At 53.2% G+C, this 56,423-nt stretch carries 63 protein-coding genes and 1 pseudogene (1 of these 64 running past the window's edge); 6 read left to right on the top strand and 58 right to left on the bottom strand.

All coding sequences use genetic code 11. The features are described from left to right. The 5 genes in view from OCY70_RS31410 to OCY70_RS31390 are tightly spaced (at most 35 nt apart) and all read right to left on the bottom strand, a layout consistent with a single transcriptional unit that may run on beyond the window. On the bottom strand, positions 1-30 hold the 5' end (the start) of the coding sequence (locus tag OCY70_RS31410) for an MTP-1 family protein (protein WP_213431124.1). The gene continues 918 nt to the left of window position 1, outside the view; only the first 30 of its 948 coding nucleotides appear in the window; its start codon is at positions 28-30; the stop codon falls past the left edge of the window. Further along, positions 27-1,691: an alpha-glucosidase gene (locus tag OCY70_RS31405; RefSeq protein ID WP_213431125.1), complete on the bottom strand. Its 1,665-nt coding sequence runs from the start codon at positions 1,689-1,691 to the stop codon at positions 27-29. Before OCY70_RS31405 ends, OCY70_RS31410 begins: the two co-directional genes overlap by 4 nt. Before the next feature lie 35 nt (positions 1,692-1,726). Further along, complete coding sequence (locus OCY70_RS31400) at positions 1,727-2,566, bottom strand: carbohydrate ABC transporter permease (RefSeq protein ID WP_213431126.1); 840 nt, start codon at positions 2,564-2,566, stop codon at positions 1,727-1,729. After that, positions 2,553-3,431, bottom strand: a complete 879-nt coding sequence (locus OCY70_RS31395) for a carbohydrate ABC transporter permease (RefSeq protein WP_249725631.1) — start codon at positions 3,429-3,431, stop codon at positions 2,553-2,555. Before OCY70_RS31395 ends, OCY70_RS31400 begins: the two co-directional genes overlap by 14 nt. A 2-nt stretch (positions 3,432-3,433) precedes the next feature. After that, positions 3,434-4,747 (bottom strand): ABC transporter substrate-binding protein, encoded by a 1,314-nt coding sequence (locus tag OCY70_RS31390; RefSeq protein WP_213431128.1) that lies wholly within the window; start codon positions 4,745-4,747, stop codon positions 3,434-3,436. 392 nt (positions 4,748-5,139) lie between these two features. On the opposite strand from OCY70_RS31390, the gene OCY70_RS31385 reads away from it, so the two are divergent. Beyond that, complete coding sequence (locus OCY70_RS31385; protein ID WP_213431129.1) at positions 5,140-6,153, top strand: LacI family DNA-binding transcriptional regulator; 1,014 nt, start codon at positions 5,140-5,142, stop codon at positions 6,151-6,153. Positions 6,154-6,224: 71 nt separating this feature from the next. Further along, entirely contained in the window at positions 6,225-6,446 is a 222-nt protein-coding gene (locus OCY70_RS31380) for a hypothetical protein (RefSeq protein ID WP_213431130.1), read from the top strand. A gap of 233 nt (positions 6,447-6,679) precedes the next feature. On the opposite strand, the gene OCY70_RS31375 is transcribed toward OCY70_RS31380, so the two are convergent. Further along, the gene (locus OCY70_RS31375) at positions 6,680-8,038 is read right to left on the bottom strand and encodes an IS1182 family transposase (protein ID WP_261944512.1); all 1,359 of its coding nucleotides are present in this window, start codon (positions 8,036-8,038) and stop codon (positions 6,680-6,682) included. Between the two features lie 292 nt (positions 8,039-8,330). After that, on the bottom strand, positions 8,331-9,212 hold the full coding sequence (locus OCY70_RS31370; protein ID WP_213431469.1) for an ROK family protein: 882 nt from the start codon (positions 9,210-9,212) through the stop codon (positions 8,331-8,333). A 313-nt stretch (positions 9,213-9,525) separates the two neighbouring features. Between OCY70_RS31370 and OCY70_RS31365 the strand changes: the two are divergent. Together OCY70_RS31365 and OCY70_RS31360 are read left to right on the top strand one after the other, a co-directional pair. Beyond that, positions 9,526-9,877 (top strand): annotated as a pseudogene (locus tag OCY70_RS31365) (hypothetical protein); the annotation flags it as partial. A gap of 340 nt (positions 9,878-10,217) precedes the next feature. Beyond that, positions 10,218-11,423 carry an IS4 family transposase gene (locus OCY70_RS31360; protein WP_261944490.1) on the top strand — a complete coding sequence of 402 codons (1,206 nt, stop codon included), beginning with the start codon at positions 10,218-10,220 and terminating at the stop codon, positions 11,421-11,423. Between the two features lie 428 nt (positions 11,424-11,851). On the opposite strand, the gene OCY70_RS31355 is transcribed toward OCY70_RS31360, so the two are convergent. From OCY70_RS31355 to OCY70_RS31330, 6 genes are all read right to left on the bottom strand, one after another. Continuing rightward, the gene (locus OCY70_RS31355) at positions 11,852-12,010 is read right to left on the bottom strand and encodes a hypothetical protein (RefSeq protein ID WP_213430512.1); all 159 of its coding nucleotides are present in this window, start codon (positions 12,008-12,010) and stop codon (positions 11,852-11,854) included. A 119-nt stretch (positions 12,011-12,129) separates the two neighbouring features. Next, on the bottom strand, positions 12,130-13,464 hold the full coding sequence (locus tag OCY70_RS31350; RefSeq protein WP_261948871.1) for an ABC transporter substrate-binding protein: 1,335 nt from the start codon (positions 13,462-13,464) through the stop codon (positions 12,130-12,132). A gap of 137 nt (positions 13,465-13,601) precedes the next feature. Then, on the bottom strand, positions 13,602-14,972 hold the full coding sequence (locus OCY70_RS31345) for an ABC transporter substrate-binding protein (protein ID WP_213430510.1): 1,371 nt from the start codon (positions 14,970-14,972) through the stop codon (positions 13,602-13,604). Between the two features lie 36 nt (positions 14,973-15,008). Beyond that, entirely contained in the window at positions 15,009-15,806 is a 798-nt protein-coding gene (locus OCY70_RS31340; protein WP_249725532.1) for a hypothetical protein, read from the bottom strand. A 243-nt stretch (positions 15,807-16,049) separates the two neighbouring features. Beyond that, positions 16,050-17,753: a DUF4179 domain-containing protein gene (locus OCY70_RS31335; RefSeq protein WP_213430509.1), complete on the bottom strand. Its 1,704-nt coding sequence runs from the start codon at positions 17,751-17,753 to the stop codon at positions 16,050-16,052. Next, positions 17,701-18,261, bottom strand: coding sequence for an RNA polymerase sigma factor (locus tag OCY70_RS31330; protein WP_249725531.1), 561 nt, complete (start codon positions 18,259-18,261; stop codon positions 17,701-17,703). Before OCY70_RS31330 ends, OCY70_RS31335 begins: the two co-directional genes overlap by 53 nt. 254 nt (positions 18,262-18,515) lie before the next feature. Here OCY70_RS31330 and OCY70_RS31325 point away from each other — a divergent pair, with 254 nt between their 5' ends. Continuing rightward, entirely contained in the window at positions 18,516-19,871 is a 1,356-nt protein-coding gene (locus OCY70_RS31325) for a C39 family peptidase (RefSeq protein ID WP_213430508.1), read from the top strand. 877 nt (positions 19,872-20,748) lie between these two features. Here OCY70_RS31325 and OCY70_RS31320 read toward each other — a convergent pair. The 16 genes from OCY70_RS31320 to OCY70_RS31245 form a co-directional block, all read right to left on the bottom strand. After that, complete coding sequence (locus tag OCY70_RS31320) at positions 20,749-21,066, bottom strand: cupin domain-containing protein (RefSeq protein ID WP_213430514.1); 318 nt, start codon at positions 21,064-21,066, stop codon at positions 20,749-20,751. A gap of 204 nt (positions 21,067-21,270) precedes the next feature. Further along, positions 21,271-22,689 carry a sulfatase family protein gene (locus OCY70_RS31315; RefSeq protein ID WP_213430507.1) on the bottom strand — a complete coding sequence of 473 codons (1,419 nt, stop codon included), beginning with the start codon at positions 22,687-22,689 and terminating at the stop codon, positions 21,271-21,273. Between the two features lie 177 nt (positions 22,690-22,866). Further along, positions 22,867-23,121: a hypothetical protein gene (locus OCY70_RS31310; protein WP_213430506.1), complete on the bottom strand. Its 255-nt coding sequence runs from the start codon at positions 23,119-23,121 to the stop codon at positions 22,867-22,869. A 163-nt stretch (positions 23,122-23,284) separates the two neighbouring features. After that, positions 23,285-24,142, bottom strand: a complete 858-nt coding sequence (locus OCY70_RS31305) for an inositol monophosphatase family protein (protein ID WP_213430513.1) — start codon at positions 24,140-24,142, stop codon at positions 23,285-23,287. Between the two features lie 227 nt (positions 24,143-24,369). Further along, positions 24,370-25,140: an enoyl-ACP reductase FabI gene (fabI, locus tag OCY70_RS31300; protein ID WP_213430505.1), complete on the bottom strand. Its 771-nt coding sequence runs from the start codon at positions 25,138-25,140 to the stop codon at positions 24,370-24,372. Positions 25,141-25,257: 117 nt separating this feature from the next. Beyond that, the gene (gene uvsE, locus OCY70_RS31295; protein WP_213430504.1) at positions 25,258-26,259 is read right to left on the bottom strand and encodes a UV DNA damage repair endonuclease UvsE; all 1,002 of its coding nucleotides are present in this window, start codon (positions 26,257-26,259) and stop codon (positions 25,258-25,260) included. Between the two features lie 198 nt (positions 26,260-26,457). Continuing rightward, a complete protein-coding gene (locus OCY70_RS31290) occupies positions 26,458-26,763 on the bottom strand; it encodes a hypothetical protein (protein WP_213430503.1) in 306 nt (101 codons plus the stop codon). Positions 26,764-26,925: 162 nt separating this feature from the next. Then, a complete protein-coding gene (locus OCY70_RS31285; protein ID WP_213431580.1) occupies positions 26,926-27,177 on the bottom strand; it encodes a YolD-like family protein in 252 nt (83 codons plus the stop codon). 294 nt (positions 27,178-27,471) lie between these two features. Continuing rightward, a complete protein-coding gene (locus OCY70_RS31280; RefSeq protein WP_261948870.1) occupies positions 27,472-27,714 on the bottom strand; it encodes a hypothetical protein in 243 nt (80 codons plus the stop codon). A gap of 5 nt (positions 27,715-27,719) precedes the next feature. Continuing rightward, on the bottom strand, positions 27,720-27,974 hold the full coding sequence (locus tag OCY70_RS31275) for a hypothetical protein (protein ID WP_261948869.1): 255 nt from the start codon (positions 27,972-27,974) through the stop codon (positions 27,720-27,722). 254 nt (positions 27,975-28,228) lie between these two features. Further along, on the bottom strand, positions 28,229-28,885 hold the full coding sequence (locus OCY70_RS31270) for an N-acetylmuramoyl-L-alanine amidase (RefSeq protein WP_261944621.1): 657 nt from the start codon (positions 28,883-28,885) through the stop codon (positions 28,229-28,231). Then, on the bottom strand, positions 28,875-29,360 hold the full coding sequence (locus OCY70_RS31265) for a phage holin family protein (RefSeq protein WP_249725607.1): 486 nt from the start codon (positions 29,358-29,360) through the stop codon (positions 28,875-28,877). The genes OCY70_RS31270 and OCY70_RS31265 overlap by 11 nt, the downstream gene beginning before the upstream one ends. A gap of 82 nt (positions 29,361-29,442) precedes the next feature. After that, positions 29,443-29,592, bottom strand: a complete 150-nt coding sequence (locus OCY70_RS31260) for an XkdX family protein (protein ID WP_213430971.1) — start codon at positions 29,590-29,592, stop codon at positions 29,443-29,445. Continuing rightward, positions 29,589-30,227: a hypothetical protein gene (locus OCY70_RS31255; RefSeq protein WP_213430972.1), complete on the bottom strand. Its 639-nt coding sequence runs from the start codon at positions 30,225-30,227 to the stop codon at positions 29,589-29,591. Before OCY70_RS31255 ends, OCY70_RS31260 begins: the two co-directional genes overlap by 4 nt. An 11-nt stretch (positions 30,228-30,238) precedes the next feature. After that, complete coding sequence (locus OCY70_RS31250; protein ID WP_213430973.1) at positions 30,239-32,980, bottom strand: hypothetical protein; 2,742 nt, start codon at positions 32,978-32,980, stop codon at positions 30,239-30,241. Next, positions 32,970-33,161, bottom strand: a complete 192-nt coding sequence (locus OCY70_RS31245) for a hypothetical protein (protein WP_213430974.1) — start codon at positions 33,159-33,161, stop codon at positions 32,970-32,972. The genes OCY70_RS31250 and OCY70_RS31245 overlap by 11 nt, the downstream gene beginning before the upstream one ends. An 89-nt stretch (positions 33,162-33,250) precedes the next feature. Here OCY70_RS31245 and OCY70_RS31240 point away from each other — a divergent pair, with 89 nt between their 5' ends. Continuing rightward, on the top strand, positions 33,251-33,436 hold the full coding sequence (locus OCY70_RS31240; RefSeq protein ID WP_213430975.1) for a hypothetical protein: 186 nt from the start codon (positions 33,251-33,253) through the stop codon (positions 33,434-33,436). Here the strand turns inward: OCY70_RS31240 and OCY70_RS31235 are convergent. The 29 genes from OCY70_RS31235 to OCY70_RS31100 all read right to left on the bottom strand — a co-directional run bounded on the left by OCY70_RS31235 (position 33,384) and on the right by OCY70_RS31100 (position 56,234). Continuing rightward, entirely contained in the window at positions 33,384-33,884 is a 501-nt protein-coding gene (locus OCY70_RS31235) for a hypothetical protein (protein WP_213430976.1), read from the bottom strand. The two genes, OCY70_RS31240 and OCY70_RS31235, sit on opposite strands and share 53 nt — an antisense overlap. A gap of 216 nt (positions 33,885-34,100) precedes the next feature. Continuing rightward, on the bottom strand, positions 34,101-34,685 hold the full coding sequence (locus OCY70_RS31230; protein ID WP_213430977.1) for a stalk domain-containing protein: 585 nt from the start codon (positions 34,683-34,685) through the stop codon (positions 34,101-34,103). A 41-nt stretch (positions 34,686-34,726) separates the two neighbouring features. Continuing rightward, on the bottom strand, positions 34,727-36,745 hold the full coding sequence (locus OCY70_RS31225; protein WP_261948868.1) for a DUF3672 domain-containing protein: 2,019 nt from the start codon (positions 36,743-36,745) through the stop codon (positions 34,727-34,729). 4 nt (positions 36,746-36,749) lie between these two features. Further along, complete coding sequence (locus tag OCY70_RS31220; protein ID WP_213430979.1) at positions 36,750-37,109, bottom strand: DUF6711 family protein; 360 nt, start codon at positions 37,107-37,109, stop codon at positions 36,750-36,752. An 8-nt stretch (positions 37,110-37,117) separates the two neighbouring features. Further along, positions 37,118-39,655 carry a hypothetical protein gene (locus OCY70_RS31215; protein ID WP_261948867.1) on the bottom strand — a complete coding sequence of 846 codons (2,538 nt, stop codon included), beginning with the start codon at positions 39,653-39,655 and terminating at the stop codon, positions 37,118-37,120. A 39-nt stretch (positions 39,656-39,694) separates the two neighbouring features. Continuing rightward, on the bottom strand, positions 39,695-40,075 hold the full coding sequence (locus OCY70_RS31210) for a Gp15 family bacteriophage protein (RefSeq protein WP_249725455.1): 381 nt from the start codon (positions 40,073-40,075) through the stop codon (positions 39,695-39,697). After that, positions 40,035-40,355 carry a hypothetical protein gene (locus OCY70_RS31205; RefSeq protein ID WP_213429998.1) on the bottom strand — a complete coding sequence of 107 codons (321 nt, stop codon included), beginning with the start codon at positions 40,353-40,355 and terminating at the stop codon, positions 40,035-40,037. Before OCY70_RS31205 ends, OCY70_RS31210 begins: the two co-directional genes overlap by 41 nt. Continuing rightward, positions 40,355-40,816 (bottom strand): phage tail tube protein, encoded by a 462-nt coding sequence (locus tag OCY70_RS31200; protein ID WP_213429997.1) that lies wholly within the window; start codon positions 40,814-40,816, stop codon positions 40,355-40,357. Before OCY70_RS31200 ends, OCY70_RS31205 begins: the two co-directional genes overlap by 1 nt. 9 nt (positions 40,817-40,825) lie before the next feature. Next, on the bottom strand, positions 40,826-41,215 hold the full coding sequence (locus OCY70_RS31195; RefSeq protein WP_213429996.1) for a phage tail terminator protein: 390 nt from the start codon (positions 41,213-41,215) through the stop codon (positions 40,826-40,828). After that, complete coding sequence (locus tag OCY70_RS31190) at positions 41,212-41,595, bottom strand: minor capsid protein (RefSeq protein WP_213429995.1); 384 nt, start codon at positions 41,593-41,595, stop codon at positions 41,212-41,214. Before OCY70_RS31190 ends, OCY70_RS31195 begins: the two co-directional genes overlap by 4 nt. Further along, positions 41,595-41,915 carry a hypothetical protein gene (locus OCY70_RS31185; protein WP_213429994.1) on the bottom strand — a complete coding sequence of 107 codons (321 nt, stop codon included), beginning with the start codon at positions 41,913-41,915 and terminating at the stop codon, positions 41,595-41,597. The genes OCY70_RS31190 and OCY70_RS31185 overlap by 1 nt, the downstream gene beginning before the upstream one ends. Continuing rightward, positions 41,915-42,280, bottom strand: a complete 366-nt coding sequence (locus tag OCY70_RS31180; protein WP_213429993.1) for a hypothetical protein — start codon at positions 42,278-42,280, stop codon at positions 41,915-41,917. The genes OCY70_RS31185 and OCY70_RS31180 overlap by 1 nt, the downstream gene beginning before the upstream one ends. An 8-nt stretch (positions 42,281-42,288) precedes the next feature. Then, the gene (locus tag OCY70_RS31175; protein ID WP_213429992.1) at positions 42,289-42,549 is read right to left on the bottom strand and encodes a hypothetical protein; all 261 of its coding nucleotides are present in this window, start codon (positions 42,547-42,549) and stop codon (positions 42,289-42,291) included. Then, positions 42,549-42,767 (bottom strand): hypothetical protein, encoded by a 219-nt coding sequence (locus OCY70_RS31170; RefSeq protein WP_213429991.1) that lies wholly within the window; start codon positions 42,765-42,767, stop codon positions 42,549-42,551. Before OCY70_RS31170 ends, OCY70_RS31175 begins: the two co-directional genes overlap by 1 nt. 14 nt (positions 42,768-42,781) lie before the next feature. Then, positions 42,782-43,735, bottom strand: coding sequence for a major capsid protein (locus OCY70_RS31165; protein WP_213429990.1), 954 nt, complete (start codon positions 43,733-43,735; stop codon positions 42,782-42,784). A 22-nt stretch (positions 43,736-43,757) separates the two neighbouring features. Then, complete coding sequence (locus tag OCY70_RS31160) at positions 43,758-44,342, bottom strand: phage scaffolding protein (RefSeq protein ID WP_213429989.1); 585 nt, start codon at positions 44,340-44,342, stop codon at positions 43,758-43,760. A gap of 227 nt (positions 44,343-44,569) precedes the next feature. Beyond that, positions 44,570-45,808: a phage minor capsid protein gene (locus tag OCY70_RS31155; RefSeq protein ID WP_213429988.1), complete on the bottom strand. Its 1,239-nt coding sequence runs from the start codon at positions 45,806-45,808 to the stop codon at positions 44,570-44,572. Further along, entirely contained in the window at positions 45,805-47,310 is a 1,506-nt protein-coding gene (locus OCY70_RS31150; RefSeq protein ID WP_261945125.1) for a capsid protein, read from the bottom strand. The genes OCY70_RS31155 and OCY70_RS31150 overlap by 4 nt, the downstream gene beginning before the upstream one ends. A 4-nt stretch (positions 47,311-47,314) precedes the next feature. After that, positions 47,315-48,712, bottom strand: a complete 1,398-nt coding sequence (gene terL, locus OCY70_RS31145) for a phage terminase large subunit (RefSeq protein ID WP_213429986.1) — start codon at positions 48,710-48,712, stop codon at positions 47,315-47,317. Next, positions 48,705-49,268 (bottom strand): terminase small subunit, encoded by a 564-nt coding sequence (locus tag OCY70_RS31140; RefSeq protein ID WP_261945126.1) that lies wholly within the window; start codon positions 49,266-49,268, stop codon positions 48,705-48,707. Before OCY70_RS31140 ends, terL begins: the two co-directional genes overlap by 8 nt. A gap of 44 nt (positions 49,269-49,312) precedes the next feature. Next, positions 49,313-49,654, bottom strand: coding sequence for a type II toxin-antitoxin system HicB family antitoxin (locus tag OCY70_RS31135; RefSeq protein WP_213429985.1), 342 nt, complete (start codon positions 49,652-49,654; stop codon positions 49,313-49,315). 34 nt (positions 49,655-49,688) lie between these two features. After that, the gene (locus OCY70_RS31130) at positions 49,689-49,925 is read right to left on the bottom strand and encodes a type II toxin-antitoxin system HicA family toxin (RefSeq protein WP_213429984.1); all 237 of its coding nucleotides are present in this window, start codon (positions 49,923-49,925) and stop codon (positions 49,689-49,691) included. 88 nt (positions 49,926-50,013) lie between these two features. Then, on the bottom strand, positions 50,014-50,631 hold the full coding sequence (locus OCY70_RS31125; RefSeq protein WP_249725452.1) for a hypothetical protein: 618 nt from the start codon (positions 50,629-50,631) through the stop codon (positions 50,014-50,016). A gap of 194 nt (positions 50,632-50,825) precedes the next feature. Then, positions 50,826-51,470 carry a DUF1492 domain-containing protein gene (locus tag OCY70_RS31120; RefSeq protein WP_213429983.1) on the bottom strand — a complete coding sequence of 215 codons (645 nt, stop codon included), beginning with the start codon at positions 51,468-51,470 and terminating at the stop codon, positions 50,826-50,828. 41 nt (positions 51,471-51,511) lie between these two features. Further along, positions 51,512-52,888: a DEAD/DEAH box helicase gene (locus OCY70_RS31115; RefSeq protein ID WP_213429982.1), complete on the bottom strand. Its 1,377-nt coding sequence runs from the start codon at positions 52,886-52,888 to the stop codon at positions 51,512-51,514. After that, positions 52,885-53,166: a VRR-NUC domain-containing protein gene (locus tag OCY70_RS31110; protein ID WP_213429981.1), complete on the bottom strand. Its 282-nt coding sequence runs from the start codon at positions 53,164-53,166 to the stop codon at positions 52,885-52,887. The genes OCY70_RS31115 and OCY70_RS31110 overlap by 4 nt, the downstream gene beginning before the upstream one ends. A gap of 278 nt (positions 53,167-53,444) precedes the next feature. Beyond that, a complete protein-coding gene (locus tag OCY70_RS31105) occupies positions 53,445-55,004 on the bottom strand; it encodes a virulence-associated E family protein (protein ID WP_315973946.1) in 1,560 nt (519 codons plus the stop codon). Positions 55,005-55,405: 401 nt separating this feature from the next. Further along, the gene (locus tag OCY70_RS35905) at positions 55,406-55,681 is read right to left on the bottom strand and encodes a hypothetical protein (protein ID WP_315973945.1); all 276 of its coding nucleotides are present in this window, start codon (positions 55,679-55,681) and stop codon (positions 55,406-55,408) included. Positions 55,682-55,961: 280 nt separating this feature from the next. Further along, positions 55,962-56,234, bottom strand: coding sequence for a hypothetical protein (locus OCY70_RS31100; protein WP_261948866.1), 273 nt, complete (start codon positions 56,232-56,234; stop codon positions 55,962-55,964). Positions 56,235-56,423: the final 189 nt, after the last annotated feature.

The raw sequence follows: 56,423 nt of genomic DNA, 5'->3' as shown, positions 1-56,423 counted from the left end.
TGGGATTGCGCTGCCTTGGTTCCCTGTCATGTATGGCACGTCTCCTTCACTGATGAGTTCTCGCTGATCCAAATGGCCGCTTCCTGCGGACCCAGGAGGAACGGTTCATGGGCGCCGTCCGTCTCCCGGCGGCTGGACAAGACGAAGCGGAACGGCCCCGACAGCAGTCTTCCGACAGGCAGTGCGAACGGCTCCGTCCCGAAGTTCAGCGCCACCAGCGCCTCTTCCCCGGCGGCCCGCTTCACGTAGAGGAGCACTTCCCCCTGGCGTTCCAGCCGCCCATAATCGCCGCCGTGCAGCGACGGATGCCGGTGCCGGAGCGCGATAAGCTGTCGGTAGAATTGATAGATCGAATCCGGATCCCGCCGCTGCGTCCGCACATTCAGCACGTCATGCCGCGGGCCCATGCCGATCCACGGGGCCGCATCCGAGAAGCCGCCATAGGTCTCGTCCGTCCACTGCATCGGCGTCCGCGATTTGTCCCGGCTCTTCGCCAAGGCCTTCTCCAACGCCTCCTCCGGATCCAAGCCTTCCGCCAGCGCGAGCCGGTAAGCCGTCAGCCCCTGCACGTCGCGCATCTCTTCGATCGTCTCCGCCACGAAGTCGCGCATGCCAATCTCTTCGCCGTAATACAGGAATGGCACGCCCTTCGCGGTGAGCGTCAGCGCGGAGATCAGCTTCGCCCGCCGCTCCTCCAGCACGGGATCGCCTTCCCCGAACCGGGAAATATGGCGCGGCATGTCGTGACTGCTGAAGAACAGCGTCGGAAGCTGGCCGGGAGCATGCGCCGCCTCCATCTTCTTCAATTCGCCATAGAGGCGTTCGAGCGAGAACGTCTCCTGGCTGCCGAGATTGAAGTTGAACACGACGTCCAGCAAGCCCGTCCCGCTGTAGCGGCGCAGCACGTCCATATCCTCGGAGCCGACCTCGCCGACCATGAACGTCCCCTTCCGTGCATGCGCGTGGGCGGACAGCTCCGCGATGGCGTCCAGGATGCCTTCCTGATCCTTGTCATGCACATGCTGCTGCTCGCCCGTCTCCGCATCGTACGGGTTGTCGGGGAATGTCCCGGATACTTTCAAAAAATTGATGACATCGAGCCGGAAGCCGTCAATCCCCCGATCCAGCCAGAAGTCCATAACGCCCTTCATCGCGGCGCGGACTTCGGGGTTGGTCCAGTTCAAGTCGACCTGCTCCTTCGCGAACGCGTGATAGTAATATTGTCGGGTCGCTTCATCGAATTCCCAAGCCGGACCGCCGAAGAAGGATTCCCAATTGTTCGGTGGCCCGCCGTTCACCGGGTCCTTCCAGATGTACCAGTCGCGCTTCGGATTCGAGCGCGACGACCGGGATTCCCGGAACCACGGATGCTCCGACGACGTATGGTTCAGCACGAGATCGGCGATAACCCGGATATCGCGGGCATGCGCTTCGCGTAGGAACGCTTCGAAATCTTCCATCGTGCCGTAAACGGGATCGATGGCGGTATAGTCGGCGATATCGTAGCCGTTATCCACCTTGGGCGACGGATAGAACGGCGTCAGCCAGATGCCGTTCACGCCCAGCTCGGCCAGCTCATCCAGCTTCGACGCCATGCCGGCGAAGTCGCCGATGCCGTCGCCATTGCCGTCGCAGAAGCTCGGCATATAGATTTCATAGAAAACGGCCGATTTCCACCACGGTGCTTCCATTCTCTCCACTCCCATTGCTTATGCTGGCAATCTCCTTACTTCAGGCTGAATTGCATGCCTTCCTTGAACTTTTTGCCGAATACCAGGAACATGATAATAATCGGCAGCGTTAACAGCACCGATGCCGCGTACAGCGGACCCGGATAGCCGCCGTAAGGCCCGAACATTTGCGACAAGAGCACGTTCAGCGTCAGCATATTGTCGCTGCGCACGACGATCATGTCCCACAGCAGCTCCGTCCACCGCTCCATCAGCAGGAACAGGAAAATAACCGCCGTAATCGAGCGCGACATCGGCATCATGATGCGGTACAAAATTTTGAAGTCCGACGCCCCGTCCAGCTTCGCCGCCTCGATGAACACCGTCGGGATCGCCTTGAAAAAGTTCGTATACATAAAGATCGCCCACAGACTGACGGCCTTCGGAATAATCATGGCCCAGTACGTATCGTACAAGCCGATCTTCTGAATCACGAGGAAGTTCGGGATGAGCAGAATGATCGCCGGAAAAAACATATGGAACAGGACGAAGTTGTTCACCGTGTCCCGCCCCTTGAAGTTCAGCTTCGACAAGGCGTAAGCGACCATGACGCCAAAGAGCATCATCAGCGCCGTCGACACGACCGAGACGACAATGCTGTTCAGGAACGCATTCAGCCACGGACGCGGGATCCCCGCCTCGCCCCCGGTGAAGAGCCACTCGTATGATTTCAGGGAGAAGCTTGCCGGAACGAGCTTGCGGTCGACCTCCGACCAGTCGGCGAACGAGTTCAATACCATGTACAAATACGGGTAGACCATAACCAGAAGCAGGAGCGTCGCAACGATATACCGGACCGTCAAACGGACCTTGTTGTTTTGCTTAGACCCAACCATTTCGCTTACCCCACGTTTCCAGCAATTTTTTGATGATGAAGATGGAAATGAACGTGACCACGGATGCCAAGATCGCTATAGCGGAAGCATACCCTGCCTGGAGGTTTTTGAACGCCTGGTTGTAAATCTCCATCTGCCACGTGTTCGTGGCGAAATTCGGCCCTCCGCCCGTCAATTGGTATACCTCCGTAAAGATGCCGAAGGTGACGCCGAAGGACAGGATGAGCGTCGTATACAACGCAGGGTACAGCAGCGGAAGCGTGATCTTCCAGAAGCGCTGGCGATCGGTTACGCCGTCGATGGCCGCCGCCTCATATACTTCCTTGTCAATGCTCTCCAGACCGGACGTCAAAATAAGCGCATAGTAGCCGGTAAATTTCCAGGCAATGATCAGCGCCACGATGCACAGCGCCGACAGCGGTGTTCCGAGCCAGTTGATATCCAGCCCGAACGTATCGCGCAGGAAGACGTTCACCGGGCTGTTGAAGGACAGGAAGCCCTTCACGATAAGCGATGCCACGACGCCGGACGACAGATACGGGAGGAAAAACCCGATGAGATACAAGCTGCGGAATTTCGGAAGCCCCTGCACCAGCACGGCGACGCCGAGCGACATAATGGTAACGAGCGGCACGAATACCAGCATGAACTTGTAGGTCACCCAGAAGGCCGACTGCACGCCTGGCGAAGACAGAGCCTTCATGAAGTTATTCAGCCCTACGATGTCATAAGTCGGTGCGATTAAGTCCCAGTTCGTGAATGCGAGAAAGAAAGACCAAATAAGCGGACCCAAAAAGAAAATAAGCGAATAAATCAGGTAGGGACTGGTGAATAACCAGCCCAACCGATTGTTGTTCTTATTTATCATTATTGAAGTTCCCCTTCAATCGCCTTCTTCATGTTGTCCCAGGCCGTCTTCGGATCGATTTCGCCCATGACCACTTTGTTGAACGCCTCTTGGCCGATCAGCGTTTGCAGTTCGTTGTAACGGGCATTGTCAATCGCCGGAATTCCGAGCGGAACGGACTTCGCGAACAATTCAAGCTCAGGCGATTTTTCCATGATAGCCTTGAATTCAGGCAGCTCGGCCAAATCGTCGCGCGCCGGAGGCAAGTTCGTCTTCTCGAACCAGGCCGCATCGTTCTTCGCATCGGAGTACACCCATTTGATGAACTCGGCTGCCGCCTCCTGCTGTTCCTTCGGCACGCTGGAGAAGATAACCAGACCCTTCGCGTCGGAGAACGTCTTCGCTTCGGCCGGGTTCATTCCGTCCGGCACCGGAGGAAGCGCAAGCGTGTACGTCTCGTTGAATTTCATTTCCGGGAATTTCTCGGCCCAGTAGTTGAACGTCCACGGTCCAAGATCCGTGAAGATGCAGGTGCCCGACTCGAACGGATCGGTTACGTTCTTCGCCAGAATCGCATTCTCCTTGCGCAGATTGTCGACGAACTCCAGCATCTTCACGCCGGCTGCCTCGTCCCCGATAAACTGGTCGCCGTCAATAAATTTGTTGCCGTCCGATGCCGCATTATACAGCATGAAGAAGTCGAACCAGCGCTTCCACGCCGTAGGGTCAACCAGTTCGGCGCCCTTGCCCCATACGTACTTATCCGGATATTTCGCTTTCAGCTTTTTGGCGACATCCAGCACTTCGCTGTAGGTCTTCGGCGGCTCGTTATAACCCAGTTCCTTCAAGATGTCGATGCGCCAGCCGAACAGCATCGGATTGGAGTAGATCGGCAGCACGTATTGATTGCCGTCCGCGAACTTCCAAGGCTCGAGCGTATTGCTCATATTGCGGCCCGATACGATATCATTGAATTGCGGCAGCGTGTTAAGCGGAACGAGCGCCTGGCTCTTGGCCAGCTGGGCGGCGAATCCGCGGTTGATATTTTCCGAGATGGCCGGAGCGCTTCCGCCCGCAATCGCCGCCTGAATGCTCGCTTCCGAGCTCGGCGATTCCTTAATGGCGCTGACATTGATTTTGACATTCGGATTTACAGCCTCGTATGCTTTGGCCATTTCCATCCAGTACGCTTGCTGCGGCGGATTCGGCGCCGCCCAAAATTCGATGGTGGTTACCCCGTCTGCCGACTCATTCGGCGCTTCCCCTTTGGCGCAAGCAGCCAAGAGCGAGAAGACCATCGTGAGTATGAGCAGAATTGACAGTTTCTTTTTCATGGAAAAAGACCTCCTCCTAATGACGTAAGTTAACCTCAAGATGACAGTGTAGATTAATAACGTTACAAATAAAATGACTAAACGCACTTGAAAGCGCTTGTAATCACATTATTAATCAATTGTCAGCTGGTTGTCAATCCGTTTTTTCACGCAAACCCAATATTTCGACATTTTTCGCCAATCATTTAATCCCTTTACTATTTTCTCTAGTAACGTTATTATTATTTTGTAATGTTGTTTTGTAATCTTATCTTTTCTGGCATAATTACGATATAAACCGATTGCTGAGCGGAGAAGATTTCCGCTTCGGGTAGTATGCAATATTGAACTGGTTATTATTCCAAAACATACCCGCGGAAGCACGCAAGCTTGAAAGGAGGTGTTGATCGCTGATGAAAGCAAAAGTGACAATGCAGGACATTGCGGATCGGCTCCATATTTCCAAAAACTCCGTATCGCAAGCCCTGTCGGGCAAGGACGGAGTAAGCGAAGAGACGCGCCGGCTTGTCCTCGAGACAGCAAAACAAATGGGATATACCTACCCCTCCGCACGGAAAAAGAAAGCATCCGAGCCATCCGGCAATATCGCCTTGATCGCCTCGGATTTCGCGTTCGCGCAGAAAAGCTTTTTCGGGGAAATTTATTTGAGTGTGGAGCAAGAGACGAGAAGACGCGGCAAACACCTGCTCATCCAATCCATCAACAAGGAATCGGAGCTTGAGCTGGCATTGCCGTCTTTCCTGGAGAATCAAGACGTGGACGGGATTCTGATTCTGTCCCACTTGAGCACAGCCTTTACGAATGCGGTGATCGGCACCGGAATACCGACCGTGCTCATTGATCATCATCATCCGGCCATTCATGCCGACTGCATCTTAACGAACAATCGCTTCAGCGCTTATGAGGCCGTTCAGCATCTGTGCGATTTGGGGCACCGCAGCATCGGATATATCGGCAATATCGATTTCTCGCCCAGCTATTATGAACGGCTGGAAGGATTCCGGCTTGCCCTGCGCGATATGGGGGTAGAAGCCCATCCGGAATGGGTCGTGACCGATGCCGTTGAACAGGCCGATTATGTCATGGAGACGATGAAAGCGATGAGCGCTCAACCGACAGCCTGGTTCTGCGTGAACGACGGACTCGGGTTCCTCGTCAATTCCACGCTCCATCAGCTAGGGTTCCAGGTGCCGGACGACGTCTCGGTATGCAGCTTCGATAACGGGCAGTTGTCCCGCTTGGCCACGCCGATGACGACTACGATGGCCGTCGATTTGAACCTGTTCGGCCGCAAAGCCGTCGAGCGGCTCTTCTGGCGCATGGAGCATAAGGAGGAGCCCTTCACCGAGCTGCTGCTGCCGACCAAGCTGATCGTACGCGAATCTACGGCTCCGCCACGGAAGTAAGGACGGCCGCGCATTAGGCCGAATAACTACTCTATAAAACAAACAACCACCGTCAGAGATAACCTCCAACGGTGGTTGTTCTATCTATTCGCTTGGGGTGGGATGAAGCGGAGCGCAAGCCCGTTTCCCGTGCCGGCGCCCTAGCGAAGAGACGCCTCGCGTATCGCCAGCGCATCGTCCCGCTCATAATCCCGGCCGAGGTCCTGTTCAAGGTGCCGTTCAAGGCCCGCAGCAAGCTTCCGGAAGCTGCTCCGAACGCTCCAAGCGCACCCAGGGGGCTGTCCCATAAGTAGTTCTCGCTACCGCGGGACACCCCCCTGTTTCTCAAAGCTCGGCTCGGCTTGCCGAAAAAAGCTGCAATAACGCAGTTTTCCCTTCTAACGTTTGCTTCATCACAGGAATTCCTGCAAAAACCAGGCTGTTGGAAAACCCCTGTTTTTTACGAAGTAATATCAATGTAATATCATTTTGCTGGGAAAAAGTGGTGTTTGGTGAGAGAGAATGGAGGGGTGATGGGGTCTTTGCTTTACCCCACCCTTCTGGCGAGATGTGTGGCTATCTTTTTTATGTTCTGTGCAGTGGCTGTCATCAGCACTTGCTCCTGCACCTTGTCTCTTCCCCGAAACCGGCAATAGCGAAGTCCATGGAGCACTTTGGCATCCGCGAAACTTCGCTCAATGGTTTGGGCGCGTAGGGCATAAACGGCTTTTCCGCTCTCACTCTGGAAGTTTTGAACTACTTTCTCTTTGTGTTCTTCCCAGATATGCCGTTGTATGGTGCGTTGTTTATTTTTGTTCTCGTTACACTTGCTCAATAATGGACAGGCAGCGCATTGTTTGGGATCGGATTTATAATCTCTGAATCCTTTTCGTGTTGTGGTGCGGTACGTGAGTTCTTGCTGGTTTGGACAGATAAAAACATTCTTTTCTGCATCATAATGAAATTTCTCTTTGGGAAATACACCGTGTTCACGGGTCGAACGCTCTGGAATAACTGCCGTGATGTTTAATTTGTTCGTACGGTAACAAACATAGGCCGTCATGTAACCAGAGTCGAGTGCAACGGCCTCCAGCGACTTTTCCCAGCCAAACTTCTCTATTTGATGTAGTAGACGATCCACATAAACAACCGAATCATTCACATTTCCAGGCGTAACGTAGCAGTCCGTAATCACGTTGTATTTATGATCTACGGTGCGGTGATCTAAATAATGAAACCCTTCCGGTTTTCCATCCCGATTCAGGTTTCCGCTATCCGGATCTGTTAAGCTAACTTTTTGTTCCTTGGTTTCGGCCTCCTCTTTGGGAGGCAGTGGCTTTTTTCCAAAAGCGACCCGATCCTCATTCACGGCTTGCTCCAGCTCTTGGAGATATTCATAAGGCGTACAAGTGACTTCTCGTTTCTCGTACCGTCCGTTATTGGCATTTGCCTTGATATGCGTGGAGTCGGTAAAGAGCAGCCGCCCTCCCACCATGTTGTGCTGAATCGCCTGCTGAACGATATTATCGAAGATATCTTGGAAGACGGTAGTATCCTTAAACCGATTTTTCCGGTTCCAGCTAAAGATCGAATGGTCAGGCGCTTTGCCGGAAAGCCCGAGCCGTAAGAACCACCGAAAAGCCAGGGAATCGTTGACGACTCGCTCCAGTTCTCGCTCTGAGCGAATGTTATACAAGTAGCCGATCAGCAGCATTTTAAAGAACACAATGGGATCCACAGATGGTCGGCCGTTCGACTCGCTGTAGTAAGGACGCACAAGGTCCAAAATAAAGGTAAAATCAATATGTTTATCGATATGACGAAGCAAGTGATCAGGGGCAACCATATGCTCAAGACAAACCAGTTCATAGTCCAGTTGTGGGTTGGGATCATTCGTGTAAAGCATACAAACACCACGCTTTCCATGGATTATGATAAGAACATTATACCAAATTAACGCGGTGAATGGGTAATTAACATAGACTTTCTCAACACTCTGAAAAACGCAGGATTTCATTGCAACATCCATCTTCCGCCGCTATCTTCCCGCCTCTACATCCTCTGCTATCCCTTCCTAATCTCTGCTGTCCTGTCTAGCCCGTCTCCTTGCGCTCCACCTATGGGACAACCTCTCTTCACTCGCAAGGTCGTGCTCGCCACTGCGCTGGCCGAGACGAGCTTGACGGTGGAAGATTCGGTTATTGCTGCTTCAGCGCTTGCATTCCTAATGCCACAGCTCCGGTAATTCCTGCGCGATCCCCAAGACCCGGCGGCACGATATAGCCGCTGCCCGTATCCAACACGGCCGGATGCTGCACATAGCCGTTCAGCAGCCGCTTCACTTCCTCGCGAATGCGCGGGAAGAGATGAAGCTGCTTCGATACTCCGCCGCCCAGAATGATTTTCTCCGGGGACATGGTCAAAATATAATTCATCAAGGCCTGAGCCAGATAATACGTCTGGAACTCCCAAGCCTTGTGATCTTCGCCCAATTCATAGGCCTTGACGCCCCAGCGCGCTTCAATCGCCGGTCCGGCAGCCAAGCCTTCCAGACAATCCTGATGATACGGGCACTTGCCCGCATACGTATCCTCCGGATGGCGCTTCACGAAAATATGGCCCATCTCCGGATGAGTCAGCCCGTGAACAAGCTTGCCTTCCACGACCGCCCCGGCTCCGATGCCGGTGCCGACAGTTATATAGAGGCAGCTGCTCAGCCCCTTCGCCGCCCCGTAGGTCGCTTCGCCCAGCGCGGCTCCGTTCACGTCCGTATCGAATCCGATCGGCACGTTGAAATGGCGATTCAAATGGCCCACGACGTCATATCTGCTCCAATGCGGCTTCGGCGTCTTGGCGATATGGCCATAGGTGGCGCTCGCCGGGTTCAGATCCACCGGGCCGAACGACCCGAAGCCGATCGCGTCGACTCCCTTATCCTTAAAAAACTGCACAGTACGGTCCATCGTCTCTTCCGGCGTGGTCGTAGGGAACGTCTCCGTCTCTCCTACCTGTCCGTCCGGCGTGCCGACGGCGACGACAAATTTGGTGCCTCCGCCTTCAATCGCTCCTATACGTGTCATTACTTTCTCCCTCACCTTCTCCATGCCTGGTACGGCTGCGCCCTGTCTGTCTATCGGTCCCGCGCAGCCCTCAGCGGCCGCCTTGCGAGCGGTAACGCTTCCATCGGTCTCATTATACCATTCGTCTCGACACGTTCCAACACGAATCGAGCCGCATCTAAGATTATGACACATTTGACGAATTTTTTACCCTTCCCCCAGGAGAAGCGGAGCAAGTTTTCGTGAACGTCAGTTCGGTAATGCGTTAAAATATCAAATTAATTATAGGCGCTGGGCGCACAGGGAGGCGTTATCATTGAGCACACAGACATCGGGCCGCTTGAAGGACGCCGTCGACGAAGCGCTGAACGATCTCGTGGACAATTACGAGTCCACGTTCTACCTGCTCGGGTCGGCGATAGGCCCGCATCCGTTCCAATCGATGGTCAAGCATTTCCAGGCGATCATAATATGTCACCGTCATGAACGAGGAAGTGCTGGAAGCGTTCCAGGTGCTGTCGAAGACGGAAGGCGTCATTCCGGCGCTGGAGAGCGCCCATGCCGTCGCCCACGCTCTGAAGCTGGCGCCGCAGCCTCGCCGCGATCAGATCATCATCGTCAATCTGTCGGGACGCGGAGACAAGGACGTGCAGCAGGTGTTCGAGATGCTTCAATCCGGCAATTGACCGATAGGCAAGGGGCTGTCCCATAAGTAGTTTTTTAGCTGCAGCGAGACAGCCCCGCCCCTGCTTCTTACAGCTCAGCTTGCCGAAAAACTGTAAAACTGCAGTTTTCCTTTATGACGTGTGCTCCGTTACAGGGATTCCTGCAAAACGGCATCAATTTCGGACTGTTCCATAGACTAAAACACTAGCCTTGCACCAAACCTGACATGAAAAATATATTTCTCATTAATTACTTTTTCTTCAATTTATTGATCGATTATATCTGGTAACTCATAAAAAAATCTCCTAATGTTGAAGGATAGGCATGTTACCCATTCCCTCACCAAAAGGAGAAAAGACCATGGGTAATATACCAGATCAGACCGTCATTTGTAAATGCCTAAATTTGATTCAGCTCTCGGACGACGAATTCCCAATCTTCAATTATCGACGAAAGTTTACACTCGTGAGAGCGATCAAACTACTCATTGATGCTCAATTGAATAAACGCACGGACCTCGAAGATATCTGCAACGCGTTGCGTGCGAACGAACAGCTGCAGCAGGCGATCCACTTGAAATCCATTAGCGCTTCCCAACTCGTACGTACACTCAGAGCGTTGCCTTTACCGGTGTTGCAGCAGCTATGGATTCAAGTGACACAACGTTTGCAACAACTTTATCCGAAGCAGGGTATCCCCGGCATCGGGAAACTGAGCATTGTCGATTCAACGGTACTTACACTCCCTGATGTCGCTGGAAAATGGGCCTACTGCTCCAAACACAGCAACGGGGTAAAGATCCACACCAAACTTGCTGTTTGCGACCCGGATACCGTCTATCCCGAAAACATTGTTTGTTCCACACGAGGCGTTGCTGACAGCGAAGTGGCTTTGGATCTGGTGATCGATAAAGATGCCATTCATGTTTTGGATCGCGGGTACATCACATATGGTCACTATAAGCAGTGGCTGGATGATAATCTACGCTTCGTGGCACGCATTAAGAAAAGCAACAAGACGGCGATCATCTGCGAGCACGAGATCGATGAAACGACGCCTGTGGTGCGTGATGCTGACGTGATCGTGAGCTACAAGGATGAAGAAGGCCATGTGATAGAAGCCCAGCTCCGGTTAGTGGAGTATACCGATGAGAAGAACCGCCAGTACCGTGTGCTTACGAATGTCTGGGATAAGTCCGCAGCCCAAATCTGCGAGATTTATCGGCGCCGCTGGATGATTGAATTATTCTTTAAATGGATGAAGCAACATATGAGCTTAGTCCATTTGTACAGTTTCCATCCAGAGGCAGTATGGAACCAGATTTTTTTAGCCTTCATCGCATATGGTTTAGTCATGTTGGTCCGGAAGGAGGCTGACACCACTCAAACGCTATGGTCATTTCTAAAGCTGCTTCGGGTCTATATGAATAAAACGTGGGATCAATTTTTGATGGCACTGCACCGCAAACCAACCAAGCACTCGAAGGGCAGGCGGAAGAAACGAAAGGGTGGTCGACCACGAAAACACCCAAAGCAATGTAAGACCGTTAAAGTGGTGATTAAATAGGTAATAATGGCATATTAACATTTGATGGTAACATGTTCCTATGGTTTAGGAGGAGATCGACTTTTGGCTTTGCTAGGAAAAAAGAAACTGTAAATATATATAAATAATGATTATTAGTTCCGTATCTGGAGTTTAAAGTCTTCTTCATGTCAGGTTCTATGCAACGCTAGTGGCATCCACGCAGGATTTCACAGTCTCTTCCCACTTCCGCTTTGGAAAAGACATAGCCATCCGGCAATCCGCCGGGCTTGATCAGCAGGGGAGTGGTTAGTTGAGAGGCCAGCTTGACATAGTCGTCATAGTTGTCAAATGATACGGAACTCAAAAAAAGTGATGTGTTCCTGCGGATTCAATGATTTGTCATTGACATAAAGGGCAAAAAATCACCCGGATTTTTGCTGGCTTTTATTAATCTGTCCGTCTCTGCCTCAATCCGCTTTTGCCTGCTCGCGCCGGAAGAAGCGGCCGGCTTGGCCGCGGCTTGGTTCGTGGATTGCGAAACCGCGTCGGCAGCCGCGTTCATCGAACCGAACAGCAGCAGCATGCAGAAAGGCCGCGATTGCCGCCTCTTTGAACCTATTTTTCATCGTATCCCTTATCCTTCTGCCTCTCTTCCACAGGGCAGCTGCCGACACACCAAGTTTCCTTCCGGTCGGCGAGGTCATCATCTGCCTTGATGCGCCTCCTGCGCCTTGCTGCGGGCCAACTACAGCACGGCCTGCGCCTTCTGCTCCAGTTCGGCCAGCGCCTCCTCCACCGGCTTCTCGTTATCGATCACGGATTGCAGCGCTTCATTCGCCAGCGATGAATACGCCTCATAGAAGCTGTCCGGAATCCGCTTCATCACGCGTTCGTTATGTTGAGGCGCCGGCTTCAGCATATAAAACACCTCCGTATCGGCGCGATCGCCGCCGGAGACATAATCGGTTATCGCCGGCAGATCACTCCCGGCCGTACGCGATCTGGCCTTGGCCACCTCCGGTCCGTTGATGAAACGGACAAGGTTCCAAGCGGCCTGCTTGCGGGGAGAATCTGCGGCGATAGCCAGAATCTGGGGCACGTAGACCGAAGTCGATTCATCGGGCCGCGCCGGGTTGATCGGAACCGTGACCATGCCCCAGTCGAAGGTCTTCGCTTTGCTGCGGAGCTGGGAGGCAAAGTAATGATCACTGATCAACATCGCCGCTTCGCCGTTCAGGAACTTGTTTATGGCGAGAAAATAACCGTAACCCTCCGTGCCCTCGCCCGCTTCCTTCGGGGAACGGACCGAGATCGCCTTGCTCCGGATCGCCTCGGCCGCGATCTGGAAGGCCTGCTTCCATCCTTCCGATTGCAGCACGACATTCTCCCCTTTCGCATCGAATAATTGCAGATCCAAGGTCAACGCAACCTGGGACAGCACATCGTGAGCTTCATTGCCAATCAGGCCATAGACAGGGGCGTCCTCTGTCCCGGTATTCGCGAACCGTGCCGCCAGCGCGAATATGTCAGGCCACTGCATCTTGTTGGAGGGGGGATCGATGCTGTTCTCTTTGAACATATCCGCATTGTAATACATGACCCGCGGCCGGATGAATGGAGCCAGCCCATAGAGCGAACCGTCCCCCTTCTCCCGCAGCATGTCGATCATGCCCGGCATATATCGGCTCAGATCGAATTGGTCCTGCATGATTGCCGGATCCAGATTATACAGCTTGCCCGCCCGGGCCAGCGCTTCATATTCATCCTGGTCCAGCAGCAGCACATCCGGCTTATGCAATTCGACAAGCCTCTTCAGTGCCTCCTCGTAATCCCCTTGCCGCGCCTCTTCTATCCATTCTCGCGCCCGCAGCACGTCCACCTGGATGCCGGGGAACTTGGCGGCGAACATTTGCCCATATTTGATATGGAACGGCTCCACATCCGGGTACCATATTTTCAGACTGCCGGGGGCGTCCTCCCCCAAATCGTCCTGTACGGGCTTGCCTGCCATGCAACCATTCAACAGGATCGCAATACTAAGCAGCAGTCCCGTTATCTTCCATTTCCCTGAAAACCTCATCTCTTCTTCCTTCCCCCTTAGCTGGCGGTCTTGCCTCTTTACCGGCGGAGGCCCGCCTGCCGCAAGCTTCCATATGTATTGCGACAGGCGAACGCAAGCCCGCCCGTCCACATTCGTTCCGCGTCGATCCCCGGTCCCTACTGGCCGCTGCGGGCCGCCTGAAGCGCCGCTTGCGCCTGCTGCTGCAGATTCGCCAACGCCTCGTCCACCGACCTCGTCTGATCGATCACGGCTTGCAGCGCTTCGTTCAGCAGGGACGCATAAACGTCTTCAAAAGACTTGGGAATCTTCTTGTCTGTACGTTCATATTTCCGGTCCATCGGCGTCAGCGCATACAACGGTTCCGCGCTTTTCCCGTTGAGGTCCTTGACGTAGCCGGTGCGAGTCGGCAGCTGGTACAACACCCCTTCCGCATCCGAGCTTGCTCTCTCCGGACCAGCGACATACTTGATGAACTCCCAGGCCGCCCGCTTGTTCGCGGACTCCGCCGATATGGCGAACGTCTCTCGATAAAACGCAAATGGCGATTCTCCGGGATTCGCGGGGTCTACAGGAACCGGAACTATGCCCCATTCGAACGTCTTGGCCTTCTTGCTGTACGATGTATCGTTAATGTTGTAGGCGAAGCCTGAACCCGCGATGACCATGGCGGCCTGCCCGTTCACGAAGAGATCATCGGACGGGAGATAGCTCGCGGCCTCCCCCGCCCCAAGCACCCTCACCGTACGGCTGCGGACCGCATCCGCAGTCATGCGGAACGCCTGCTTCCATCCCTCCGATTCCAGCAGCACGTTCTCCCCTTGCGCGTCGAATCTCTGCAGCTTCAGCGTCCGGGCGATGCTGTCCAGCAGTTCCGCCGCATCGCCATGGCCAGCGTCCAATCCATACACGGGTTCGTCGGCCGTGCCGGCGCCCTTGAAGCGAGCGGCCAGATCGAACATCTCTTGCCAGGAGAGGCCGCTGCGGGGCAGCTCGATGCCGTGCTCGGCGAACAGATCGGCATTATAATAGATGACGCTGGTGAAGAAATTCGGCGTCAGCCCATAAAGCGAGCCTCCCCCCTTCTCCCGCAGCGAGTCAATCAAGCCGGGCATGTATCCGTCCACATCGAACTGCTCCTGCTTGATGATCGGATCCAGGTTGAACAGCTTGCCCGCCTGTGCATACTCCTCATACTCGTCCCGGCCAAGCAACAGCACGTCGGGCTTATGGAGGTCCACCCATTTCGCCAGCTCGCTCCGGTAATCGAAATCCTCGCCGCTCATCCTTCCGGCCATAAGCTCCTTCGTGCTCACAATATCGAACTCGATATTGGGGAACTTGACGTTGAACGCATTCCCGTATTCCCGGTAAAAATCATCTTCGTTATAATAAAGAATCTTTATCGTTCCCTTGCCCTCCTCGCCAAGCTCTTCCAAGACGGGCTTCGACCCGAAGCAGCCGCTGAGCAAGACGACGGCCCCAAGCAGAAGCAGGCCTTTTTGGGCAATGGCGGATAGTCGCATCATCGTTCCCATTCTCCTTTACTGGCGCCACGCGGAACTTTACTTCGCTTTCGCTCCGGCTGCCTGCTGGACCGCGCTTTCCGCAAGCTCGATCAGTTCTTCTTTCGTCAATGGATTTTCCGGATTCGTCGAAATGGTAAATTGATATTGGTTGTCTGTCCAGCTCAATATATTTTTAACGAATTGAGGGTGTTTTTTCTTCGTCTCTTCATCCCATTCGTCGGCCGCCTTAAAGTGGTAACCTTTCTGCTTGCCGTGCTTCTTCGCGATCTCTGCGCTCATCAGGCTAAATTGGAGCTGCACGACATCTTTTCCGTTCTTGAATTCCAGATCGACCTGGCCCGCTTCCGTCCATTTGATGAGCTTCAAGTAAGCGGCTTTGTCTTTGGCCTCCGCTTTCACTTCTTTCCGATACTTGTCGCCATAGGCCAGAATCGGCGGCTCGATGTCGGCTTTGGTGAACTTATACCCTTCCGGCAAGCCGTCCGGACGCTTCAATGCGGGAGTCTTCAGCTTGGATGCTACTTTCATGTAATCTTCATAGCTTTTGAAATTGTACATATTCAGATAGTTGGAAAAGTGATCGCCGCCATTGAGCGACTTATCGCTTACATACAATATGTAATAGTCACCCGGATTTTTTTTCATTTTGGCATACTTCGCTTTTTCCGACTCCACCGCCTTTTTCTTCTCCGCGGCGGAAGGCGCCTTCGCTGCGGCCAGTACCGTCACTTCCTTGGCCGTGTTGGCCGGCGCCGCCTCCGCGGCGATATGCATCGAATGGAACAGCAGCAGGCAGCTCGTCGCGGCAATCGCCGCTTTGGTCCTATTTTTCATGTTCTATTTCCCCTCTCCAGCGTTTCGTTTTTGATAGATCTTCGGTTCAAGGCCAGGCCGCAATGCATTGCTTTGGGATCCCTTAGCGCAAGCCTCTATGTTATAAACACAGCCAGGCGAAAATTGGTTCACTTTTTTTGAAGATAGTTCAAAAAAATAGACCAACCAGAAATCTCTGGTCGGTCCGGCGCTGCGGCAAGCTCTCCGCAATCGCTGCCGCAGCGCGGAAGGAAGAACGTCCTTTTATTGAAGCTTCACTGTTAACTCCCGTTCCGGATGTCTGATCAAATACATAAAGATATACATCTCCGCTTCCGTTTCTTCAAAGCCGGGATAGACGTCCGCCCGCTTGTTGAGGCTATCGTTAAGCCCGGCGCCTGGTATCCAATCGAACAGGATATGTCCGGGGATGCGCCGATCTTCCTGGCGAATGAACGTCTGATTGATTCCGCCGAATCGTGCGTCCGAGCTTTCGCTTTCTACATACAGATCACCGTTCTGCTTGTAGTAGGTCCACTTCACCGGATATTCTCCAACGTCCATCGTCAACGTCTGTTTTTCGCCTGAAATATTTGACAGAAGGATCGGTTGTCTGTAATCCCATCTTTCCTCAACTTCATATTGCAGCAGCAGCTCCATCGGCAAATCCGCTGTCAGTCGGAGATCAGGCGGAGCCTCGAATAGATACGTCTGCAAATACTTAGATCCGTCGCCCGTATTGTCCGTTAACCATTCTTCCCCTTCCAGCTTCCGGCCGCCAACGGACAAGTAGACGCCCTTATAAGGCAACCGCGAGTATGAATTGCCATGCTCAATCTCGACCCGAATGCCTGTCGGACGAATGAACAGCTTGCGGACGACGGCCTCTCCCTCCGCCGTTCGCACCGGCACGTCCAGGGTGCGGATCGCCGATGCATGCAAAGCCTTCTCCTTGTTCAGCAGCAGCCCTCCGAGATTCCATTCGCCGTCTATCTTCTTGCCCGGCGTCATGTAGGCGAGCTCGAACGTAATATTTTGCTCATGAATGTCGTCCAACTGATAAATCTCTTGCTCCGCCCACTTGCCGTTATCGAGCCCGACCCGTGTACCGGATCGCTTCATGAGCTTCCCGTCCTTTTTCACCAGAATCTCGGGAAGATTCGTATTCGCCATCCGCTCATCCCAATACGTATAGAGGGATTTGAGCACCACTTTCCCTTCCGCTTCCCGTGAAATCTGAATGCTTGCGGATTCAATGCCGCCATCCTGAACCGGGAACGTCTGCACGCCCGTCTCGGCCAGATCGAGAGCCAGCGGCAACCGCTTGGTGTTATACTCCTGCAGTCCGCGCACGCTAAGCTGCAGCTCCGTCTCCGCGCCGTCGAAGGTCCATGGCGTTTCCAGAAAACCGTAGTATCGTTTATTTTCCTTATCCCAAATGTGGGAGTAGTATCCTTTTTTCCAGTTCATTCGCATCGTTAGGACATCATTCAGCTTCACCACTTGTTCCCCGTCGGCCTTGCGCAGCTCCACCTCGGTAAATCTCCATTCCCGCTGCTCCTCGTCCCCCGGATCGAAGCTGTATAACAGCGTGGTCCCGTTGTCATCGGACATGGCCGCATCGACCGTAAATGTAACGCCGCTGCTCGTAACCGACTTGTCAATCGTCTGCCCGAATCCGTGGTTCAGTGCCGACTTCACGCCCGGCCGGAACGTAAAATCCCAATGTCCAGACATGGAAGCCAGCACCGGCGTCGCGATCAGCACCAGCGCGACCGCCGACAAGACCGCCAAACGGCGTCCGCGCAGGAACATCGTCCGGCCTTGCCGTCTTGCAGATTCAGCCTCCGGCTCTTGTCTGGCCGCATCAATCCTTGTCCACATCGCATCGAAATCGGGATAGTCGTGCCCCCCCTCATCGCCGAGCCGCCGGGCAAGGTCCGTCTCCACGCGTATCTCCTTGCTCATTATTCGCACCTTCCTTCCTGCCTCTCACCTGCTTATGTACGCTGCTATTCCCCGGCCTGCCCATCCCATTCGGCTCAAGCTGGCCGGACTCATCCAGCATGGCCTTCATCAGCTTCAGGCCCCGATTCAGGCGCGACTTTACCGTACCAACCGGGATATCCACTATGTCGGCAATCTCCTTAAGCGCCAGATCATTCGTGAAGCGAAGTGTCACGACCACCCTGATTTTATCCGGCAACCGCGCCATGCAGCGCTTCCATTCATCCTCCGTCTCCTGCTGCTCGACCACGGCAAGCACCGGCGGCTCCGCCTGCTCCCGCTGGAACAAGAGCAGCAGTTTCTCTTTCATTCGTCTCGTCTTGCTCCGCCGCAGATGGTTCAAGCAGTGGTTGACGGCGATGCGCATGAGCCACGTCTTGAGGTGCTCCACCTGCCGCCATCCCGAGGTTAACGCCTTCACGAACACCTCTTGGCATATATCCTCCGCCTCTGACGCATCGCGCAGCATATAGTAGCAGTCCTGTACACTTCCTTGTTGTACCGCTCGAAAAATTCCCTGTCCGTCAACAGGCCCTCCACCTTTCCCATGCTCTACTCTACTAAGGTAACAACTTAGCGGGAGAAAAGGTTCATTGTTGAACAAATTTTTTCGCAACAAAACGGCACTTTCCCTGTGTCCGCCTGGCCAATCGGGGGCGGCTAATGAAATGCGGACCATCTGCCGATATACATAAGGGAGTATGTCTGAGGAGGATATTGAAATTGCCACAATTCGTTCGGCGGCTCAATCGCTGGCTGCTGTTCCTGATATTACTGGCGCTGTGCGCCTTTCCGATACAATTCCTGCTCGCCTCCAAATTCAAAGAGGGCGGGCTGTCCTTCTCGTTCGGCATGCCTACGGACGATATCGTCCTCATGCTGCACAGCAATACCGCCTACGTCGGCCGCTACCTCGTTCCGATCGATGAACAGAACGACAAGGCATCGCCATACCAGCAGTCCGGCGAGACGCTGGTTCCCGCCCGCTTCCTCGCTTCGAAGCTGGAGGCCGAGCTGGCCTATGATCAAGCCAAAGGCACGATCACCTTCACCAAAGACGATGCGCGGGTGACTTACCGGCTGAACAAGCCGGAGGTCAAAATTGCGGGAGCCACGTCCCCGGTCAAGACGACTCCGCACGTCAAGGACGGGTTGACGTACGTGCCCCTCCGCCCGGTGAGCGAGGCGCTCGGGCGCAATATTTACGCCCGGGACGGCGTGATCGCGCTAAGGAATCGCGATGACGCGCCAAATGAGACGCAGTGGAATGATTGGCGGAAGGAATTGTCCCAATATATCGACTATGACACGTTCGGGCCGTATGGAGTCCAGCTCGGCGGGCGCTTCGAGCGCGTCTTCCGCCGCTGGGAGGATGCCGTCGCTTACGCTCGGCAGGCGCCCGGACGACGGGTCACCTATCGCGGGAAGCATGTCATGTGGGACCCGGAGAAGCCGGCGCCGAAATCGTTCCGCTACAACGGGGCGCCGCTCATTTTGCAGCTTCCGGAGCTGCCGCGCGGCTGCGAAGTGACTGCCCTGGCTATGCTGTTGAGGACGGCGGATGTCGATGTCGACAAGATGGAGCTCGCCCGGGAAATCCGTCGGGACCCGACGCCGTATAAGAAAGCCGGCGGCAAGGTTTACTTCGGCAATCCGCATAAAGGATTCGTCGGCGACATGTACACCTTCGCCAACCCGGGACTCGGCGTCTACCATGAGCCGATTGCCGAGCTGGCCGAGCGCTACCTGCCGGGCCGAATTGCCGACTTGACCGGCACGTCGGTCGAGCACCTGCTGTGGATCGTCGGGCAGGGTACCCCGGTATGGGTCATTCACACGACGATGTATGATGAGGTGCCGGATAAATATTGGGTCACATGGGAGACCCCGGACGGCCCGGTGCGCGTCACCTACTTCGAGCATTCCTTCATCGTCACGGGCTATGACGAGAAATATGTCTATATCAATGATCCGCTCGGCCGCCGCGATCGCATCGGGCGTTCCGCCTTCCAGAGAGGCTGGGAGCAGATGGGGAGCCAGGCCATCACCTATTTGCCGCCGGAAGAGTCTATGGAATGATGCGGATCAACGACCAAGCCCGAAGCCTTCCTGTCTGATGCCAGGAGAGCTTCGGGCTTCTTTTTTCAGCGGATAATATAATGTCAACAGAACCGGATGCGTACCGGGCTTGAATTCGCGTTCCGCATCCTTCCCTTCTTGTGCCTATACATTTTCTTCGTCTTGATGGTTCGATACCCGGCTATTGAAATACCATAACGCATAGAGCACGGCGCCAACCAAAATGAACAATCCGACCATCCAAGGAATCAGTTCACCCATTCCATCCACCTCCCCTGTCAAATCCATGCCTGCCCCTGACTGCCGGCGGGGTGAACATGGTCCTGCGGTATGAAGCAGCGAATCTGGTTGTCAGTGTCTACATGATATACCCGTGTTGCCATTGTCTGAACCTCAATCCATCGGCGAGCGCTGTCCGGCAGCGTTCAGCCAAGCCTCTCTCGGAATCCCCCCTTCCACCCATGTAAATCTGCAGCGGTCAACGGCTCGCTCTCCTCCCCATCATGCCATAAAAGGAAATAAATGAAAACCAGTTCAACCAAAATGGATGCATTTGCTGGCAGAAACCCGCCCATAATCCCTTCTCCTTCTGCTTGTTATATATTATCAAGCGGCCCTTTTCATCGTTATCCCGTTGAGTCATAAGCTCAATTCTTGTCTGGCCCCTTTATGCCGCTATCCCAATGCCTCATAACTGTTCGAATCACCCGGGTGTTCTTTTCATACCCATCCCGTTCGCTCATACAACATCCTGAACCGAACTCTTTCTCTTCCCTCCTTCAACCTCATCCCCCCAAATAACCCAACGCAGAAAATAAAAAACGCTCCGACCAACTGGAGCGTCTTTCGTCTGTTTATGTATGGTTCGGCGGGCCAATTACCGCGCAAGCAGATCCTCCCGCAGCGGCGTGAACGCGTCGAGCAGCGCGCTCTTTTCCAAGGCGACGACTCCATGCTTGGCATGGCCTGGAATGACTATGGATTCGCCTTGACGGATGACCGTTTTCACGCCGTCAATCGTGAATTCAACCTTCCCGTACAGACAATAGGACATCTGTTCATGAGGATGGCTATGCTGATAGCCTTCGGCATTTGGTTCGAAATGCACCTCCATCATCATCAACGATTGTCCCGGGTTCAATATTTTGCGGGTAACGCCCGGCTCGGCGTTCTCCCATTCGCCAATCGGACACATGCGCACCGCCTCCTGGTTCCGAATTCGGCTCATCCGGCTTTTTCCCAATTATACGCGTCTCCCGCCTTAGCTGGCTATGTGCTCCCTTCTCTTCGCTGGTGTTTTTTGAGCCGCTCCGGCTGGATAGCCCTCCCGGCAGTCATCCGCAGCCAACCAAAAAAACGGAGCCCCGCAGCAACGCGGAGCTCCGTGCCCATCTATCATTTAAGATAATTCCTTAACTGGCGTATCGAGCACTTCCGCCTGCAGCCGATGAAGCTCTGCCTTCAATTCGCTCACCGCCGCCTCATAGCCCGGTTCACCGTATACGTTGCGCATTTCGCAAGGATCCTGCTCCAGATCGAATAGCTCCCACTCCGGGGGCCTATTCTCGTCGACCGACCCCGGCGTCCCCAAAGCCTGCGCATAATAGTAAATCAGCTTATACCGGTGCGTTCGGATGCCATAATGCGAATAAACGTTATGATGCTCGTCCAGGTGCATCCAGTACCGGTAATACATCGAGGTTCGCCAATCCGCAGGCGTCTCTCCCTCCCATATCGGCCGGAGAGAACGTCCCTGCATGCCCGGAGGCGCTTCGATCTGCGCATAGTCCAGGAAGGTCTGCGCGAAATCAACGTTCAGCGCCATCGCATTGGTCACGCCGCCCGGAGCAATCGCCTGCGGGTACCGAACGACGAACGGCATCCGCAGCGAATCCTCATACATGAACCGCTTGTCGAACCAGCCGTGATCGCCGAGGAAAAAGCCTTGGTCGGAAGTGTAGATAACGATGGTATCCTCCGCAATTCCTTCCTCGTCCAAATAATCGAGCAGCCGTCCCACATTGTCGTCAATCGACGCCACGCAGCGCAGATAGTCCTTAATGTAGCGCTGATACTTCCACCGCTTCACTTCCTCCGCCGACAGCCCTTCCGGCGGATCTCCCTTCGTGTCGGTCGTGACCATGTCGCGCCCAATCCGCATTTTCGCTTCGACGGCCGCTTGCGAGCGATTGGCATAATCGTCATCGAATGTCTCCGGATACGGGATCTCCACGTCCTCGTACATGCGGCTGTGACGCTTATCCGGCTGCCAAGGCCGATGCGGCGCCTTATGGTGGCACATCAGCATGAACGGCTTGTCTGGGTCCCGCTTCCGCAGCCAGTCCAATGACAGGTCCGTAATGACATCGGTTACATATCCTTCGATGCGGCGGCCCCCATTTTCCTCCAGGAACTCGGAATTGAAGTATTCGCCCTGCCCGTCCAGGACGCTCCAATAATCAAACCCCGTCGGATTGGCATGCCCACCGTGTCCGAGATGCCATTTGCCGATAATCGCCGTCTGGTATCCGTGCTGCTGAAGCAGCTTCGGGAACGTCTGCTGTCTTCCATCGAAATGATCGTCGATCGACTTCACTCCGTTGAGATGGTTGTAGGTTCCCGTCAAGATGGAAGCCCGGCTCGGCGAGCAGATCGAATTCGTGCAGAAGCAGTTGTCGAAGCGGATGCCTTCCTTCGCAATCCGGTCGATATGAGGCGTCACGTTAATGCGGCTGCCGTAACAGCTCATCGCGTGCGAAGCATGGTCGTCTGACATCACAAATAAAATGTTCGGTCTTCGGTATGATGCGGTCGTCATCGTTGTCCACTCCTTCAGTGAGCGAAGGCGGCTCCTGCCCGGACAATCCCTATATCATTACGTCGATGAGCGGAGAGCCTGTCCTTCTTTTAAAATGTAGTAGATGTTAACGGTAACCCTTCCTGCGCATGACAAGGAGAACCCTGCGGTATAACAGCACAGGGCCTCATCATGCCATCACGAATCCTTCGGCTTGTCTTTCTTCACTCGCTTCAAATACTCATCGTACCGGCTGTCGATTTCCTTCGCCATGCTTCGATACTGCTTCGTCTCCTCGACAATCGGGTCGAGGGCCGTCTGGATCCGGATCTCGGTGCGGGGCGGAAGGCGTCTCCGCACCGCTTCCTCCTGCTCCTCCGTCTCCATGTCTCCTTCGGTCAGATATTCGCTTAGCCGGGCTTCCAGCCGCCGGCGCTCCTCTGATTCGGGCATGAGCGATCCCCCTCCTTCATACCGTAGTATACCCAATTCATGGGCTTGTTCGAGAAAACCCGCTCTTCTTGATGATCAACCAGACAACCCGGAGGCCGGATACCTGGCTCCGGGTGGAGCCGCAGCCGCCGGGTTGGCAGATTCGCAAGGAGAAGCCGGGCAGTTACCCTTGCGCTCCCGCCGCCTCCAACGCTCCGATGAAGGCGTCATGGATGGCGCCGTTGCTCGCGACGACATCGCGCACGCCCAGATGATACGGCTGTCCGTGCGTGTCGGTGATCTGTCCGCCGGATTCGCGAATGAGCAGGCTGCCTGCCGCCAAATCCCATGCATTGAGATTCAGCTCCCAGAATCCGGTCAGCCTGCCCGCTGCGACATAAGCCATGTGCAGCGCGGCCGAGCCCGCCGTGCGGATGTTGCGCACCTGCGGCGCCAGCGCCTGAATGCCCGCCAGATTGGCCGGCAGGGCGCGGGTGCGCTCGGTCGGGAAGCCGCTCGCTATCAGGCTGCCGGACAATTCCTTCTCCGGCGCGACCTGCATGCGGCGGCCGTGCACGTAGGCGCCTTTGCCCTTCTCCGCGACGAACAGCTCGTCGCGCATCGGGTCATAGACGACGCCGACGATAACCTCGCCCTGATGGGCCAGCGCGATCGAGACGGAATAGAACGGGAAGCCGTGGACGTAGTTCGTCGTGCCGTCCAGCGGATCGATAACCCACACATATTCCTCGTTCTTCACCTGTTCCCAGGCTTGCTTGGAGGCGTCGCTTCCCGGCTCCACCCCTTCTTCGCCCAGAATGGCATGGTCCGGAAAATGGGTCAATATCAGCTTGCGGATCATTTGCTCCGCGCCTTTGTCCACTTCCGTAACCAGGTCGTGCATGGATGACTTTATATGAAGCGACTTGAACTGCCCAAGCTTGCTCTTGATCCATTCGCCCGCCTTAGCCGCGCAATTCACCGCCACTGCGGTGTGGCTTTTGCTGGAGACGATGTATGGAACTTTTTCCTTCGTATTCAAATCAATCACGCTACTTTCTGTAAAAAATGGAACGAACTACCCCATCAATTATACGTTACTGCAACAGCCAAGTTTCATAGATTTTTTGACTGGCCCTGCCTTCACGCCGCGAGTCTCGTTCCTGCCTTTACACCGGAAGATACAGAAAATCCGCCTTGAGGAACCGGCCTCGAATGAGATCGATCCCGCAAGGCGGACGCCTGCTGCAGCGTCCCGTAACTATCGTCTTATACTCCGATAATATGGAAACCGCCGTCTACATAGATTACTTCTCCCGTGATGCCTCGCGACAGATGGCTCATCAGGAACATCGCGGTATCGCCCACCTCTGCGGCGTCCGTGGTGCGGCGGAGCGGCGCTTTCTCTTCCACTTCCTTGAGGATGGAGTTGAAATCGCTGATGCCCTTCGCAGCCAATGTGCGGATCGGTCCGGCCGAGATCGCGTTGACGCGAATGTTATGTTGTCCAAGATCGTTCGCCAAATAGCGAACCGACGCCTCGAGCGCCGCCTTCGCTACGCCCATGACGTTATAATTCTTCATCGCGCGCTCAGCGCCCAGATATGTCATCGTCATGATGCTGCCGCCTTCCGTCATCAGCGGATGCAGGCGCTGAGCCACCGCGACGAGCGAATAAGCGCTGATATCATGCGCCAAGGCGAAGCCTGCGCGGGACGTGTCGACATACATCCCTTGCAGCTCTTCCGTCTTCGCGAAGGCAATGCTGTGCACGAGTCCGTGCAGCGTGCCGAATTCTTCCCGCAGCCGGCTTGCCAGTGCCTCGATGTCTTCATCGACAGTCACGTTGCAAGGGAGAATGATCGAATTCGGAATCGTCTCCGCCAGCTTGCGCACGCGGCCTTCCACCCGTTCGCTCTCATATGTAAATGCCAATCTTGCGCCTTGGGCGGCCAAAGACTGCGCAATCGCCCAGGCGATGCTGCGATCGTTCGCGACGCCCATGACGACGATATTTTTACCTGCCAATAATTGAGTCATGCTTCAACCTTCCTCCTCTCGCTTACTCGCTTCATCGCGCCTCACAGCCGCGCTCGAGCAGTAAACGTTCTGTGTCCAACGTATCGTATTTTCGCCACATTTTCAAGTGGAAGTCCATTATGGAGCGATTCGGACGCTGGCCTGATCCGCGATCGCGACCCCTTCTCCCTCGCAAGCGGCGAGATCGTCCATCAGCTTGAACAGGGCCTTGTCCTTGTGCTTCGCCTCAATCATCACGTCCAGCCGCTCCGTGTGGGCCGCAGCCGCCCGCAAAAAATCAAGCAGCGGCCCAACATCGATATCGTCGGCATGCCCGCGGATATCCTTCTCGCTCTTCGGGCTGGAGACGTGAATCTTCGGCGGAAGCGGATCGTCCGGCGAGGCGTCGGCCTGGGCATACGGCGTCTCCCATGTCCTCGCGATGCGGGGCCACAGCTCTTCCAGCGGCTCGCCTTCATTCTTGACCTGATGATGATGGATGTCGAGCACCATCGGCAGTCCAAGCCGCTCACAGACGGCCAGCGTCTCCGCAGCCGTGAAGGTCTTGTCGTCATTCTCCAGCGTCAGACGCCGCAGCAGTTCTTCCGGAAGTTCCTCCGCATGGCGGACGAACCGTTCTTCGGCCGCTCGCTTATTGCCGTAGGCTCCGCCGATATGGATATTGTTCTTCGCCCGGGCGTCAAGCCCCATCGCCTGCAGCATCCGGAGATGGAAGTTCAGATCGCGCTTCGAGCTCTCCAGCACTTCCTTCCGCGTCGTGCTGAGCACGGTGAAGTGATCGGGGTGGAACGACAGGCGCATGCCGTGCCGCTTCGCATAATCGCCGACAGCCGCGAAATCCTCCCGCAGCGCCGGGAACGGATCCCAATCGGCAAGCTCCTGGTGGGTCGCCAGCGGAATCAGCTTCGAGGACATGCGGTATAGCCGGATATCATGCGCGCGGTTATGCTTCAGCAGCCGGAGGGTATTATGCAGATTCTCCGCCGCAATCCGCTCCAGCTTGCGCAGCGCCGCCTCGCGATCGGCCAGCCCCTGGAAGCGCTTATACGTCATCGTGCGCGACGGGGAAGCGTTCGCCACCAGCATCGACATGGCCACGTACCCGAATCGGACAAGCATGGAATCAGACTCCTTTTCCTCTGCGGCGCATACTGCTCGCAGGCGTTCTTATTCCTAGAATACCCTATTTCTCCCAACCGGAACCGTGGCACGCGGTCCATTGACTCCTCTTTTCTAGACCCCGGCTCAAAAATAGAAGCCCTTCGGCCGGGACAACCGGCTGCTGGCGCTTCTATCCATGACGCGCATGCAGAGCTACTAGGCGCGGTTCGGATTACCGAAGAACATCTCATGGGCCAGGGCGGTCTGGACCCGGGACTCTTCTTCGTTCAGTCTGCGGACGAGCTCCATCTCGACCGCCGTCACTTCCTCGCCCAGGAAATTAATCTCGGCGATGGAGGCGCTAATCTTCACAATGGCAACCGCCGTATTGTCCGGCGAATAAGCGATGACCATCTGGCCGGCCGGATAAATCCGGAAGCCTTCCTTGGTCATTTTGCAGCGTCCGTATTCCAGCAGCTCATATAATTCCTGCTCCTTCTTGAATTTGCATACGGAATTCATAACTGGTATGCAACGATGAGCACGTTTTGCAAAAATGTTGTAGTGGTGCGGGTTTTCGGGATTTTTAGGTATGCATGGTTAGGCATCGAATAGCACGGTTTAGCATCATTTTTGTGGGGAAGTTGTGGGTAAAGGAAAAGCCCTGGCATAGTGCCAGGGCTTTTAATCACTATAATGTTCAACTCTCATAATATCCATAAACGGAACTTTCGTAATTTCTCCGTACCTTGATATATGTATTAATCGCGTCCGAGCGTCCATTTCAACCACCCTACCAATAACCCTCTCCTCACGTCCCCAAACAGCAAGGGAGACTGTGGATTTTTCGTCGTACGCTTCCGTAAGTTGATTTCCCAATTCCTCCAATTCAAATTCGTCTCTGCTCGGTCTTTTGGGTTTTGTCTTTTTAGCCATGATAATCCTCCTTAGTTTGTATATGATTTCATAATACACGAACCTTTGTTCTTATTCAATAATTAAAGCCTCGGGACTACTCCCGGGGCTCTTTGAGATAAAAGGCCCAGCCAGCATAAAACCAGCAGAGCTAATTTACATTTTTCGATGTAAAGTAAACATACGATATTGTGCAAATATGTAAAGTGAATTTTTAATTTTTATAACACTGTACAAATGAAGAGAGGCCCCGCAGAAATAACCGGCGAGGCCAGGTGGGAATCTTCAATTTTATATACTAGTTATATCATAATACTAGAGAAGTAACCAATCAGCAGCACGAATAGCCCAAGCTATGACCTTTGCAATATTTTGAGCTACCTTTGTGTTTTTAATGTCCGTATTATCTAGCAGCCATTGGGGTAATTGCTCTCTAGTTTTACTAGCAATATCCTCGGCAGTTCCATCTAATTTAGTTAAAAAGTTTACAATTCCCTTCGAATTATTTACCAATGTTTCTCCTGTTTGTTCATCAATTAAATTGTATTTAATGGCCAAATCAACTAGTTTTTTCCTCTATCATTGAGTGCTTGAATTACCTTTATCAGACCCTTGGTTTTAGGCCCCATAGTTGAAACATTTTCACCAAAATCACGCGGCGGTTTTATGGAAATCAACCGATTCTGTTGGGTGTCTTTATCTGTGGGATGACTTAAATCATGTGTAGAAGCAAAAACAGAGAATGGAGAAACTATAGATAATAACAGAGCAACTGAAAGTACTGAAACCGTGGCTTTTCTAAGTAAAGATAAAATCATACTTATGAGCCTCCTTATTTTGGTTAATAGTTTTTTCTTTTCAAAGATAGATTTCTTCCGTTTAGATTTGCACCAAAGTATTTTTTATGTTTTTCCCATTAATACCACCTCCTTCTAAATATATATATATATTCGATATATTCTTATGATCTCCTTCCATTTAAAGGAATTTTTATTATAGGGTATGAAAGTAATTGCGTAGGTAAAGGAGTCCCCACCAGCACAATGCCAGCAGAGATCCTTTTCACCAGTGCTTATTTCCCCATCTGCTTCAAGAGCCGATCGGCTACAACGGCCATTTCAGCCCGCGTAATCGGTTCATTCGGCGCGAATCCATTCCCCCGACCATTCATAATGCCGGCGTCCATGACCCTACGGATCGACGCCTCCGCCCAATGGCCGGCATAGTCCGGCTGCTTCGGTTTCTCCAATGCCCCCAGCTCCTTCTCAATCATTTTCACAAACTCCGACCACCGCGGCAGAATCCGGCTCGGACAAGCCTTACCGCTCCAGTGCTTATGCGGTACAACACGGCTGACCGGTATGCCGTGCCGCTTGCACAACAGCGCAATCAGCTCCGCCGCCCGCTGCCACGCCTTGGGCTCATCCATGCCCTGGTACATACAGACCTCGATCCCGATTGAGGTCGTATTGCCGGCGTTGGTTCCCGCATGCCAGCCCTGCTCATCGTCACGCAAATGCTGGTAAATCTCTTTGTCATCAACCGTATAATGCCAAGATGCCTCCCGGCCACCGCTGCCGTTGAGGATATAACGGCTATGCGACTCAGCCGTAGCTCCAGGGGCGCTATTATCCGTATTGTGGATCGTGATATACTGCGGCTTCATCGACCGGCTCGGCTTGTTCGGCCGGCCGTCGGGAAGCAACCGCTGTTTAATTTCAATGGTCATTCTTAGACTCCTTTCGACTCGTTGCCCGAGCCAGTTTATTTTGGAGCTCCAATTTTACCCATTCCATGAGCTTAGTAACGAGCCATTCCGGAAAGAATCCTCCCCACCCAGCCCGTATAGCATTAGCGGTCATGGATTGAATCGTGTGGTACAGTATCCCGAACGCAAACAGCCCGAACACGACATCTGGTAAGCCAAGAGCCGCATCCAGTAGATGGCCGCCTGCAGGAAACAATAGAATAAAGAGCGTTCTGCGAAGCCCGCCAAGGCCATAAGTGCTTGCGTATGTCCCATCTTGCTTCGCGGCACTGATTCCAGAAAGCCAATCCATTAGGATAAAAAATAGGATCGCAGCCATCACGCTGACAACGATCTGGCTTGTCCCATAAAGAAATTGCAGGCCGGGAACAATTGCGGCCCCAACGCCTGAAAACCAATTCAATATCTTCGAAAACGAATGTGGTTCATTCAACATTGCATATCCCCCTCTTGGACAAAAGAATAGCCCCCGGATATCCCGAGGGCATAAATAGAGCGCCATACCGTAGGGCGGGCGCTTACTCTTTTACCGGGAATGTTACTCCCGTGATTTCCTCATACTCTTCCGGCGTGATTTCTCCGAATCGGTTGGTCTCCGTCTTCACGGCTGCGCATAGCCCCTCTGCGTCGATCCATTCACAATCAAAAGCAAGTTTCCAGAAATTCATTCCGTTTGCCCTCCTTTAAATTCAATAATTTCAAGTTTAGCATTCGTCAATTCCGCACCCAGGCTGTCAATGGTCTGTTTTTTCTGCATACTGTCCAGTCGCGCTTGGGTCAACTCCCTGCCAAGGCCATCAATAACGCTCTGCTGCTGGATATTCTTCATTTTCATCCGTGTCAGTTCTTGGCCCAACATATCCGTTTGGGACGGCTGCGGATCCGGGTTCAGCGCCTCGATTTCCTCGTCCGTAATGCCGTTTCGCCAGAAGCTTGAGCCATCCACCGGCTGCGGTGGCTCCGGCTGCGGATCGTCACTCTCCGGGTCATATTCGGCCATGGCGGCGAGATAGTCGGCGTATGCGGCATTGAAGCCTGCCTCGGCCTCCCGGTAGCCCTCGACATCGAATATAGGCTGATACAGGCCGTCAGGCATCGGCACGGCCACCGTGTAGCCTACGAGCACCGTTGCTGGTTCGTCCGGCTGATCGTCGTCGCGCAGCTCCGGTTCTGGCTGCTGATTCGTGCCGGGTTCATCCGGCTCAACCCGTTCACGCCGATCAAAAACGCCCGTCACGGAGTCCGCAACGAGCGTCGGTTCGATGTAACGACCGGATAGGTCGGTTATGATTGCTTCTTTCATATTGCGCCTCCTTATTGTTCGGCTATAAATACTGTCCCGTCGAGATGGATTTCCGCGTTAAGGTCATATACGCTAACATCCCCATTAGGGTCAACCCCTACTGTAACAGAGCGATTACCAGCGTCGTATGCCCTGCACAAAAAGAGCAAGGCTTCTTTAGGACGATATCCGCTCGGTAGCCGAAATACTGCCGTTCCGGGGGTTCCGTTCCTCAGCTTCCCTTTAATATGCACTACATTACCTATCTTGGTATAACCTGGCGTTGCGCCGTATCCGAAATACTCCCATCCGTTGATGAGTGACGGCTTGATCCAGACGACAGCATTATCCTTCTCCGCCTTCTGCGTCTCCACCACCGACAACCGCCGCCCGATGTCACCCACATCCTGCACCAATTCCGATACAGTCCCGCGCAGGTTGGCCGCTACGGTGCCGCTGATTGGAGCCGCAAGCGTTGGATCAAGCATCGTATAGGTGACGTGGTAGATTGCGGTTGGGTCGTATAAGTTTTTATCTGACTCTCTAATAACCGCTCGTGCCAATCCTTGCGCATTGCTTGGGGGCGGCGTTACGACCAGATCCCACGAATAGTCAACATTTGCTCCCTTAAAGACTGCGAGTATTTCTGCGGCCGAATAGTTCAAGAAGCTTGTGGCCCCATTGTTTTTGTCATTGATGTACCACCCGTACCCATTTACATAAGTTGGATTCGCCTTCTCCCGAATCACAATACCGCTGGCGACCTCGACCATGTTTAATCCTGCGGAGAGTGTCGCGCCCATTTCGTAATTCCGGACGGGTTCAATGGTTGGCTTCGCCTTGAGGTATTGGAGGCGATATGGCTGCCAATGACGATTCTTAACATAGTACGTTGCATTTGCTGTGCATGGTAACTCTTTTGGAGTACCTGAGCCGCTATATACCCCCCTATATGCTGTTCCATCAAAACTGTCGAGCGGTGTCCAAGCTTTGTGCAACCCATCTGTACGGTTATACACTCCGGTGCCGTCTCCGTGTGCTTGGCCGTCGTACATTTTCCAGCCCAAGAAATACGCCTTAATCTCGTCGGCTGTCGGAGTGTAATCCGGCCCCCATCCGCTGTCGGAATTATAGATAGACAAATATAAATTGTTGGGGGTTATATTAACGGTGTCTCCTTCCGTAAATTCGCCTGTTTTTTGAACAGTCAGTAATTTCCCGTCATATTTGACCCCTATTTCGTCGCCAACCATAGGTGTAAAGTTTGACGATGTGGCTACCAGCTTTGCACCTGCGATCTTCGTCCCTCCGACTCTCCACGTATATGAACCATCCAACGTAACCTTCTCCCACGCCTCCAACACATACGGCAGCCCATCGTTCCCCATAAATAGCGTATCGGGATTGCTGCCGTCTACTGGATGAGCAGCCAGCTCCGTTTCGAAGGCGAGTATGCTGCGTTGCTGCGGCGTGAAGGGCTTCGGTTCGGTGCCAACGGTCAGCATCGGGTTGCGGAAAATAAATTCCCCTGCTGCGGGCGCAGACGTCCAAGCATTCATGTATGCTGTCCCTTGTGGCGCGGTTGCGATGATATTATCTTGCTTGACAAATTCAGATGTCCATAACACGTTGTTATGATCATCCCGAAAATCAAGCCCGATTTCGCCGTCGCCCTCGCGTTCTATGCGCAACGTGTATGTTTTGCCTTCTACCGCTGGCATTTGCGTAGCACTGTTCATTCGGTCGCCTGTAGATACTACTTTTTGCGTGTACGGCTCCAAAAATATACCGGATGTTCCGCCGTTCCACTCATAAAACGGCGGCAGCAGATTGCCTCCCGTTACGATGGCGTATGGGTTCTTGACGTTGATAATACCGTCACCTTCGCGGATCTCCGTCCGCCCCTTCACTTCCCCCATACGGAACGGCGTATCATGATCGGCCTCTACGATCTGCAAGCCTGGCTGCAGTTCAAGGGGCGTGCCCGGCACGTTGGCCAGATCGCTCTCCACGACATCGATGCGCTGTCCATGGTCCTCCAGTTCAGCGGCGTGCTCCTGCAGCTGCTTTCCCTGCTGCTCCAGCTCCGCCGCCTGCTTTGGTACTTCCACCGCTACCTTGTCGAGCTCCGCCTTATCTGCGGCCGACATGAGCCCCCCTTCCTTCGCCGTGGCATTCGGAATCGGATCCGCTCCGTGCTCCGTGTGGCTGCTGCCGTGGTCGCCAGGCGTGGACTCCCCGGAGGCCGTAATAGTTACTTCGTTTGTGGCGGGGTTCGTGGTTACTTTGATTCCGACGCCGCCTTTAAAGGTCAAGGCGTCCGTCTTCTCGCTGGCTTCGATGTCATTCACCCGCGCAAAGGCCGGCTGATTGACCTCCGCGCCCTCCTCGATGCTGCCCAGCTTATCGTGGTCAGCCTCGGTGACGTGCATGGTGGCATCCGCCTTGTGGCCGTCCAAGTCAGCCTGGACAGAATCGACTTCCGCTTTTCTGGCTACGTCTGTTTTAGCGGACGGAGTTGCCGCTTTCAGGCGGCCCGATGCGTCACGCTGCGCCAGTGTCCCGGGAGTGGCTGACGCGGTGCTGGCGTCCATTTTGGCCTTGTCTGCCGCCGACATAAATCCATCCATCGTATCCGTGGCGTTCGGGTGCCGGTGGTCGCCGGACGACTTGGAGTCCATGTCCTGCTGTACTTTGTCAAAGCCGATGTTGATATTATTGAAGTCCTCGCTGATTTTCTTTGAACCGACCAGGTTACAATATCTATTTGCCATTGGCTTCTCCTTTCTTTCGCAATTGTGCCAATCGCTTACCTATGGCCTCATTTATGCCCATTAGGATCGCCTCTTCATGCTCAGGTTGGTATGGGACGACGGCCGAGATTACGGCGCATATCTCCGGTACGGGCTTGGTTGGATCAATCTCGACTTGGATGATCGGTTGGATCTTTGCCATGGTGGGCCTCCTTTCTTTTGAAGGAAACCTCCCTATTTGTCGAATGGTAGGATGTCAGTCCCACTATCAATAGAAGGGAGGTTAAACCGGTGATTATTGATATTGATTTTAAAGAATTAGAAAATGCTGTTGTCAAAGAATTTAAGAGCCAAAATAAAATGGCTGGAAAGACATTATTCCCCGAAGATATTGTTGCTATTTCAGCCAGAGTGGCTATCGTGGCTATTCAGAAGTACCACGAAGCATTCCATCAGTCGCAACAAGAAAATCAGTAGCATCAATATGCAATGACTGCTTCACTGCATCTGTTAGCTGCTCTTTTTGAGCGGCTAACTCCTCCCTCACAATCTCCCGTATCCGCTGTTCGTCCATGATTTTCCCTGTTACCGATCCGGTATACAGTCCCGCCCCATAATAAGGGCTTTTGTAATCCTTATTTACCAAGGTTTCAGGTTTTACGAATCCACCGATAGGTGGTTGTCCTTCAAGCCTATTAAAGGCTTCTTCCACCGTTCGCGCAAATTCATCGACATTAAGATCGATTCGCCCATACTTCTCCCCTATGCCCTTCAAAGCCTCGATTAGTTTGGCTACAGCTTTCACCATCTCCGGGAGCGGGTGCGGCCCTTCCATACAAACTAACCCCTCGTCTACTTGGTTTTGTATCCAATCAAGCAACTTTACCGCAGTTTCTTCGATTTTTTGCACTGTTTCCTTTTCCATCTTCTATCATCCTCCTAAAAAATTAAGTTGGAAATTACCAATTCATAATGAGAGCGACTGTACTGAAAGAAACCGAACCCGCTGCCAACAAGACGGCCAAGAATTCAAGACTAAAAAAATCTTCCCACCCAAGGGCGTAAATTGTTTTCCCCTTCTTCATTCCTTTCCCCCAACCAAAAAGGCCCCGCCAGCGGCGAGACCTTCATGAGTGGTATGTTATTTCTCAAGTGCAGCCAGGGCTTCGTTAATCAGTTCAAGCTCTTTGGTGCTCTCTTCAATCATTCTATCATATTCTGCCAACTGTTTTTCCTTTTCAGTGAGAGAAGAATCGTCTAATTCGGGGTATTTTTCCAGCGATTCTCTCAGTAATTGCACTTCGGCAAATATTTTTTTGCGTTCCTCTTGTGTCGGTTTAAGAATACGGTTCTCAACAATATCTTTGCTGTTTTCAAGCGATGCTTTAGGTTGACCAATAAATTTATTGGTGGATGTTGGCTTAGTTGTGTTAGGAGATTCAGTAGAAACTAAATCTTCCCCTTCGGTGGTTGTTACGATTATTTTTTTCCCCTCCACTTTGAAGTCAGCTCCCAGGGCATCAGATATTCCGCGAACTGGTACATTTGTCCGCCCGTCAATTACAGCACCTTTGTCTTGCAGCGTCTTACCGTTAATGACCACTGTATACTCCCCAGTGACCTTTTTTCCAACCAATGATTTGACTTGATCGGCAAAAGCACTACCGGCAGTCGCAACAAGGGCACCAATTACAACCCCGCTTACAAGATAAGTCCACTTTTTCATGTAAGTCTACCTCCGTAGCAATATTTACCTACATATTACCACTACGGAGTAGATGTCGTAAATGTTCCGCCCCAGTTCTGATTATTCTTATTACCGTGGTTATGGGTTCCGATGTTTACCGTGTGAGTGTGTGAATAGACATAGTTCCAAATTGATCTAAGTTCATCACGGAGTCCGCTGATATCTCCAATACCCAGCCCTGAAACAGAAGAGCGGAATGTAATCGGGCCTTGCACATATATCGAACCAAATGAAGACAAAAACATGTCTCTGTTGGCGTGGAGCTGGAACAACGAGCTATCCCCATTGATAGAGCCGACTAAGCCGCTGCTATCGTAGAACTGTATGGCGTTCATGTTGTAACCGTCTCGGCTTATCGCGATCCGCTGCCTATTCGAACTGTCATAGGTGCGCCATCCATTCGCGTCCAGTTCAATCCTCGCTCCAGACTCTGCCGTTTTGATTCTAGCGCCAGTAATGACCCCCCCGATAATCGAGGCCGCCGTAATCGTCCCACTGAATGTACCATCCACACCGACCAGCGTCCCCGTAAAAGTCCCGCCGGCCGCCTGAAGGTCACCCTGGAATGTCCCCCGGGCCGCTCGAAGCTCACCGCTGAAATCTCCATCTACACCTCGGAGGGTTCCGGTAAACGTGCCGCCTGCAGCCTGAAGGTTGCCCGAAAAGATGCCGTCCACGGCTTCCAGCGTCCCGTTGAATTTAAACTTGCGACTCGGTATGTCGAACCACAAGGCGCGGCTGCCGTTCGCGTAGAAGCTTAATTCCTCGCCATTCAAGACGCCTTTATAAAGATGGTCTTCCCGTTCGACGACGATCCCCTCGGTTCGGCTGTGCGTCACGCCGTAATACGGCTTGCCGTACCGGACCGTGTTTTGATTGAGGCGGTTTACTTGCTGTGTCAGACTACCTTCGAGATTAAATTCGCTGCGTTGCTCGGAAGTAGACGGCGCCTCAATTTTGTGCTTCAGTCCACCCTTGAAACTGAGCGTTTGCCGCAAAATACATGACGTGTAGCGCTGGATGCCATCCCACGGAATATCTGTATCCTCCCAGCTGGTGATCGTCTCGATCCAGCTCCGGCTCTCATGCTGCTCAAAGCCGATCACGTCCCCCTGGTCAAGGTGGGGGAATCCTCGGGAATCCATTGTCAAAGGCAGGTATGATAGCCCGTTCAGCGCGGCCAGCAGGTCATTGACTTGGGCCTGCGTCATAAAAGGATTCTCAAGATACAGCGTGTGATTATCGTCCCCGGTTCCAGCTTCGTAGGTAAGCTGATCCTCGGTATTGTACGTGACAACGATCCGAGTAAAGGTCTTGACCGGGTTCGTCTGTCTCACGCGGACGTAATCCGCCGCGGTCATGTTAAATACAGCAGGAGCGCCGGCAGCAAAACGCTTGAAGCGCATAATGCCATCCTTGCCCATGTAGATGCTGGCGCCATTGGCCCCCGCGATATAGGCCAGGACTTGGCGGCAGCTATAACCCGCTGGCCCGGCTTGGATCTGATAGGACGGGTTAATGTCCACGCTGCCGTCATACGAAAAGCCCAGGCGCGTGCATATCTCGTCAAATACGGCCTTCTGGGTCGCCGGATATGATAACTGGGAGATATAGGCCACATCTGCCGTAATCAATTTGTCATAGCAGACGTAAGTCCAGACCTCGTTGACCTTCTCGCGAGAATCGATATAGAATTCTCCGAGCGGCAGCCATTCCGTCGCTCCAGCTACCCAAGGAATATTCATTTCCAGCCATGGATACTCTGCATCAAGCCAACTCATGCCGTCCAATGATAACGCAATGTAAGGCTTGACTTGAGCATTCGGGCGGATCGCTTCCGGCAGCCGCAATTTTATGGTCAGCTTGGACGGGATGGCCGTTCCAATTTCAAATTCATCCGCAGCGGCCAGTATATTCTCAACGGTGAATTCGACGATGTTTGCACTGGTGTATTCCTGCCCGTCGATGATGGCCTTGACGATGTACTGCTTGTCATGCCGCTTTAAGTAGTCCGCGAATATTGGTGATATCGGATACATAGCATCACTTCTCCGTCAGGGTTACTTTCAACCCGTTCCAAATGATTTCTGACCCCTTGGCGACTGCAAATGGAGTCGGGCGGTTCCCCACGTAAAAAGTTTTTGTTTCATACTGGCCTGTCATAGGATCGGGATAGGTAACTGGGAAGAATACATTTTCCATTGAACTCAACAACGTTGAAATGGTCGCCCAAGGCAACGGCCCCCAACTCATTTCGATCTGCCGCTTGACTGCGATCCTATCCCGGTTTAGCGTGCCGTCCGCAGTCCTTACGCTGGACTCGCCGTCATCCAGGTCCAAGGCCGTCACGGTAAACTGTGTCGGGTAAGCGGCAATCTCGAGACCATTGATTTTTATCTGCATGATACCTCCTATCTGGCGAACAGCGCGCGTCCTGCTTGCCTCTCCGCGCTTTCTATCGCCCGAGCCGCAATGCGTCCGAACTCTGTTTCGCCAATTTTTAATACCGTTTCTTTTTCTCCGCTGCTCCGGAGCGCCTCAAGAATCAAATACAAGACTTCGATGACTGGCTGGTTGTTCGCCCCGATCATCTCTTGCAGCTTAGATAGCGGGCTGATAACCTCCGGGTCAGCGGCCGCCCCCTTGTTGTCTCCGACCATCGCGAGCGTTGGGCCATAGGCCAGCCCGCCCTTCGCAAGCTTAGGAATTTCAGGAACAGTAAAACCTAGGCTCTTTCCCCCAATACCAGGTACCCATTCCGGAATATCAATACTGATTTTATTGACCTGTCGGATCATCCAGTTTAACGCTTCAATAATCATATTGACCGCCCCTTTGAAAATCCCCACAATGGCATCCCCAATGCCGGACATGAAAGTTTTAATCCCTTCCCATGCCTTCTTCCAATTGCCTGTGAACACTCCCGCAATGAAGTCCACGATTCCGCCCAAAGCTTTGATAATTCCTTTTGCCGCATCGATAATCCCGCCAAGAGCAGACTTAATTACTCGTAACACGCCATCAAAGATTTCAGTAAAGATTGGTCCCAACTTTTTCACAAGCCAATTGACAATTGGCATAATGAACTCATTGAAGATTTCCTGTGCTGCGGTGATAAGCTTCCCCACAAAGTTCATGACTTCTTTCACAAGACCTTTCAAATGGTCTTCCCATAAGTCAGTTAAGAATTTAAGCGCCTTTTTCGTGGATGGCCCCAGGAAGTTATCCCATAGGTTATCCCACAGCTCTTTCAGTTTATTGATGGATTCCTTAACGTTATCGACGATTTTCTTGCCCCATTCGTCCCACCAGTCAAAGATAATATCCAGTACGTCCCCAATAATTTTAGAGATGAGCTCCATTGCCGGATCCACCGCATCGCGCCAGATATCATCAAATATCTGTTTGGCTAGGTCAAAGAGACTGCGAAAAATGTCTTGGACTCCGGCGACAAACTCTGAAAGCATTGGCAAGCCTCTTGTGACAAACTTTTCAATATTCGGAAACGCATTGTCCCACAGGCTGGCAAACACTTTCTGCGCACTGTCCCCTAGTCCGGCTATGATGTGCCCGGCAAGCTCAATGCCCCTTTGCCAATTCGGTATTAAACCGGTTTGTATCCAGTTTTTTAACGGCTCGCCCAAAGTCATGATGTCGCGATACACTTTCGCAAACTGCATCTTCCACTGTTCAAGCACCGGAGATATTTCTCCCCAGGCGTTCCGGAACGATGGACCAAATATATTTACAAGAGACATCCATCCTGACTTGATATAGTCCCAAGCTCCGCCAAACGATGACTTGATCGACGCCGCCAGCGCGTCCATCTGTGACTGGATACCCGTGATATCCATATCTGGCACTGCCATTTCAAAGTCACCGGGACCACCCCCGCCACCTCCGCCTGCATCCTCTACGCCTGTGTCCGCTTTAGAGAGGTCTAAGGTGTTGAGCTCGTCGAAGGATGCCAGCGCCCCCTTGGCATCCTTTCCGGCCTTCTTCGCTGCTTTCCCGTATCCGGTTAAGTTCTTTTTCGCCGTCTCGATCCCTTTGGCTGCCTGGTACGACTGTTGATACGTCTTTCCAAATAACGCACTAATAAACGCCGCAATGTATGCCGTGGCCTTAGCCAGCCAACTCATGAGGGCGTTTATTGCTGGCAAGATGGCGTCGTAAATCGGTTGAAAGGCTACCCGCAGGTTGGTCTTGATTGCGTTGAGTGATGCAACGTATTGGGCATTTGTCTTTAATGAGGATCCCAAGTACTCGGTAAAACTCCTCACCGCTTTATATAGCGCGGCAAAAACAAACACCTGTTTAAGGACACGGCTGAATGCCGCCGTAAATTGGTTCCCCATCTTTCCGGCCCTGGTACCGGCGGCCCCGAATGCTCCGCCTGCTCCAGCTGCTGCTTTCGCAGCTTTATCGAGATTCGACCGCATCGGCTTCAGGGGCTTGTTGGCCTGAATCAACTTGCTGCCGAGTTTTTCTACTGGCTTTTCGGCCTGGTCCGCCGCCTTACCCGCGTCCTTGAGCTTGTCTTCCAGTTCCCATATCTTTTGGGCCGTCTTGTCACTGGTCTGCGTGAGCCGCAGCAACGTGCCTTCGGTGTTGATGATCTTCTCCGCAAGCTTGTTCTTTCGCTTATCCGAAAACGCATTTTCATAGGCTTCGTTGAGCTCGGCCAGCTTCCGTTGCTGAACTTCGATTTTCGCGTTCACGTTATCGAGGACGGAAGATAAATCCGCAATCTTTGCCTTAACGGCTCCGGTGTCCACTTTCGGTGCGGCGATGGCTCCTGCCCCCGCGCTCTTCAATCCTTTGAACACGCTGCCGATAGACGCCCGCATCGTAGACGCAAACGAGCCGGCTATATTCGATATCTGCTTGCCGATCGGCTTCTCATCCAGTTCCAGCCCAAGGCTGACCTTGCCCACTTCATCCGACATTCGTTCACCTCCTCGCCGGACAAGCAAAAAGGCATCGTCCTATTGCGGAGATGCCCCGAATGCCTGCTTTATCATGTTCTGGAATTCTTGCACGGCGGCCGCCGCTTCCTCATCAGTCCATTGGGCTTGTTTCAGCCCCCTGGTGCGCCACTCGTTCCGGATTTTCTTCTGCTCCGGTGTGAAATGTTTCAACTTTTCCCGATCATTCTCCGATCGGATACGCACAATCTGACCGAGCGGCGTCTCCGGCATGATACCCGCGAGAAGCGTGCAAAACTCATCCCAGGTCATATCCGACTCTGCCCGAAGCCGAATGCCATACTGCGCGGCAATGGACGCCTCTATCAGGCTCCAGTCTTCGTACAGGTCATACCATTGTTCAGGTCGTCTCTTGCTTGGCTGCGAGAAATCGGGCCTCAATGACCTCGTAATCCTCGTTCATTGCGCCAGCAAGCGCAGCAATTAAAATAACCTGGTAATCGCCGAATGAAATATCTGATTCGTTAATTTCTTTAACGGCTTCCTTTCCTAGTGCCAGCTCCAGCACTTCGTCCAGGGATCCATCACCGGCATCCATTTTGGCTTGAATGGCAAGGACCGTATTTTTCCGGTTGTCGATCCGATATTCCTTGCCTTCGCCCAGTTTTAGGACCGGTCTCTCGTTTGTCAGTCTGCTTGTAATATCAATTGTTTTTGCCATTACTTACCGCCTCCTGTCCCAGGTGTATATTCCGGCTTGCCATCACTCATAACATCACATTCCAGCGCGGCCACGTTGGTACTGTCACCGGCCCCTGGATTCTTCACGTCAACAATGCAATCAAACGCCAGCTTCGAGCCGTCGGGGAAATTGACCTCAAATTTTGAGCTACAATCTAGGCCACTCTTCCAGGCCGTTGACGCAACGTAATCGTTGCCCGGATCCCCGACATGTCTTTTACCGTTGAGTGAGAGGGTAAACCCCTTTCCGGTCATCAGGCGCCGCGTCCAGCCTTCGGTATCCATCGGCGTCCACTCCTCCGTGTTGCCATCGATGGAGATGCTGAAGCTTTCCATGTCCTTGATGATGGCCATTTCTTGGGCTGTACTCGCCCGGCCTTTCGTGCCGATTTTAAAATCGATATTGAATACGGGGAATACCCCGCTTGTTACTAATGCCATCGCCGTTACCTACCCTTCGTAATAAATGTGTGTTTCAATCACATATTCGTAAATACCTTCACTGTCAGTACCTACGCTGATTGGCTCCGCCTGCGGCAGCCGGAACATGATGACCCTCTTGCCCCCAATCTCGGCTGTCCGGCCGAACAGTGCAGCGTAAACCTCCTGCGCCTTCTGCTCTGCCGTATTGGCATTCCGGCCCCAGTGCACAAGGATGGATACCGCCTTGACCTGGTAACCCGTCGTCTCAACGCCGCCTACGGCCAGACGGACGGGCGCGCCAGTTGTGTTGTAGAGGCCAATGCACTGCTGCTTACTACCGTCAATCTTGCCAATGTACCACTGGGGGCACTCGATGACGGTCTTTAGCCAGTCTCGAACCTCGGCCAAAGTAATCATTTTATCAGCCCCTTCGCTGCCGTCTTCAATAAGCGCGCATAAACTTCCTCGACGAATTTCCGCTTGTCCCCGGCATGATACCGCTCCATCCACTTGCCTTGGGCATTCGGATTTTTATCGGACCTAAAGTTATATTCTGGATGCCAGTACAAGCGGCGCGCATACGGAGTATCGAAGACGATCTTCACTTTGCCTTGGCTAAGTTGTGACGTGTCCACGTGCCCGCTCCGCTCCAGCTCCCCGGTCTGCTTCGGCACGACGGCGGAAGTAACGATGTCCGACTTGACCGCTTCGGCCGTCATCTCCAGGGCCTGCTTCTGCGCCTCGGCCAGCTGCTTGATGGCGCCCTGGTTAATGGTTACTTTCGCTTTTACCCTCATTACATCAACTCCAGCTCAGTAGAAAATACAGAGCCGTCCGGATTGCGAGGGCGACGCGTGCGGAAGATGTTTTTCTGCTCGGTGCCGATCTCCACAAAGCCCTCGATTGTCTTGCCTGGACGGATATCGCCTTCGATAACAATCAACCCGGAGAGCAGCACCAGGCGGCGCTCCGCGTCGAGAACCTGCCTGGACTTCTCGTCATAACAACAGAGCCCATCGAAGATTAAATCCTCGACAGGCTCGCCGTCTTCTGACAATTCCGTTTGGTAGACTTTGACCGGAGTAACCTGGTTCCATTTTGGAAACGGAAATCTCATCACCAGATCCCCCTATGCGTCAAGCCGGTTGACATGAGCAGGTTTATTACCTCATCCGATGTATGCACGCCACGGGCTCCCGTTGCAGCCTTGAAGCTCATGGACGTGCTGCCGGCACTGTATCCGGATATGGGCATGGTCAGATAATCCCCGTACCTAAATACAAAATCCGCCTGCTGGCATACGGCCTTGGTTACATTGGTACGCTGAAAAGGCGTGAGGTTATCAAAGCCCCACGCCACAATGCGGTTATATGTCAGCCGATCAACTTGGTCAGACGCCCGGCCAAGAGCCTTATCCAACTGTTCAGCAGGGATCAGCCCATCGCCGTACCGATCATAATCGGCTGCCGTTGCATAAGTCATGTGATCACCTACTTGTCGCCCTTGGGCTTCTTGCCATTCGTCTTCTCAGGAGCTTCCGGCTCTTTTTCCGGTGTTTCGGCCGGGGGCTCGCCTGTCTTGTCATCCGCCCCTTCCGGTTCCTTTTCCGGTTCCGATCTCTCTATGAAATACCCGCGGTCCTCAAACCATCGAAGCAAATGAGGATTGTCCGTCTCGCCCACTCCATTTACAAACGGGACGCTTGCGGACACACCAGTATATTGCTGGTTAGGCGCGTATACTTTCGCCATTATTCCGCACCGCCTTCCGTCCCGCCGCCATTCAGCGGCTCAGGTACGCCGGGGTTTGCAGCATCAGGCAGCACCGTCCCGAATCGTTCTGTTTTTCTAATGTTGTCGTATCCATCATCTGTTTTTTCACCTAAAGCATCAGGCGTTTTTGCACCCAGCGCCTTACCAACGTAATAGCCGTTGACATAACCGTTCGCAAGATCGTCTTTATACTTCATCGACTTATCCCTCCTTACTTGACTTTGAGTTTACGCATTACCCCGGCTGCCTTCGTTGCCTTGAGCGCCACGGCGGCCACCATCTCGACCTCGCCTGTCTTAACCGCTCCCGATGTCGTATAATCCGGCAACCATGTGCGTACAGGCGGTTGCCCCGACATCGACACCCCATGAAAACCATCCAAGCCTAATCGTACCGCGTACAACGATGTCTCACCTGACGCATTCGTGCCAACAACCGGATCATTGGTGCCGGACTTTTCTCCAAGGTCAATAAGTGGTGTTTCGTTGTACTTTTCGACTTGCCGGCCGAAATCATCACGAGTGATCGTATACATGCCAGCACGGCGGGCACATGCGCGAATTTTAGCGATCAACTTCAGGTTACCCATGATGACGGACGGTGTGCCGTCCAGCCCCATCAAAAACTCATCCAGTTGATCTAAAAACACCTTGTAATTTTTATCTACTGCATCAGATGTTGACAAATCGATGGCTGCCCCCGGAATGTACTCCGTGCTGGAGCCAGCTAGGGCCTTTTCCAGTCCGTCAAACGCCTTTGCATCGACAGCACTGTCGCCATTGATTACGGTGTCGTTAAACAAAGCTTGCGCCGCCTTCACTTTCTGCTGCATCTGCAACGTAACCTCATTAACGATCCCGCCCATGCCCGCAATAATACGGTCAATCTTAAATGTGCCCCCGAATACTTTCAGATCAACGGTATAGCGTTGCTTACTAACTTCTTGTGGAGTGTACTCCTCGTTGACGGCACGGAATGCGGCTGTCGGCTGTGTAATCAAACGTGTATAGCCATATGTCAGCGTCGCTCCTCCGCCTGTCGGGGAAACGGCGTCATCGAATGTCAGATTGTCGAGTAGGAAGTTATTTTTACGAAACTCATCAATAACTCCGATTTGTAGGGCGTCCTGAACATTTTTCTGTGCTTCTTGTAATGTTACTGCCATGTTGATCACCTATCCTTATCAATTATTGTTTGAAATGTGAAGCGATAGCTTCGGCCAATGACACAGGCTTGTTATTAGGTGGAGTGCCTTCGCCGTTCCCGCCAACCTTAAATCCCGGCTGCTGTTGTTGCTGCTGGGTCTCTTCAGTCTTGAACAAGAACCCCTTATGCTCTTGCAGGTCCTTCAGTTGCTCCTCCAGTCCGACCACCTTATCACCGTCAATGACTAGCTTGGACTTGTCAAACAGGCCTGTAACCAGTGCCTCATCATGGACTTTCCCAGACAGCGCCGACTTGATGGCATTGGTCAACGTCAGTTCCTTCAGGTCGGATTCGTATTTCTCCTTGGCCGTCTTGTTTTCAACCTGCAACTGCTCGATCTGCTTCTTCAACTCCTCGGACAGGCCCGCAGCCTTGCCCAGGTCCTCGATCTGCTTATCGCGATCAGCGACATCCTTCTCGGCTTTCTTCTTGGCCTCTGCCGCCTCGTTATATTTGTCCTTTGGAACAAAGTGCATCGGCAGCTCTTTACGAACCTCTGCGTCAATTTTTTCGATCTCTGTATCCGCAATGCCTAACTTTTGCAACAGTACTTTAAGCCAATCCATGTATTAACGCCTCCAATGATTTTTATAGCTGCTCTCCAGCTTAGGGAGTTGACCGTTATGCTCCGGCCAATGAGCATGCCTAGTTTAAAGCCATACGACAGGGCAAAGAAAAAGCCGCTCACTTGAGCGACCAATTACTTTCTATATGGCAAGGCTAAGACGAAAGCTATCGGAGAGGCTACAATCCTATAAGCCGCATGAAATGTCTGCGTAAATTTTTCCCACACCTATATCCCCCCTGTTCGTAATTCGACACGTTCCCTACGACGCATACGCCGGAGCTCAGGATGATCCGCCAGGTGCTGCTTCAGCCGCTCGGTCCACTCTTCCACCTTCGCGGCGTATTTCTCCTGGTTCGCGTCATCAAGGGATCCGGCCTCCAGGCGCTTGTATCGGCGTATCTGGCGCTCGATGTAACGCTGCCGCTGTTCGGCCTCGTAGTTGCGCTTGGCCGTTTCTTCGTCGACGGGAGGCGGCAGCTGCGTGATGCCTTGAAAGAATGTCGCCAAGGTGTGCCGGCAATTGGGATGGAATGCGCCTTGTTCCATTGCATACGACAGCAGCAAATAGCCGGTATCCCGGGACAACTCGGCAGCCCGATCCTTGGAAAGTGACGTGTACACGTCATCAATCATGACCGTACCTTGATATGGCATACACCACGGCGAGCAGTTATCATGCGCCGACATAATCACCGTATAAATGCCCCACTCGTCGCGCTTTTTACCCTCACCTAAGAACGTCGCTCGCTGCGACGCCGTCCGCAGGGCCATCTCCGCATAGGCCGGTATCGTAGCGCGGCGGCCGTTTGAATAGGTGATGCAATCGATGCCGCGCTCCAAAAATTCCTTTGTGGCAGCATCGATCGCCTGGTCGAGGGTTTTAGCCCCGGCAGTCATATGCACCTCGGCCTTGTAAATCACCTGCCGATACACGTCATCCATCCGGCGGAGTACACCATGCTGGGCCTTCTTCAGGTCGTTCTTGACCGTCTCCTGGAGCGCGCCGAGCTTCTTCTCGTTAACGCCGAAAAAATCCGACTCCGGCGGCGCCTTCGGCAGCTCCACATTGGGACGAGGCTCCGGCGACGGAAGCGGCGGCCGGAAGTCCTCGGGAAAGTCGATTTCCCCTGTCGATACAATGCGCTGCTTGCCGAATGGCTTTAAAAAGAAATTGACGACCCGACCCCATAACCGCTCGAATCGGCTTTCACCCTCTGCGAAGCTTGACGCCAGCACATCATCGACCAGCTGCTCGGCCCCCCTGCCTGTGCTCTCAACAATTCGCTTGTTGGTCTTCCTGTACTGCCGGAGGTTCCGCAGCTTGGCACGCTGCCACTGTTCGAACTGGAATCCTACTTTCTGTTCTTCCGTCTTGTGCCTGGACAAGTTGCGGCGCATTGAATTGACCAGATTGATCGTCATCTCGTCGAATATGGCCCGGATATCGTATGGGCTCTTGCTCATTCTTCCTCACCAGCTTCAGGATCCGGCGGATCGTCGTGCTCCCCGACCTGCGGCTCATCCATGCTTGTGAGACCCTGCTCTTCCTTCAGGCGGGCCACCTCTTCAGCCTTTTGCTCATCGGTCCAGGTGTCGCCATACAATTCCTCGACCACCTGCTCGATGCTCATGATGCCATATGTTTTAGCCTTACCTACCGTTTCCACGACGCTATCAAACGACGGAGAGGCATACTCCCCAAAGGTCACCGCTGCCTGATATTCCCCCGCGCTGCGGTTTCGCATCGTGTCATATACCTTCAGGACCGTATCGACCAGCTGCGGGATAACCTCATTCAGCCGCTCTATGATCTTGTTTCGAGTATAAAGCGTGGCCTTTTCCTTCTCGCGCTGCGCCTCGGCGTTGTCCAATTTTTTTAAATCGATGCCGAGGGTGGACGGGCTAATGATGCCCTGCAAGCACATATCCAACGCGCTGGCATACGACGCTACGAATGCCTCATATAGGATCTGCGGCTGAACCATCGTTATTTGTCCCTTGGCATCTTCAACCATTACACTGTTCAGCTTGGTAAATTGATTATCAAACGGGTTCGGCCGCATTAGTGAGCCGTCTTTTGGATTCTTAGGGATCAGGTCCTCCGGAATGTATTTCTGCACCCGCCCGGCGCGGATGGCGTCAACCCACTGGCTGATCACCTCGTCCAGCGCGTCAAAGCTATCGGCCTTCGAGTCAAATATCGACTTGCCCCGCCCCTTCCACTTCTTCGACCTAAAGAAAGCCAACGGCACGGCCATAATAAAGTCGCCGTCATACGTCACATCTGCCAGCTCTGCCGTCTCCGGCACAGTTGAGAGCGGAACTTCCTTGCCTTCGGAGTTGAGCAGCCGATACCGGATATAGCCCCGGCCGAATGTCTCCTCTAGGCGGTAATCCTTATCCCTGTGAACGTAATCCGTGAAGAAAAGAACCTCCTGCAGCCGGCCCCTGGTGCGCCTGTAGTCCACCCGCTCACCGCTGTAAAATTCGATGATCGGGAACTGCGTAACGTCCATGTCGACGGTGATTTTAAAAGCCCCATCGCCTGTGACCAACGTCTCGATGATGGATTCACCCACCAGCTCGTCAAAGTCGTTGTCGTCGCTGATATCGGCCCATAAGTCTGTTTGCTCCTGGCTCTTAAGCTCGACGCCGTCCAGGTCGGCGACCACGATATCAGACAGCCGCTCGGCCACCATGGCGGGCAACCCGGAATGTATCTTTCTGATTGACAAGTCGGCGCTGGGCACCGCCGCCCAAAATCGGGACTTGCTCACCGCGTCCAGCGCTGTCTGCTTGTAAAACTGGTCCAGCTCGGACGGATCGCCCCTGTACCAGAGCCGGTTCCGCAGCACGTTGGTCTGATAGCTGAGCGGCTCTGTAATCGTGATGACCCTATTTTCCGGCGCCGGATTGATGCGCAGCATCTTCATGATCATGTTTTTCACCCCCGTCCATAAGCCCATAATCTCAACCCCCATTCAGCAAATACATTGTTTCGGCCACGCCCGTTGTAGCATCCGGCGCATCGTCATGCTTGTTCTCGCCTTCCCGCTGATACGATGTCATGGCCTTGTAATACTCCGGCCAGCGGTCCCGCCAGTTCACCGGATAGTAAATGTGATTCATAACCCAGGTTGCATTGGACACGATCCTAGCAATCTTGTTCTTGCTCTGGTGGAACCAGCTCACGTCCGTTCGGTTGCTCCGGTGCTCCTCCTCCAGGAGCCGCTTCACGTTCCGAGCAAACGCCCGGCCGCCGTTGTTCGACTCGATGCGGGCCTTGTTGACTTGACACGAAAAAAGAGCCTTCGCGACAGCGGGCTCTGTAATCTCCATTGGTTCCTTCGTGTATATGACATCCAGGATATACGCCTCTTTGTTGTATACGCCCCAGATGATGTTGCATAGGTAGTCGGCTCCTTGGTCGGCGGAGTCACAGTAAGCGTAAATGCCGCTGAACAGCGGATTGCCGCTGGCGTCCTTCGGCAGCCGCTCGTATGTCTTGAAGCTGCTGTACAGCTTGCCTTTGATGTCGATCGGGATCTGCTGATAGTTCGCGCTGGCGATATCTTCGCCCATGGCCCGAACCTTCATGTCATACGACTCGCGGGAAAGGATATCAGGGCACAACATCGTACCGTCGTCTTGCAGCGCCTTCATGCTCAAATGGCGGACTTTCTTGCGCTCCTCCTTGAAGTGCTCAAGCGCACGGCCGGCCAGGTCGCCGGTTGCCCACCGTGTCATGATAATGATGATCTTGCCGCCTTCTTCGAGACGGGACAGCATGGTATTGGTAAACCAATCCCAATGCTTCTCCAGCGTTTTCTCGTTAGCGGCTTCCTCGGCGTTCTTGATAAGGTCATCAATCATAAGGATCGTAGCCCCGAAGCCGGTCGCCGTACCAGTCGGAGACGTGGCGAGATAGTTGTTATATCCACCTTCCAGGCTCCACAGGTTCATTGCCCCATCGCCACGTTTGATTCTCACGCCCGGGAAGATGTCGCTGTAAACAATCTTGTCCTTGTCTGCCTTCTCGGTACTGATACCGTCCCGAACAGCCTTCGAGAACGTCGTGGACAATGTCTCGTTATACGATCCGGTCATGACCTTCTCCTGCTGATTCTTCCCGTATACCCATTGGGCGAACATGGAGGCCGTCCTGGACTTACCATGTCGAGGCGGGAGGTTAATGATTAGGATATCATCGTCGGAACCGTAAAAATCCTGCATTTCGCCGCACAGCTCGCCTAGAAATGCCCGATCATCCCGGTAAAAGTCCGGCGCCATCGCCTGACAAAAGTAAAAAAACTCGCGGGAAGCGAGCTCAATAAGGGCATAACGTTTGATTGTCTCCAAGTCAACCATTGCGAATCAACTTCCGTAGTTCGTCGGTGGTCAGGCCCTGAAGCGGGTTCACATCCATACTACCGCTGTGCTCCACCTTGTCCTTGAACATACCAAGATGTCGGCCAATCTTCTCCAGCGCTGACACCTTGTCATGGAGCTTGAAGGCGATGCCTTCCCTCGTGTGCTTAACCTCAGAGATAACCGCACCGTCCACCTGGTCGCTCGGCTTCAGCTCGATCACGTCTTGATAGCCAAACACTGGAACCTCCTCATCGTCCACAGTTTCATAGCCAACCACTGCGCGTTCAGTCCGGAACGAGAGATAGCTTTTAATGTCCGCAAAGCCGATCTTCGCAAGTTCTTGCAATACCCTATCCTGGGTTATCTCCGTCCGCTTCTCTCGTCGTTCCATCGCCTCTTGAATCGCCTTCTGGATGTCTGGTTTTGTCAGGTTCTCCGCCCCTATCTTCCGCGCCGTTTTCGCGCTATACCCCGCCCTGATTGCCGCCTGTGTGGCATTGAGGTCTATCAGGTACTCTTGCACAAATGCCTTCTGCTTGGCCGTCAATGCCATGTTATCAACTCCTTTCGGTGATATGGAAAAGCCGCTGAACTCTGTCAGCGACTCAATTTATAAAGCGCGTATTGATTTAATGACACATTTTCGGCCGCTGCCTTCTCCGCCAAGTGTCGATGTAAGGACTTCGGCATGCGAACAAGGAACTTTCCGCTGTATTCCTCGTCTTCTGGTTCCGGAATAGGATCACCGTACTCCAGCTTTATTTCAATGTGCGTTTTAAATACTTCTTGAAGATCCTTATATGCCTCTTCCCACGTGTTACCGGACGTATGACAGCCATCCAGCTCTTTGACCGATGCCCAATAGCCATCCTCTGTACGCTTTACTTGAAAGGTATATGGCAGGCTCAGGTAATAATTGAGATCCTTTTGCTTTTCCATAATGTTTGGCTTAAGATAGGGGACATAAGGGGAATTACTCCCCCTTATGCTTGTTCAACCTCGTAAGCGCATCTTCCACAGCCTTTGGATGGACTGGATTCTCGCGCTTCACGGTGGTTAAAAGCCCTTGCGCGTTTCGGAAATGATGGTGAGAACCGACTATTCTCACTTCTATGTATCCGGCGTGTTCAAGGGCTTTTTTCACCTCTTGAAAGGTTATCCCTTTTGGTTTCCTCATCATTTTATTGACGAGTTTTTCTATCTTAGCCATGTTTCACCTCCTGTAATTATGATATCACATATAGTATCACATAGTCAAGCAGTGAAAATAGAAAAAGCACCGCGAAGGGTGCTTATTGTTAAAAAACCATATTTTCGTATACTTCTTTTATTTTTGAAATTAGCTCTTCATCACTTTCGACAGGAGGGTAGTCCCTATATACCTCGTCATGTGATTCCAAATGGCTAAGCCACCCTGCCAAAAGTGTGGAGTAGGTACTTGATAAATGGTTTAACCTACTCTTTGCGCCCACATAGCTATTGCCAGCTAGGTAACTTTCTAACCTGACTGCGTATCCATCGCGCAATTCTGCAACCGATCTGAAAGGGATAAGTTTTACTGTTCCATCCCAATCTATTATCAGAACGTTATTCTTGCTATCGTCCCCACTTTTTAATATGTCTCTTAGTTCATCCTTAGTAAACAGCATATTCTTAGGCTTTGTCACACGATGTGCTCTTATATGTATGCTGGGATCTGTTAACCCCTTAGCTCCTCCTACCTTTACCGTTATTCCATCGTCAACTACCCATTCTTCTTTTCTGTGGATATATTCCTCTGCTTCCAGTTTCGAGTTAAAAGTCATATCGTCTTCTTCTAAAATTTTATAAGGTTTTGGGATTGGCCCGAACTTTCCATCTTTCTTAAGCCGATGTGTTTCAATTATTGCTCTTGCAACATTAATAGTAAATTTCATTGTCTCGCCTCCCTTCTTCATTCTTCGACAAAAGAAATGAAAATCCTGCCAATAAGAATACCGCCCCCACAAAGGAGGCGGCTATGGTGAAAGGAGACAATAACGTTAGGTACAATTATTTCACACTACCATAATACCACGGGTAAAACGGGGTTGTCGTCTCGTTCTACTATCGATTTTTTATCATTATTTTCTCATATTTTTATTGGTACAAGGCCGCTAATCAATTTACCATATGCCGCAAGGGCCTGCCGACGCCACTTGTACAGGGTTGGGAGTGATATCCCCATCTCATCTGCGATATCCATCGGCTCTTTAAACTCAATGTACTGAAGGCGAAGTATTCGACCGAACTTACCGCCTAACGTTTCCACAGTGGATTCAAAATACTGCTTCTGTGCTTCGAGCTCCTGCAGCTCGCTTATGCGCTCCAGAACCCCCTCGAAATCGTCCACCTGCCCGCCGCCGCGTGCGTCGATTACCTTTTGGATCTTCCCAGCAAGTTCTTTCAGCAATTTGTCATCCTCCACGTCATTCCCTACGCATTGTCTGACTTCGTTTAGCTGTGCTTGGGTCCCGGCAGGATACCGAGTCAAATAAGCGTGCGCTGTTTGCTCTATTCGCTGTTCATGTTTTGTCAAATACATGTATGACGGTAGCCCTCGTAATTTTTTGTGAAGCTCTTGAAGGCGATCGTCTCCCGCAATGGTCCTTAACAAAATCCCCCCTGTTACGGGGTACGTCTCCAAGACCTTGATCCGCGTTAATAGCCGCTTATATGCAAGCAGCTGCTCTAATGCGTGTTGGTCGGCCGTTTCCTGCTTCGCTAAATTTGTCATTATGAGTCACCCCTGTAATTGAAATTCCCAAGCGCTTGGGATTATGCACTTTTAATCCGCTCTATTCTCGCTTTGACTGCCTGCATAAGGGCCTCCTGGCCGTCTGCCTTTCGCTCCAAGGCTGCTACAGCTTCCTCGTCCATCGTGCCCTCTGCCACCAGCCGCATGACGACGATGCTCCGAGTCTGACCCTGCCGATGGACACGGGCGTTCGCCTGCTGGTCCTCCTCGAGGCTCCATATCTGGTCGTACCAGACCACGGTCTGACAGCTCGACTCCTGCAAGTTGAGGCCATGGCCGGCGCTCTTCGGATGCAGAAGCAGAAGCGGGATCTCGTCGTTGTTCCAGGCCCGGATGTCCTCGTTTCCGTCTTTCCCTTTACGCAATACCCGGGCTTGCGGGAACCGCTCTTGAATCCGGGATAGACTGTGCTGGTAGTTGTAAAACACCATGACCGGCTTGCCCTGCGCCGCCTCGATGATATCCTCCAGTGCCTCCAGCTTGGCGTCATGGATCATCTTAACGCCGCGCTCCTCGTCATAGACGGCACCGGAAGCCATTTGCAGCAGCTTGTTACTCAGCACGGCTGCGGTGCTTGCTACCACGTCAGCGTCGACGTACTCCAGCAGCAGGTCCTCCTCAAGCTTCTCGTAAAGTTCCCTAGCCTTAACCGTCATCTTAACCGGTACGGTCCGGTCGATGCGTTCCGGTAGCTTCAGCCAGTCCTCGGCCTTCATGCTTACTGCGATATCGCTAATTGCCTCGTATATGTGCTGTTCTGACTCCTTTTTCTGCTTCCAGTTGTACACGACATGGCCGCTCCTTTCGCCGGGTGTAAAATACCGTTCGCGATAGCCCGTTATCGTCTTACCAAGGCGCTCACCTTGGTCGAGTAGATAAACCGGGGCCCACAAATCCATAAGGCTGTTCGGTGCCGGTGTTCCAGTCAGGCCGATGACTCGCTTCATCAGCGGCCGGACGCGTCGAAGGGCTTTAAACCTCTTGGCCTGTGGATTTTTAAAACTCGACACCTCGTCAATGACCACCGTATCGAACGGCCACTTGCTGCCATATTCCCCGACCAGCCACTCCACATTCTCGCGATTGATGACGTAGATATCAGCTTCGGCCTTTAATGCCTTCCTCCGTTGCAATGCGGAGCCAAGAACTTTGCTAATGCGTAGGTGTCGAAGATGATCCCACTTCTCAATCTCTCGCGCCCAGGTATCGTCAGCCACGCGCAACGGCGCAATGACCAACACGCGGGCGGCGTCGAAGTAGTCGTTCAACAGCAGGTCGATCGCCGTCAAAGTCGATACCGTTTTCCCAAGACCCATCTCTAGGAACAACGCGATATAAGGTGTATCAAGGATGCGGGACGTCGCATACTCCTGGTACTGGTGCGGCTTATACTTCACTCTCTGCTCACCTCGGCGATGAATCTATCTATGTCATCGTTAGAATCAATCTTGTAAACCTCATGGCCCAACTTCCGCAGCGTCTTTGCCCATTTCTGCTGTAAGGGCTGCAATGGCTTCCCCGGCGCTTTCATTTCGACATATACGGTTCTGCCGCCTGGCAGGATAACAAGCCGGTCAGGCACACCTCGATTCCCGGGACTTACCCATTTCGGGGCCCTCCCGCCTATGCGCTTTACCTCCCGCTCCAGTCGGCGTTCCAGTGTTGACTCTCTCATATCAAACCTCCTAAAATCCGTTGCCGTTTTGCCCTTCACGCACGCGTACTGTTAGAATCGCTATATAGCATAGGGGGCATAGGATCCATATAACCATTAGCCCCTATGCTATTAATAACTCCTTTACTATTAAGGAGATTACGGCAACTTCGGCAACTGTCGCCCGGAACCCTTGGTATGGCTGGTGTCTGGCGGTTGCCGTAATCCGATTTTCCCGGCAACCTATTGGCAACCTCGGCAAATGCTGACGGCAACCTTGGCAACCCCTCGGCAACCATTTACGGCAACCGCTCAAAAACACGCTGGACACCGTATCCTGGAACTTTCGCCTTTCCCGGACGTTCAGCCCATCCTGGGATGCGACGCATGATATCCATGATGTCCTTGCCGTCCCACGGCTTCATATCCCCTCTGCGCTTCCCCAGGCACTCGGTCCATATCTGGGCCGCGCACACACGATCCCGCAGTTGCTCCGTTGGCTCATCCTCCCATTCATCTTCGATAGGAGACTCCAGCCATTCCTGAATGAGTCCTTCACGCGGATCAGACTCCATATGTGCCGCTTGCTGCCGCTCTGCCTCCATGCGGGCCTCGCTGTCCAGCTCCAAGGATTCCCCCGCCTTGAACCAGCTCAAAACCTCCGCCCATATTTGCCGTACCACCTCGTCGGTCAAGTGGTCCCAGTGGCTGTACTCCGCCCGTTCCGGGACAACCTCCACCGGCCAGAAGCGGCGGTTCCCGGTCGCGTCCCTCAGAAAGTCCCGCGTGTTCGTGGTCCCGAAGAAGACGCATTTCCGTGGGAACTCCGACACCTGCCGATCATAGGCCACCCGATACCGGTCTTCTGTCTTGGACAAAAACGCCTTGACCTCTTCGACTTCCGTCCTCTTCATGGCCGACAGCTCGCCAATCTCAAATATCCAGCCGTTCTGCAGATGCTCGCCGGCTTCCTTATTTTCGAACGTCCGCAGGCTGTCGCTAAACCATTCCCGTCCCAGCTTCGCCAGCAGAGAGCTCTTCCCAGCTCCTTGGGGGCCAACAAGCACAAGCATCTGATCAAACTTGCAGCCTGGCCGATACAGCCGGGCCACGGCCGCCAGCAGCATCTTGCGCGTAACCTGCCGCGTGTAATGCGAATCGGCGGCGCCGAGATATGTCACGAATATACGTTCCGCACGCGGCACGCCGTCCCACTCCGTGCTCTCCACGTAAGCCTTGATCGGGTGAAAGGTATTTTTATGAACAACCTCCGTAAAGGCGTTTTGTATGGTCCGGGTTGAATTTATAGTAAATACTTTTGCGAACCAATGCTGGAGCCGCTTATCATCGGCCCCTAGCCACGGCTCATAGAGACGTCCCGGGCGCTCCAGGTTCCGCCACGGCAGCGGCCGCCGGATAACTTCCGAATTGCCGAACGCATCATAAGCGAGCACACCCTTCCAAACGCCGTGAGTCAGGATAAGCTCGACGTTCCCAGCAGTAGGGAGCGGGAAGCCGGTCTTTGGATGACATTCCAACTCGTCTTTCCAGCTGTCGTCCTCCGGCTCCTCTTCCTCCTCGTCAGTACTCGCGAAGTCCTCCGACAGTTCCGCCAGCCGCTCCCGCTTCACTTTCGGATCCTGCGTGGCAAAGGACAGCATGGCCGTATAGCTCGGCAGCTTCGTGACATTCGTCTTCTCGCTGGCCCGATCGTCCAACTGGCCAAAACTTGTGCAGCCGGACCAAGTCGAACGCGTTGGACCTCCCGTCCGCTTGACCGGATCACTCTCATGATGGGAGTAAGCGAACGTGTCATCGTCATAGATGACAAGGCCGCCGTGGCTTCGTCGAGCCGACATGTGTATATCGCGATAGGCTATCATCGACCGGCTCATATACGTCTGGCAGAAACGTGGCTATCGCTTCGCTGATGGAGTAGCACCGGCAGAAACGCCCCTACTACCCCCTCGCTTGGCTCTTGGATCTTCCATCCGCTTGGCCGTCTGCCGCAGCGCCTTATCGCCCTCATGCCGAGGCCACTGAAGTCGGGTCATGCCAGTCCTCATATTGCTCCAGAAACGCCATCGACACCCAACGGCTCGCCCTCGTAGACCCCCAGCACCGGCTCCGCGTCCTTCCGAACATGATGGTAAATACATGAGCCGATGAACGTCGAAGGTCTGTCTTGTCAAAGTAAATCCATGCCGATATTGGTCAGCCAGCTTGCTGCAGGCTGACAGCGGCGTATATCGTCCAGGGCTCATCGGTACGAATCAGCAGGCACAATGAGCCTATATTTTGGGTTGTCCGGGCGGTGGCTATGCGTGGAATAGATCACATAGGCAGTCCCGCCCAGGACAAGCTCCACGGCGAAAAGGAAGTCGTCGTCAGCATGGTCAACGTCCAACGTTATCAGGCTGCGAGTGTCGACGTTCTCTTTTTTTCGGCGCCCGCCACGGACGAGGCCGCCGACGAAAGCAGGCCCGTCCTTGACTTTGCCGCGGCCGATATTGTGCATCTTGTCGTATTCCGCCATCGTCTCCGGTCCGCCGCACCTTCCGCAGCCGATCGACGAACTCCTCCCACGTCAGATATTCCGGCTTCCAATTCGTATCCGCGCGGTGCTTGCCGAATGATATATCTAGTTCCATGATGCCACCTCAGTCCTTTACAGCCGTTTTCCATCTTTTTAATGAGGCCACTTACGGCTCCTGTGTACTTCTCGCCTTGTTCTGGCTCCGCTGCTTTTACCTCATCGAGCGCCACGAGCAGCCCCTTAAAGCACTCCACAGTGCCTCGAAGCGTACCCGGAAACTTCATCGTCCCCTCGCTGCTTGACTGAACCCTTCCCGCAGCTCCTCGAGCTCCTTCTCGACGGCTTCCGGTACCTTCTCCGTCACGGCCACGTCGATCGGCTTCTCCTTCAACTCTTTCTCCAACTGTTTAATCCGGAGTCTGGCCTCCTGAATTTCAGCCTTCAGGCGCGCCTCTTCTTCCTCATCAAAATCCGCCTGCGCTTCCTTCAGCTTCTCGTTGAGCTCCTGCAGGGCTGCGCGCTCCTTCTCCGCCGCCTTCAAACTGCTTCTCAAGCTGCTTTTTCTCTTTGATAACCTTCTGTAATTCTCGTGCTGATTTATCCTCATTCTCGGCAGCGACCTGCTCCGTTCCTCTGCCGGCACTCCGAGTAAACGCAAGCGCCTTTGTATAGCTCAAATTTCCAAGCGCTTGCGAATTTGAACCCTATTCGTCAGCCAAGCGCATGAAGTTGTTCGCAGTGG

Source organism: Paenibacillus melissococcoides, from assembly GCA_944800085.1.
In the GTDB taxonomy this organism is placed as follows: domain Bacteria; phylum Bacillota; class Bacilli; order Paenibacillales; family Paenibacillaceae; genus Paenibacillus_B; species Paenibacillus_B melissococcoides.
Note: the sequence above shows the minus strand (reverse complement) of the source record. Positions and strands in the feature narration are given on the sequence as shown.

Coding starts and splice junctions, on each gene's coding strand:
- OCY70_RS31205 (WP_213429998.1), bottom strand. CDS start 40,355: ATGGCAAAAACAATTGATATTACAAGCAGACTGACAAACGAGAGACCG.
- OCY70_RS31200 (WP_213429997.1), bottom strand. CDS start 40,816: ATGGCATTAGTAACAAGCGGGGTATTCCCCGTATTCAATATCGATTTT.
- OCY70_RS31260 (WP_213430971.1), bottom strand. CDS start 29,592: ATGAATTTCTGGAAACTTGCTTTTGATTGTGAATGGATCGACGCAGAG.
- OCY70_RS35905 (WP_315973945.1), bottom strand. CDS start 55,681: ATGGCGGAATACGACAAGATGCACAATATCGGCCGCGGCAAAGTCAAG.
- OCY70_RS31285 (WP_213431580.1), bottom strand. CDS start 27,177: ATGGCTAAAAAGACAAAACCCAAAAGACCGAGCAGAGACGAATTTGAA.
- OCY70_RS31105 (WP_315973946.1), bottom strand. CDS start 55,004: ATGTCGGCTCGACGAAGCCACGGCGGCCTTGTCATCTATGACGATGAC.
- OCY70_RS31125 (WP_249725452.1), bottom strand. CDS start 50,631: ATGAAATTTACTATTAATGTTGCAAGAGCAATAATTGAAACACATCGG.
- OCY70_RS31355 (WP_213430512.1), bottom strand. CDS start 12,010: ATGAAAAATAGGTTCAAAGAGGCGGCAATCGCGGCCTTTCTGCATGCT.
- OCY70_RS31385 (WP_213431129.1), top strand. CDS start 5,140: ATGAAAGCAAAAGTGACAATGCAGGACATTGCGGATCGGCTCCATATT.
- OCY70_RS31290 (WP_213430503.1), bottom strand. CDS start 26,763: ATGAATTCCGTATGCAAATTCAAGAAGGAGCAGGAATTATATGAGCTG.
- OCY70_RS31130 (WP_213429984.1), bottom strand. CDS start 49,925: ATGGCTAAGATAGAAAAACTCGTCAATAAAATGATGAGGAAACCAAAA.
- OCY70_RS31345 (WP_213430510.1), bottom strand. CDS start 14,972: ATGATGCGACTATCCGCCATTGCCCAAAAAGGCCTGCTTCTGCTTGGG.
- OCY70_RS31160 (WP_213429989.1), bottom strand. CDS start 44,342: ATGGATTGGCTTAAAGTACTGTTGCAAAAGTTAGGCATTGCGGATACA.
- terL (WP_213429986.1), bottom strand. CDS start 48,712: ATGGTTGACTTGGAGACAATCAAACGTTATGCCCTTATTGAGCTCGCT.
- OCY70_RS31400 (WP_213431126.1), bottom strand. CDS start 2,566: ATGGTTGGGTCTAAGCAAAACAACAAGGTCCGTTTGACGGTCCGGTAT.
- OCY70_RS31350 (WP_261948871.1), bottom strand. CDS start 13,464: ATGAGGTTTTCAGGGAAATGGAAGATAACGGGACTGCTGCTTAGTATT.
- OCY70_RS31180 (WP_213429993.1), bottom strand. CDS start 42,280: ATGACTTATGCAACGGCAGCCGATTATGATCGGTACGGCGATGGGCTG.
- OCY70_RS31150 (WP_261945125.1), bottom strand. CDS start 47,310: ATGGGCTTATGGACGGGGGTGAAAAACATGATCATGAAGATGCTGCGC.
- fabI (WP_213430505.1), bottom strand. CDS start 25,140: ATGACTCAATTATTGGCAGGTAAAAATATCGTCGTCATGGGCGTCGCG.
- OCY70_RS31310 (WP_213430506.1), bottom strand. CDS start 23,121: ATGCCCGAATCAGAGGAGCGCCGGCGGCTGGAAGCCCGGCTAAGCGAA.
- OCY70_RS31335 (WP_213430509.1), bottom strand. CDS start 17,753: ATGAGCAAGGAGATACGCGTGGAGACGGACCTTGCCCGGCGGCTCGGC.
- OCY70_RS31235 (WP_213430976.1), bottom strand. CDS start 33,884: ATGGAAAAGGAAACAGTGCAAAAAATCGAAGAAACTGCGGTAAAGTTG.
- OCY70_RS31390 (WP_213431128.1), bottom strand. CDS start 4,747: ATGAAAAAGAAACTGTCAATTCTGCTCATACTCACGATGGTCTTCTCG.
- OCY70_RS31315 (WP_213430507.1), bottom strand. CDS start 22,689: ATGACGACCGCATCATACCGAAGACCGAACATTTTATTTGTGATGTCA.
- OCY70_RS31255 (WP_213430972.1), bottom strand. CDS start 30,227: ATGAAAGAAGCAATCATAACCGACCTATCCGGTCGTTACATCGAACCG.
- OCY70_RS31230 (WP_213430977.1), bottom strand. CDS start 34,685: ATGAAAAAGTGGACTTATCTTGTAAGCGGGGTTGTAATTGGTGCCCTT.
- OCY70_RS31175 (WP_213429992.1), bottom strand. CDS start 42,549: ATGGCGAAAGTATACGCGCCTAACCAGCAATATACTGGTGTGTCCGCA.
- OCY70_RS31340 (WP_249725532.1), bottom strand. CDS start 15,806: ATGAAAAATAGGACCAAAGCGGCGATTGCCGCGACGAGCTGCCTGCTG.
- OCY70_RS31265 (WP_249725607.1), bottom strand. CDS start 29,360: ATGTTGAATGAACCACATTCGTTTTCGAAGATATTGAATTGGTTTTCA.
- OCY70_RS31110 (WP_213429981.1), bottom strand. CDS start 53,166: ATGAGAGAGTCAACACTGGAACGCCGACTGGAGCGGGAGGTAAAGCGC.
- OCY70_RS31220 (WP_213430979.1), bottom strand. CDS start 37,109: ATGCAGATAAAAATCAATGGTCTCGAGATTGCCGCTTACCCGACACAG.
- OCY70_RS31360 (WP_261944490.1), top strand. CDS start 10,218: ATGGGTAATATACCAGATCAGACCGTCATTTGTAAATGCCTAAATTTG.
- OCY70_RS31225 (WP_261948868.1), bottom strand. CDS start 36,745: ATGTATCCGATATCACCAATATTCGCGGACTACTTAAAGCGGCATGAC.
- OCY70_RS31140 (WP_261945126.1), bottom strand. CDS start 49,268: ATGGCATTGACGGCCAAGCAGAAGGCATTTGTGCAAGAGTACCTGATA.
- OCY70_RS31190 (WP_213429995.1), bottom strand. CDS start 41,595: ATGAGGGTAAAAGCGAAAGTAACCATTAACCAGGGCGCCATCAAGCAG.
- OCY70_RS31185 (WP_213429994.1), bottom strand. CDS start 41,915: ATGAGATTTCCGTTTCCAAAATGGAACCAGGTTACTCCGGTCAAAGTC.
- uvsE (WP_213430504.1), bottom strand. CDS start 26,259: ATGCTTGTCCGATTCGGGTACGTGGCCATGTCGATGCTGGTGGCGAAC.
- OCY70_RS31370 (WP_213431469.1), bottom strand. CDS start 9,212: ATGACACGTATAGGAGCGATTGAAGGCGGAGGCACCAAATTTGTCGTC.
- OCY70_RS31165 (WP_213429990.1), bottom strand. CDS start 43,735: ATGGCAGTAACATTACAAGAAGCACAGAAAAATGTTCAGGACGCCCTA.
- OCY70_RS31405 (WP_213431125.1), bottom strand. CDS start 1,691: ATGGAAGCACCGTGGTGGAAATCGGCCGTTTTCTATGAAATCTATATG.
- OCY70_RS31275 (WP_261948869.1), bottom strand. CDS start 27,974: ATGATTTTATCTTTACTTAGAAAAGCCACGGTTTCAGTACTTTCAGTT.
- OCY70_RS31215 (WP_261948867.1), bottom strand. CDS start 39,655: ATGTCGGATGAAGTGGGCAAGGTCAGCCTTGGGCTGGAACTGGATGAG.
- OCY70_RS31170 (WP_213429991.1), bottom strand. CDS start 42,767: ATGAAGTATAAAGACGATCTTGCGAACGGTTATGTCAACGGCTATTAC.
- OCY70_RS31375 (WP_261944512.1), bottom strand. CDS start 8,038: ATGCTTTACACGAATGATCCCAACCCACAACTGGACTATGAACTGGTT.
- OCY70_RS31330 (WP_249725531.1), bottom strand. CDS start 18,261: ATGCTGCGCGATGCGTCAGAGGCGGAGGATATATGCCAAGAGGTGTTC.
- OCY70_RS31245 (WP_213430974.1), bottom strand. CDS start 33,161: ATGGCAAAGATCCAACCGATCATCCAAGTCGAGATTGATCCAACCAAG.
- OCY70_RS31135 (WP_213429985.1), bottom strand. CDS start 49,654: ATGGAAAAGCAAAAGGATCTCAATTATTACCTGAGCCTGCCATATACC.
- OCY70_RS31270 (WP_261944621.1), bottom strand. CDS start 28,885: ATGACCATTGAAATTAAACAGCGGTTGCTTCCCGACGGCCGGCCGAAC.
- OCY70_RS31250 (WP_213430973.1), bottom strand. CDS start 32,980: ATGGCAAATAGATATTGTAACCTGGTCGGTTCAAAGAAAATCAGCGAG.
- OCY70_RS31120 (WP_213429983.1), bottom strand. CDS start 51,470: ATGACAAATTTAGCGAAGCAGGAAACGGCCGACCAACACGCATTAGAG.
- OCY70_RS31195 (WP_213429996.1), bottom strand. CDS start 41,215: ATGATTACTTTGGCCGAGGTTCGAGACTGGCTAAAGACCGTCATCGAG.
- OCY70_RS31320 (WP_213430514.1), bottom strand. CDS start 21,066: ATGTGTCCGATTGGCGAATGGGAGAACGCCGAGCCGGGCGTTACCCGC.
- OCY70_RS31155 (WP_213429988.1), bottom strand. CDS start 45,808: ATGAGCAAGAGCCCATACGATATCCGGGCCATATTCGACGAGATGACG.